The following is a 41,152-nucleotide window of genomic DNA, read 5'->3' as shown; positions in this document are numbered from 1 at the left end:
TTCTTCGGTCCCTGCCCCACCGTCCGGTTCTTGCGGATCTTGAAGTCCATCGCACCCCTTGCGCTGGGGTGTTGCGACGACCGCTAGAACCTAAGGGTGGCCGGGGGGCTTCCGGCGCTCAGAGGTTGGTGAGCTGGTCGCCCTTGGCGTCCTGGAGGACGTGGTCGACGCAGACCGCGAGGATGACCAGCAGGAGCGCGTCCTGCTGGCTGAGGACGTCCACGGCGTAGGCGTCGCGGACGGTGAACCAGCGTCGGGATATGTGGGCCAGGGTGGTGCCCTCGTGCTGGATGTCGAACTCGCGGTCCCAGAGGTTGCCGTTGACCTTCAGCCGGCGGCCGTCCTGGAGGCGGACCTTGAAGCGGTCGCCGAAGAGCGTGAACATCTTCTTGCTGATCTTGGCGGCCGGCTGGCCGTCCTGCTTGATCAGCAGGGTGTGGTGGATCGTGAAGGCCTTGCGGACGATGCTCGCGACGTGCTCGCCGCGGGTGTCGACCAGGGCGAAGGTGCGGCGCAGCCGGAAGAACTTCCGGTTGACGCGGTAGAGCTTCTCCCGGTGCTCCGTCTCGATCCAGGCCTCCTCGTGGAAGGCGAACATGCGGTCGCGGACCAGGTAACGCACAGCGGTTCCCCCGTGGTAGATCGTTTCCGCCGGCCCTGCGGCCCGGCGCGGCCCAGAGCGTAGCGGCTGGTCAGCGAGGGGGAGGGGGAGGGGGTACTGCTTTTACCGGTCTGCGACATTCCCCCTACACCACGGTGACGTGGAGCCGGGTGACGTGGATCGGGGGGACGCGGAGCTAGGCGATGCCCTGCCCGTCGATGTCCGCCCCCCACTCGTCCTCGCCGACGGCGCCCACGCAGTAGCCGCCGCCCTGCACGGTGCCGCCGGCCGCCTGGCACTGTTCGGCGGTGACGTCGTGCGGGAGCGCCCAGGCGGGTGCGGAACCGGCGAGGACGAGGACGGCGGCGGCGAGCAGGACGGCCGGCCGGGCCGGCGATGAAGTGATCATGTGTTTCACAGCAGCACACGCCAGGGACGGCCGCGAGTCGGGAGGGTCCGTTCGAGGGCCGTGCGGGCGGTTGTCCGGCGGTCTCCGGAGCAACGCGGTACTGCCGGGTCAGGTGCGGCCGATATTGACACAGCGGGACGTCGCATAAAGGACGATGAATTAATCCCATTTTCGCGCGCCGCGACATCCGCCGTTAAATGGCTTGTGTACATCCTTGATCCTGCTTAACTTGGATCTGTCCTCGAATGTCCGACCGGTCCCGGGCGGCAGGAGAAAGGGGAGGGAATGGTCAGGTTTTCCGATACGGTTCTGCTCGCCCTGGGTGATGCCGGCACCCTCAAGTCCGCGCTGTCCCCGCAGGGCGACACCACCGGAATCCAGACGCTGATCGGCGCGGTCAACGACCTCGACTTCGCCAGAATCGACAGGATCCAGGACATCACGGTCGGCGACGTCACGCTCCAGGTCCCGTTCTTCCCGCCCCGGCGCATCGAAGGTGATCTGAGCCGGATCGTGCCGAGCGACACCCAGGCGGATCCGAGACTCTCGCTCGCCCGGGATCCGATCTGGGTCGACATCCTCGCCCGCATCCGGGTCGATCTGGTCGCCGAGGTCGACCCAGGTGGAGTGGAGTCGACGGTGACGCGCCTGGTCGACAACATCGGCACACTGGATGATTTCCGCACCCAGGTCCCTTTCCTTGACCTCGACGAATTCATGAAACGTCATCGGCTGGCGACGGTCGAGGACCTCCGTGACGCCTATCAAGACCTGGTTGCCGAGATCCGGCTGTGCGCGCCACCGGTATTCGATCCGGCCGATCCGGTGAATGCGTACGGCGTCGACATCTCGGTCGCCGTCCTGATCCTGGACTCCCTCGACCTGGTCGCGGGGCTGCGGGCCGCCAAGGAACTCCGTGCGGCGACGAGCCATCTGCTGAGTCCCGCCCGGCCGTCCGTCCTGGGCGAGGCCAACGCACCGTACGCGGTGGCCGTGGTCCTGCCGAAGCCCGGAGCGGCGTCCGATCCGACCACAGGTGACGTGAGGAAACTGTTCGCCCGTGAGGACGTCCTCAGCCTCTTCTTCCCGACACCTTAGTGCTCTGACCGCACAGGTTCACCGGGTTCCCGCCCGGGCTGAGGCTGGGGCCGATCGGATGGGGACTGACATCCCGTCCAATGTGTGGAGGCGTGGTGGCTGATCCGGTCGGCAGCCACCGGGCATCCGAACCAGGCCGTCCAGACCCGCGAGCTGCACGGCGACCTGCACTCGAACGACCGCGGCTGCGCCATCAGTTGTCCGCGGGCTCGGAGCCGACGGCGCGCAGGCGCAGTTGCCATGTGTCGGTCTCGGCGGCGACCCGGACAACGATCAGGCCGGGGCGCGGGACGGCGAGCACGCTGGTGGTCCGTTCGGTGGTGGTGCCGGTGGCGGCGATCGTCCGGTTCGGATAGCCGGACCAGACCGCTGGCACCGGGCAGTCGCACGGCCCGACGGACCAGCAGCCGCAGGCGAAGGTCACCGACCAGTCGTTCGACGCGACCTCGGCCACCAGCTCCACGGGCGTCTCGTCCCGGACGGCGAACACGGTGCTGCCCTGTCCCGAACGCGTCGGTGGCAGGCTCTCGACCTCCGCCGGGCTCAGCAGCCGCACAGCCCACTCGCGCCGCCCGCCACGACCGTTCACCCGCAGGTGCGTCACATCGCGGGTCACCAGGCCCAGGGACTTGTGCACGACGGCCCACCCACCGGTCAGCCGGTCGTGGGTCCGCACCCGGTTCGCGGTCCTGGTGAGCGGCGAGATCGAGAGGAAGGCCTGCCTGGTGGCCCGCACCGCGACCTCGGCCACTGCGGCGGTTCCGGGCTCGGGCCAGCCGATGGCGAACACCTCCTCGGTCTCCTTCACCCCGTCCTGCATGCCGCGGTAGGTGAACGGGCCACGGCGCGAGAGCTCCGGCAGCGGCGGCACGGCGTCCTGGGGGACGGCGCCGACGACGGCGCTTCGCTTGAACCGCGGCGTCCGCGCCAGCGCGGGCGGCCTGCTCCTCCACACGTCACCGGCCCGGGGATCGACGGCCGTTGAGGCTGCGTCGGCTGCCGACCGTTCGGCTGCTCGGGCGGCGGCCTTGGGGGCCTTGGCGGCCAGATCGACGGGCCGACGGAGGATCAGCGCGGTGAGCAGACAGCCCAGCAGAAAGGCGATGACGACCAGCACGGTTCCCCCCAAGGAATTCGATCACCAGAGACTAGCCGGTCGAGATCCGATGGTGTGGTGATCAGCTTGCCCGGCGTCTCCTCAACTGGCCAAGCCGCGCTCGCACCTGCTCGTCGTCGTGCAGGTAGCCGCCCTCGGGGTCGATGGGCAGATCAATGCCGCGCAGCAGGTCCAGGGCCCAGGTCCTCCCGGACGAGGTCGTCATCGTTAGAGCCGTCGCGCGGCCCACTGGTCAGTCATCCTGTGCACTTTGACCGGCGCTGCCACCGCGGCTCCAGGCCAGGTGACGAGGAGCGTCACCGTCGGCGGTGGTCCCTGGGTGGTGGGAGTGTTCCCGGACAGCCGTCGCAGCTACGTCACCGACACCCACGCGAACGCCGTGTCGCGATCGACCCCGAGCTGCTCTGACCGCCCCGCGCGTCACCGAGGCCTGGCCACCTTCGGGGGCCAGGCGCCGGGGGTGAGGACGCCCAGGGCGTAGGCGCGGGCCACCAGGGCGGTGCGGTTGGGCAGTTGCCAGCGGCGGGTGAGCCGGGCGAGGTGGTAGTTGACGCCGTCCGCGGTGAGCCCGATCTCCTTGGCGATCCGGGCGGTGGTGGCGCCCCGGGCGGCCGCGGCGAGGATGCGGGCCTCGATCGGACTGACCGCGGCGCTCGGGTCGGGCGCCGGCGGAGCGGGCCGAACGGCGGGTTCGTCGAGGGCGCGCAACGAGAGCAACAGGTTCGGGGTCTGCTCCGGGGTGTCGCTGACCAGGTCGACGGTCATCTCGCCGTGGCGCTCGCCGCCGCCGGAAGGCCGCCAGGACACCCGGGCCGGGTACTGCGAGCGGCGGTGCAGCCGGACGGCCTCGGCGAGCGCCTGCAGGGTGGCGCTGTCCCGCAGGGTGAAGAACTCCAGGATCCGACGGCTGCGCAACTGCCCCGGCAGCATGCCGAATTCGGCCGCCATCGCGCGGTTGACGATCAGGATCCCGCCACCCCACGCCACCACGGCGATGGGCAGCGGCACATGGTCCAGCAGACGCAGCGCCCGGTTGCGCCAGATCACCGCGGCGTCCAGCCGGGTGCCCGGCGCCGGACCGCAGCCGTCGGTCGGTCGCATGCTCCGCTCTCCTCCCGCGGCAGCCGCCCGCATCAGATCTGACGGGTCGTGGGCAAGTCTTCGGATGCCGCTGCCACTACACAATCATGTAGTGATCGTTGCCGTGCGCATGTCCCGGGGGCGCAGAGTGGAGGAGTCGAGAACTTTCCTTGGGAGGGACCAAGCGATGACCGAGACCACGACCGATGCCGTGCCGACTCCACCGACCGCGGCGCCGGCCCGGGCCCAGAACGTCCCCCTGGTGGACATCTCCGCGCTGCCGCCGGTCTCCACCCCCGTGCTGCGGACCGTCGAGCTGGTCAGAGAGCATGGCCCGGCCTTCGTCCAGCGGTTGCACGGACGGGACACCGTGATGGTCAGCAGCCTGGAGCTGGTGGAGGAGCTGGCGGACGAGGACCGGTTCCGCAAGGCCATCGGCCCGGCGCTGGAGAACGTCCGCGAGTTCACCGGCGACGGCCTGTTCACCGCCTACAACGAGGAGCCCAACTGGGCCCGGGCGCACGACATCCTGATGCCCGCCTTCGCGCTCGGCTCGATGCGCACCTACCACCCGGTGATGCTGCGGGTGGCCCGCCGGCTGATCGGTTCCTGGGACCGCCGTGCGGCCGCCGGGCTGACGGTGGACGTGCCCGACGCCATGACCAGGATGACCCTGGACACCATCGGGCTGGCCGGGTTCGGCTTCGACTTCGGCTCCTTCGAACGGGACGACCTGCACCCGTTCGTCGAGGCGATGGTGCGCTGTCTGGAGTGGGCGATGACCAAGCTCACCCGTGACCCGGAGCTCGACCACAGCGAGCGCGACGCCGCGTTCCGCGCCGACGCCGACTACCTGGCCGGGGTGGTGGACGAGGTGATCACCGCCCGCGCCGAAAGCGGCGAGCAGGGCCCGGCCGAGGACCTGCTCGGGCTGATGCTGGGTGCGGTGCACCCCGTCGACGGCACCCGGCTGGACATCGAGAACATCCGCAACCAGGTGATCACCTTCCTGATCGCCGGTCACGAGACCACCTCGGGCGCGCTCTCCTTCGCGCTGTACTACCTGTCCAAGCACCCCTCCGAACTCCGGCGCCTCCAGCGGGAGGTGGACGCGCTCTGGGGCGACCAGGCCGACCCGGAGCCCTCGTACGAGGACGTCGGACGGCTGCGCCGCACCCGCCAGGTGCTCAACGAGGCGCTGCGGCTGTGGCCGACGGCACCCCAGTTCAGCCGGGAGGCGCGCGAGGAGACCCTGCTCGGCGGGCGGATCCCGGTCCGCCCCGGGCAGCCGATCTTCGTGGTGACCCCGATGCTGCACCGCGACCCGGCCTGGGGCGACAACCCGGAGCTGTTCGACCCGTCCCGGTTCGACCCCGAGCGGGAGGAGGCGCGCTCGCCGCACGCCTTCAAGCCCTTCGGTACCGGCGAACGCGCCTGCATCGGGCGGCAGTTCGCGCTGCACGAGGCCACCATGCTGCTGGCCATGCTGGTCCACCGCTACCGGCTGATCGACCACACCGACTACCGGCTGACCCTCAAGCAGACCCTCACCATCAAGCCCGACGGGTTCACCCTCGCCCTCGCCCCGCGCACCCCCGCGCCGGTGGCGCAGCCGGTCCGGAGTGCGGGCCCCGCCGAACGCTCCGAGCTGCCCGGCCGGGTCCGCCAGGGCACCGGGCTGCTGCTTTTGCACGGCTCCAACTACGGCGCCTGCCGCGAGTTCTCGCGCCAACTCGCGGACGTCGCCGGCGAACTCGGCTGCGCCACCGAGGTCGCCCCGCTGGACGCCTACGCGGACGGGCTGCCCACCGACCGGCCGGTGGTGATCACCGCGGCCTCCTACAACGGGCAGCCGACCGACGACGCGGCCGTGTTCGTCCGCCGCCTCCAGGAGGAGGGGCGGAGCGCGGACGGCGTCGAGTACGCGGTGCTCGGCATCGGTGACCGCACCTACGCCGCCACCTACCAGCGCATCCCCGCCCTGATCGACGACCGGCTCGCCGCCCTCGGCGGCACCCGGCTGCTCGCCCGCGCCGAGGCCGACGCCTCCGGCGACCTGGCCGGTACCGTCCGGGCGTTCACCGAGGCGCTGGGTGTCGCCCTGCTGGAGCGCTACGGGGACGCGGACGCCCCGGCGGTGCGGCAGGAGGAGGCCGCCTACACGGTGACCGAGCTGGTGGGCGGCCCGCTGGACGCGCTGGCCGCCCGGCACGGCATGGGCGAGCTGACCGTCACCGCCGTCGGCAGCCTGACCGACCCCGACTACCACCGGGTCAAGCGGCTGGTCCGGCTGGCCCTGCCGGAGGGGGTGGAGTACCGGACCGCCGACCACCTCACCGTGCTCCCGGCCAACGACCCGGAGCTGGTCGAGCGCGCCGCCAAGCTGTTCGGCGCCGAGCTCGACACGGTGCTCTCCGTCGTGGCGCACCGGCGCACCGGCCTGGCCGTGGACCGCCCGCTGACGGTGCGCGAACTGCTCACCCACCACGTCGAGTTGCAGGACCGCCCGACCGCCGGGCAGTGCGCCGTACTGGCCGGGATCAACCCCTGCCCGCCCGAGCAGGCCGCCCTGCGGGCGCTGCCCGCGGACGACCCGCGCACCCTGCTGGACCTGATCGAGGACCACTCGGCGCTGCGGGAGCGGCTGAGCTGGCCGGTGCTGCTGGAGCTGCTGCCGTCGATCCGGCCGCGGCACTACTCGATCTCCTCCTCGCCCGCCGGCGACGCGGGCCGGGTCGACCTGATGGTCTCGGTGCTGAGCGCGCCGGCCCGCTCGGGCCGGGGGACCTTCCGGGGCACCGGCTCCGGCTACCTCGACCGGGTGGCGGTCGGGGACACCGTGCGGGCCCGGGTGCAGCCGTGCCGGGAGGTGTTCCGGATCGGCCACGACACCCCGGTGATCATGATCGCGGCCGGTACCGGCCTGGCGCCCTTCCGCGGGGCCGTCGCCGATCGGTGCGCGCTCCTCGACGGCGGGGCGGAACTCGCCCCGGCGCTGCTGTACTTCGGCTGCGACGACCCGGAGGCGGACTACCTGCACCGGGCCGAACTGGAGGCGGCCCAGCGGACCGGCGCGGTCTCGATGCGGGCCGCGTTCAGCGAGCGGCCGGTGGACGGGCAGCGCTTCGTCCAGGACCGCATCGCCGTCGAGGCGGCGGAGGTCTGGGAGCTGCTCGCGGCCGGCGCCAAGGTGTACGCGTGCGGCGACGGCGCCCGGATGGCGCCGGGCGTGCGGGACGCGTTCCGGGCGCTCTACCGGCAGCGCACGCCCGGGGCGGACGAGCAGCAGGCGCGGGACTGGCTGCAGGGGCTGGTCGAGGGCGGCCGCTACGTCGAGGACGTGTACGCGGGCTGAAACGGGTCGTCCGCCCGCCGCGTGGTGCGGCGGGCGGACGGCTCCCGGGCCTGGTCCGGCGCGGGCCCTGGGAGTCAGTACACGTTCACCCGGTACTTGGCGAGCGCCGCGTTGACCGGCTGGTAGAAGGTCGTCCCGCCCACGGTGCAGTCGCCGCTGCCGCCGGAGGTGACGCCGAGCGCCTTGCCGCCCTCGTACAGCGGGCCGCCCGAGTCGCCGGGCTCGGCGCAGACGTCGGTCTGGATCAGGCCGCGGACGGTGTCGCCGCCGGTGTAGCGCACGGTGGCGTTGAGTCCGGTGACCGTGCCGGTGTGGGTGCCGCTGGTCGAGCCGGTGCGGGTGACCTGCTCGCCGACGTAGGCGTTCGGGGCGGAGGTGAAGCCGCCGGGGTGCTCCAGTGCGTTGTTGTCGTACCGGACCAGCGCGTAGTCGTGGTCCGGGAAGGTGGAGCTGACGGTCGGCCCGATCAGCGTGGTGTGGTCCTTGTCGGTGTACCAGGTGCCGGCGACGTTCCCGCAGTGGCCGGCGGTGAGGACGTAGTGGGTGCTCCCGCTCGACACGTTGAAACCGAGCGAGCAGCGGTACTTGTCGCCGTAAATGGCGTCGCCCGCGGCGAGCAGCGGGGTGAACGCCCCGGCGACGCGGTGGATGGTCAGGGTGTCGGCGGTGGGGCCGGCGGCGCGCATGAGCTTGGCGAGCCCGGCGGGGGACACGGTGCTGTCGGCGGTCACCACGACGCGGCCGGCGTCCTGGTCGACGTACCAGGCCGTCCCGTCGACCTCGGCGTTGAGGACGGCGTCGCTGACGGCCGCGAGCTGTTCGGCTGCGGCGGTGTGGGCGGTGTGGGCGGTGTGGGCGGGGACAGGGGCGGGGGCGGCTGTGGCGTCCGGCGCGGCGACCGCGGTGGCGGTCAGCAGGCCGAGGGTCACGGCGAGCAGCCGGCTGCGGCGCTTGGTGCCGGTGCGGGGGGTCCTGCGCATGGTCCTCACCGATCTCCTCCTGGGAGTGAGAGGCCCCTGAGGGGCTGGGGGCCGTGAGGCGCGGTCAGGAGATGGGCGGACACCTGCCGGTGCTGTCCGGAAGCACGGAGGATGATCTGCCCCTGACAGGCGCTGTCCGGAAGTATGAGGAAACGGACCGTTCGGTACAAGCTTCCTGACCAGGTGTCGGGGGACCCGCGCGTCACCGGTCGGCGGGAAACGCCGGAAGCATCCGAAGAAAGTGTTATCGCCCTGGGCGGTGGACGGTCTCCTGGGCATGGGAACGAACGCGCGACGCCGTGGCAGAGGTGCGCGGCCGGAACGCGGGGTTCGAGATGGGGCGCTCCGCGCGGAGATGAGGGTCTCCGGCCGCGTTCGTTCCCACGGCGCCCGGCCGGATCGTCCCGTCCGGCCGGGCGCCGCCCGGCGGTCCGCGCGCATTCCCCCACGGCGACGGACCGTCGGGTCCGCTCCGTCAGCTGCGGTCCAGCCGCCAGACCAACTCCTCGCCGGTTTCGGCCGGGGCGAGGGCCTCGGCGGGGCGACGTCGGTGCTCGGTGAAGCCGAGGCGGGCCGGGACGGCGGCGCTCGCGTGGTTGGCCGGGTCGTGCACGATCTCGACGAAGTCCACGCCGGGCAGCCGGAAGGCCTGCTCGGTCAGCGCCCCGGCGGTGCGAGTGGCGATCCCGCGGCCGGTCGCGGCGGGGTGCAGCCAGTAGCCGATCTCCCGGCCGTTCTCCGGGGTGTCGTCACGTCGGAACAGCCCGCAGGCGCCGACGATCGCGCCGTCCAGCAGGATCGCGTAGGTGAAGTCCTTGCCGCTCTCCCACAGCTCCGGCCGCTCGGCCAGGAACTCGGTGGTCTTCGCCAGGCTGTGCTCGGCGACCCACGGCATGAACGGCCGCAAGTGCTCCAGCGACTCCTCGATGACCCGGAAGAACTCGGGGAGGTCCGTCTCGCCGCGGAAACGGCGCAGCGTCACCTCACCCAACGGGATTTCCTGCTCTGCTAGCTCCATCTGTGGAGGATCGCCGTTACCCCGTCGCCCCGGCAACAGGATTACGGCGGACCTTCAGCCGGTGCAGCAGGGCGCCGACCGCGGCCACGACGGTGGCGATGACCAGCAGCGTCAGGTCGGCGAGGCCGTCCAGGGCGAGATCGAACCGGGGGTTGGCGGCCTGGTCGGTGAACTCCGGGTCCACCAGGCCGCCCGGGTCCTCGGTGACGCTGACCCGCTCGCCCGCGCTGTCGCCCGCCCCGCACCTCACGGACCCGCTGCGGCCCGGCGCGTCCTCGTAGCGCACCGCGCAGGAGTACGTGGTGGTCTTGCCGTGACTCACCCGGACGTCGGTGACCGTGCCGGGGTGGGCCACGCCGCGCATCGACAACACGGCGGCCTGCGCGGAGTTCACGCTGAGCAGCGGGACTCCGATCAGCGGCGCGAGCAGCAGTGCCAGCGCCACGAGCCGTAGGGGGCCGGACTGGCACAGACTCACCAGGGCGTAGAGCAGGCCGACCAGCCCGGTGATGACCAGCAACAGCGACGGGACCAGGAACCACAGGCCGAAGGCCCCCAACGCCCCGCCGAGCGGCAGCAGCACGGCGGCGGCCGGGATCCACAGGGCGGTCCGCAGCGGACGCTTCGGCCAGGGGACGTCGTTCCTCCCGCCCTGGCTGCCCCGGCCGGCGCGGCCGCTGCGGCCGCCGGGAGGTCTGGCCCCGGGGCCGGGCGGCGGTGTCTCGATTCGCGTCATGGCGGGAGATCCTGCCAGGTCAGGGGGTGGGCAGGAGGCGGCGGGGCGGGGTCCTTTGCCGGTCGGGGCGGCTTGTGAAGGCCGGCGGTGGGAGCGGTGGAGGTTGCCGGTGGCCGGTGTGCTCGCCCGCGCGGCGGGGTGGGGCGGCTGGCCTCGGCGTCAAGGGGGCACCGGCCCTCGCGAAAGGCGTTGTCGCGGCACGCTGCGACCGCCGACCGGCCTGTACGCGTCCTCGGGCTCAGGTCGCCGGCCTGGCCAGCGTTCGCAGGGCCCGCGCGGTGGGTGATCCGGGGTCGGCGGTGATCAGGACGACCTCCTGGTCATCCTCGGGCACGAGCAGGACGTCGCAGTTCAACCGCAGCGTGCCGGCTTCCGGGTGGTCCAGGGTCTTGGTGCGGTGCCCGGGGGCGTGGACCGGATGTGTCTGCCAGATCTGCCGGAACTCCTCGCTGCCGGCCTGCAGTTCACGCAGCAGGGCGGTCAGCCGCGGGTCGTGCGGGTAGCGGTCGGCGGACCGGCGCAGTCGCGCCACCACGATGTGCCCGAACTCCTCGGCGCCGGAACTCGCGTACATCCGCCCCCGGCCCAGGAAACGGCGCCGGGCCAGGTTCGTCGTCCCGCGTGCGAGGTCGCCGCCGAACAGTGCCTGGGCCAGGGGGTTCCAGGCGGCCACACCGTACGCCGCGTCAGTGACGATGGCAGCGGTCTCCGGCAGCCGCTCCAGCACCCGGGCGACGTGCGGGCGAACCCGCCGCACGGCGTTGCCGCCGGGCGGCGCGGTCGATCCCGCCAGCCGGAACAGGTGGCTGCGCTCGGCCGGCGTGAGACCCAGGACCTGGGCCAGCGCGTCCAGGATCCGGGCCGATGGCCGCGCTCCCCGGGCCTGCTCCAGCCGCGTGTAGTAGTCGACCGACATGTGGGCGAGCTCCGCCACCTCCTCGCGGCGCAGGCCCGGCGTGCGGCGGGCGGTGTTCGTCGTCGTCAGCCCCGCCTCGTGCGGACGCAGACCCGCCCGACGGTCCCGCAGAAAGCGGGCCAGTTCCTGCCGCGCCATGCCACCCCCTGGCCATGTGCCTGGTACGGACTGTCCCTGGCAGAGCGAGCGGCGCCAGAGGACCGTCGTGTCCATGAACGATCGCACAGCTCTCGTCACCGGTGCCAACAAGGGCATCGGCAAGCACATCGCCCGGCTGCTCGCAGCCGAGGGCCTCACCGTGTACGTGGGCGCCCGCGACCCGGGACGCGGACAGCGGGCCGTCGAGGAGATCGGTGCCGGCGCCCGGTCGCTGGTCCTCGACGTGACCGATCCCGACGGCATCGCACGAGCCGCGGCTCAGGTGGACCGCCTGGACGTGCTGGTCAACAACGCCGGGATCTCGCCGTCACTCGCCCCGCCGGCCGCCACCCGCGTCGAGGAGTTCCGGCGCACGTTCGAGACCAACGTGTTCGGGGTGGTGGCGGTGACCAATGCCGTCCTGCCGGCCCTGCGCCGGTCCCCGCACCCACGCATCGTCAACATCTCCAGCGGCACCGCGTCGCTGACCTGGAGCACGAACCCCAACCCCCAGTTCACCCCGGGAAGCGGTGGCGCCGCCGCCTACCGGTCGTCCAAGGCCGCCCTCAACGCCCTCACCGTCCTCTACGCCCAGACACTGGCCGAGGACGGTTTCAAGGTCAATGCGCTCGCCCCCGGCCTGCGGGCCACCGATCTCAACCCCCGGGCCGCCGCTGCCGGCGGTGACCCGGCCGAGGCCGCGCAGGGCGCCCTCCGCCTGGCCCTGCTGCCGGACGACGGGCCCACCGGAGGCTTCTTCTCCTGGGACGGAACGTCCGTGCCCTGGTGATCGGCGATCGGTGATCAGTCATGGGCTGCGCCGGGCGGCGAGGCCGGGCCTCCGTCGCAGGTGTTCCGCCTCGGATAGCGTCCGTCCCATGGAAAAGGGGAGTGCTGTGGGGCGGATGCGGGTGCTGCTGTTGGACGCGGCTCCGGGGGAGTTGCTCGATCGGGAACTGGGGCGTCTGGTCGGGCACGGTCTTGCCGTCACGCTGAACCTGCGGCGGGTGAGTGACCCGGCGGGTGTGACGGAAGCGTGGTCGGACCGGGTCGGGTTCACCGATGTCGATCCGTTCGACGAGTCGGCGCTGATCGGTGAGGTGGCTCGGGGCGGGCTCGGGTATCACGCGCTCAAGTCCCGGGCGGGCGTTCCGTTGGGGGCCGCGTTCCTCGCGGCGGCGACCGACCGGGCACTGGTCCATCGGCTCCGGGTGATCGGTCGGGCCGGTGCGGGCACCGACCATGTCGACCTGGTCGCCGCTGCCCGTCACGGTGTCACCGTCACCCACACGCCCGGCTCCAACGCCAACGCCGTCGCGGAATTCGCGCTGGCCCAGCTGCTGGCCCTGACCCGGAGTCTGGCGTCGTACAACGAAGCCTCGCACCAAGGACGTTGGAGCGCACCGACGGCTCCTGCGGTCGAGCTGTCGGAGCTGACCCTGGGCATCGTCGGGCTGGGGCGGATCGGCCTGGCGCTGGCCGAGCGCGCACGGGCCCTGGGCATGGACGTCCAGGGCTATGCGCGGCGCTCGACCCGGACGCCCGTCCGCAGGACGGCATCCCTCGAAGCCCTGCTCGCCACCAGCGACGTGGTGTCCCTGCACCTCCCGCTCACCCCGGACACCGAGGGGCTGATCGGCCCGGCCGGGCTGGCACTCATGCGGCCGGGATCGATCCTGCTGAACACCGCCCGGGGCGGCATCGTCGACGAACAGGCCCTGGCCGAGGCCCTGCGCGACCCGGCCCACCCGCTGGGGGCCGCCGCCGTCGACACCTTCGCCCACGAGCACGCCGCCTTCGCCTCGCCGCTCTTCGGCCTGCCCAACGCGCTGCTCACCCCGCACGTCGCCGGGATGACCGGAAGCGCCATGGCCGAGGCGGCCCTGCGCTGCGCGGACCACATCGCGGCGCTGCTCGCGGGGCGGCCGGACGGCGTCCCGGTGGTGACCTGACCGGACGGCGGCGACGTGTGGGGCGCGCTGCTCTCACGGCTCAGGTGATGCGGCTTCCGGCGGCCGGGCCTGGGCGGTGACGGCCCGCATCAGGGCCGCCGTCCGAGGGTCCGCCGGGAAGAAGGTCTCGATGGCGATCTCATCCAGGGTCACGTCCCGGGGCGAGCCGAAGACCGTCGTGGTGTAGAGCAGGGCGAGTTCGCCGTACTCGGTGGCCAGGCGCAGCGGGACCACCAGGTCACCGGCGGACCCGTCCGGGGCGGGCTCGCCCGCGTCCGCCGACAGGGCGGGGTAGGACTCCAACTCGGCCAGGAGCTCGGCCAGGCCCGCCGCCGAGGTGCGCTCCAGCTGGCGGCGGATACGGCGCAGCACGTGCGCCCGCCACTGGGCGAGGTTGCGGATGCGGCGGGCGAGGCCGTCGGGGTGCAGGGTCGCGCGCAGCACGTTGACCGGCGGTCGGGTCAGCTCCGGTGGTACGTCGGCGAGGAACAGTGCCATCGCCCGGTTCGCGGCGAGCATCTCCCAGCGGACGTTGACCGCGAGCGCCGGGTTGGGCTCGTGGCCGGTGAGGACGGCCTCCACGGCCGTGCGGGCGGCGCCCAGGTCGTCGAAGGCGCGTTCGGAGTGCACCGGAGCAAAGCCCGCGGCGAGGTAGAGGGAGTTGCGCTCGCGCAGGGGGACGTCGAGTTCGTCGCACAACCGCCGGATCATGTCCCGGCTCGGGTTGGCCCGCCCGGTCTCGATGCAGCTCAGATGCCGGGTGGACAGCTCGGCGGCGATCGACACGTCGAGCTGGGAGCGGTGCCGGCGCCGGCGCCAGCCGCGCAGCAACGCTCCGACCGGTTCGGCCGTGGTGGTGGTCATGGCGTCCAGGCTGCCCGGTGACGCGTGCGAGGGCAATGACCTCGGAGGTCATCGACGGGCAGCACGATTCGGCCGCACAGTCGTGAACCGCAAGCACGACCCGAACCACCGGACGAAGGGACACCGGCCATGACCGACACCGCAGTTGAGGACTTCGCGCAGTTCGACCGGTACGTGCGGTTCTGGAACACCGACGGCGAGGAACAGAGCCGGCTCGCGGACGCCGTCTTCACCGAGGGCGTCGAGTACCGCGCGATGGTCGGCGTGCTCAGCGGGGCGGAGGCGCTGATCGACCTCCGCCGGCAGTTCGTCGCCCACCTGGGTGCCGTCACGCTGCGCCTGCGCCGCACCCCCGAGGTGCACCACCAGCGGGCCAGGGTCGAGTGGGAGCTGCTGACCGGCGGGGGAGAGGGTGAGGGCACCTCCTTCGCCGAGGGGACGGATGTGGTCCAGCTGGACGAGGACGGTCGGATCAGCGCCGTCACCGTCTTCCTCGACCGTGCCCCCGAGGGCTTCGAGGCTGCTCCGCAGCACTAGGTCCGTGACGGCAGGACCTGCCAGGAAGGCTCCAGCGGCAGGACGTGCCCGGTCAGCGACTCGACGTCGGCCGGGACGTCCGCGCGGGCGCGCAGCGCGGGGAGTGCGTCGGCGGTGTAGGCAGCGTGGGCCTCGGCGGAGGTCCAGAGGGTGGTGACCAGGTAGCGGTCGGCGGCGAGGCGGGTGACGGTGCCCGCGAGCATGCCGCCGGCCGCTGCCATGCCGGGGGCCCAGACCTCGCGTTGGACCTCCAGGAAGTGGCCGGTACGGCCCGGGCGCAGCACGCAGTCGGCGGCGCGCAGCAGGGTGGCGTGCTTCAGGGCATTCGTGGGGAAGGGGGCCGAGCCCGGCATGGTGAGCGCCACCGGGCCGGCGGCCACCTGGATCGAGCTCCAACTGTTGTGCTGGGCCGCCTCGGTGGCGACCGCGTCATGACGTTCGCGCATGAAGCGGCCGTACGCCTCCTCGTCCGCCCAGAGGGCGAGCACGAGTGCCCGGCCGTCCGTGTGGGACCAGCCGCCCACCTGGCCGACCAGCCCCGTCTGGTCCGCGAGCGCCGCCCAGCGGCGCTGGCCGGCGGAGAAGGTCCCGTGTGCGCCTGGCCGCACCCGGCAGTCGATCCACTTGCCCCACATGTGGGCCATCATGCTGTGCCCGGGGGGAGGAGGATCAATCGGTCGGAGGTCGCCGGGGTGCTCCGTCCGGGGATGTAGGTGTGCCGGGCCGTGGAGAGGTCGGACGAACCGGCGAAGCCCCGTCGGCGGAGTGCGCCAACGGGGCCGTCGACGGGCCGTCGGGTGGGGGCCGCTAGCCCTGCTTGATCGCGGAGATGTCGAACTCCAGGACGACCTTGTCGCCGACCAGGACGCCGCCGCCCTCCAGTGCCGCGTTCCAGGTCACGCCGAAGTCCTTGCGGCTGATGGTCACCGAGCCCTCCAGGCCCACCCGCAGGTTGCCGTACGGGTCGACGGCGTTGCCGGTGTACTCGAAGTCGATGGTGACCGGGCGGGTGGTGTCCTTGATGGTGAGATCGCCGGTCACCCGGTACTCGGCATCGGAGCCTGGCTCGACGGAGGTGGTGCGGAAGGTGATGTCCGGGTAGTTGGGGGCGTCGAGGAAGTCGTTGGTGCGCAGGTGCTGGTCGCGTTGTTCGACTCCGGTGTCGATGCTCTCGGACTTGATCACCAGCTGGGCGGTCGAACGGGACGGGTCGCCGCCGTCCAGGTGGGCGGTGCCCTCGAACTGGTGGAACGCGCCGCGGACCTTGGTCACCATGGCGTGGCGTGCGACGAAGCCGATCCGGGTGTGGGCGGGGTCGAGGACGTAGTCCCCGGTGAGCTCGGGGAGCGAAACGGGCATGGTGTGCCTCCAAGGTGGTCCGGGTCCTGGCGGTGGTGCGCCCGGAGCGTTCCCGGACCACGCCGGGGCTTGCGCCTCCTCCGCCTGGCCAAGGCACGCTGCGGAGCGTCAGTGCAACCTGCCAGCCCGTCGCGCCACCACCTCGTGCGCCGCGCGGCACCCCCATGGCAAGTTAGCGCCAATGGGTGAAGGCAGGACCGGTCGAGGAAGGGCCGATGGCGGGTTCCTACGGAGTCCTGTCGCTGCCGCCCTGCCCGGTTCCGGGCGACTTTGGTTTCCGGCCGCCTGACCAGGCATGATCGGGGGCATGGTCGAACGAGTCATTGCAGCGTGTGACGGAGCAGCCAAGGGCAACCCGGGCCCGGCGGCCTGGGCCTACGTGGTCGCGGACAGCGCCGGGGCACCCCAGCGCTGGGAGGCCGGGCCGCTCGGGCACAGCACCAACAACATCGGCGAGCTGACGGCGCTTCAGGAGCTGCTGTCCGCCACCGACCCGGCCGTCCCGCTGGAGGTCCGGCTCGACAGCACCTACACCCGCGACTCGGTGACCAAGTGGCTCAAGGGCTGGAAGCGCAACGGCTGGAAGACGGCCGCGGGCAAGCCGGTGGCCAACCGCGAGCTGATCCAGCGGATCGACGAGCTCCTTGAGGGCCGGGACGTCACCTTCGTGTACGTCCCCGCCCACCAGGTGGACGGCGACCCGCTGAACGCCATCGCCGACAAGGCCGCCAGCGACGCCGCCCGCACCCAGCAGGCCGCCGCCGGGACCGCCGCCGACCTCCCGGTGCCCGACCCGGCCTCGGCCGTCAAGGCCCCCAAGGCCCGCAGCACCCGCCCCGCCGCCGCGAGCGGAACCGGGAGCACCGGCGGCACCATCAAGCGGACGGGCTCGCGCACCCTGAACGCCCGCTTCCCCGGCACCTGCCCGTGCAGCCGCCCGTACGCCAAGGGCGACAAGATCACCAAGGTGGGCAGTAGCTGGGGCCACCCGGAGTGCGCCGCCGCCCACGCCTGACCTGGGTCTTTTCGCGCCGTCGCCTGAGTACGGGTACTCAGGCGACGGCCCGGCCCGGCGGTGGACGATATCGGCCATGACGAAGCGCGGGACGAAGGACGGGCGGGGCCACCGCAAAGCCGTGGCGGTGGTCACGGCCGCAGGGATGCCGGCCCTCGGTGCGGTCGGGTACGACGCGGTGGTGGAGCTGCAGGAGGCCTGGGCGGGGCGGCCGTACCCCGTGGCCGATCCGGCCGCCGTCGCCAAGCACCTGGACGCCCGGACCCAGACCGTCTACGACGCCCTCGCCCTGCCGCCGGGCGCGGCGCTGGACCGCGAGCCCTGGGCCGGGGACGGGATCACGGCCCGGGTCTACGACGTCTGCCGTCCCCGGGGCATCTCCCACCTCCTGGAGAACATGAGCGACCGCGGAGCCGACGAGCCCCGCACGGCAACGCTCGACGCCGGCTTCATCCCCGAGCCCCACGGCCCCGGCGCAGCTGCGCGGCCACTGACCGCGATCGGCGCGTGACGGCGTGTGGACCTTTGAGTCCCCGGTCCGCCGCGCACCGTACAGGTCGGTGAGCGGGCCGGAAGGAAGGTGAGAGTGATGATCGTCTCCGAGACACCGGAGTTCCACGTCGGCGACCGGGTGTGGGTCTACCGCGACTCCTCCTACGGCACGGTCGAGAGCGCCGTGGTCGTGGACACCCCGGCCGACCGCAGCCTCCGCCTGAGGTTCGCCGACGGCCACCGCAACCACCTCCGGAGCGGCCGGGTGGAGCTGCACGCACCGTGCAGGGAAAGCGCGTTGACAGACCGTTAAGAACGGAGGTCGGTAGCCCGCCGACCGGTGGGACCGCTGTCATCATGAACATGATTCCGGCGGCGGCGCCGGAACCGATGGTGAGGAGCGGGTGTGGGGGAAGTCGGAACGGAGATCAACCAGCCGCGGCAGCAGCCGGTGGCGATGGCGGACGGACAGGTCGGCCTCAACGGTGCGATCGCGGCCGCGCTGACCCGGGCGGTGGGCTCGATGCCCGCCCTGTACGTCACGCTGGTGGTGGTCGGCGGGTGGATGGCGCTGGCGACCTGGGGGCCGCTGCACTCGGTCGACCCGTACCCCTTCGGCTTCCTGCTGTTCCTCGACAACGTGGTCCAACTGGTGCTCTGCCTGGCGATCCTGGTCGGCCAGCGAGTGCTCGGCCAGGCCGCCGACCGCCGGGCGGTGCAGACCTACGAGAACGCCGAGGCGATCTTCGCCCGGGTCGCCGACCTCCAGATGCACCTGGACCGGCACGATCAGGCGCTCGGCCGCGGGGTGAGCCTGTTGGAGACCAGCGGGCACCCGTGGATCCAGCGGCACCGGGTGCAGCCGCCGCCACAGGCGTTGGACCAGGTCACCGGGGTCAACGGGCGGATCGCGGCCTGGCTGACCGGGCGGCTGGGCAGCATGTGGGCGTTCTACCTCGCGGCCGTGACGCAGGTGGTCTGGATCGGCATGTCCCAGCTGGGGCTGCAGACCTTCGACCCGTACCCGTTCGCCTTCATGAGCTTCCTGTCCACCCTGGCCCAGCTGATCTTCATGATCGTGATCATGGTCGGCCAGGACGTGCTGGGAAAGGCCGGTGACCGCCGTGCCGAGCAGACCCTGCTGGACGCCGAGGCCGTCCTGCACGAGTGCGGCCGGATGAAGGCCCGGCTGGAGGCGCAGGGGAAGATCATCGAGAGCCTGGCCGACTACACCAGCGCCCAGGTCACCCGGCACCTGGCGCGGGCCATCCACCAGAGCCGGCTGACGGCGGCGGTCGAGGACGGCGAGGAGCCGGGCAGCCGGCCTGTCCTGCTGCCCTGGGAGGAGCTGCCCGAAGAGCTGAGGGCGGCCAACCGGCGCCAGGCCCGGCAGCTCGGCGAACGCCTCGCCACGGTCGGCTGCCTGATGGTGCCCACCTCCGAACAGGTGGCCTCCGACGCCGTCGGGGGCTTCGAGGACTTCACCGAGGAGGAGGCCGAGGTGCTGGCCCGGCTGGAGCACGAACACGAGCACCGCTACGGGACGGGCGCCGATTCGGAGGTGCCCGTCCCCGGCCAGCGGGACGGCCGGGCGGAGTTCCTGCCCTGGGAGGAGCTGTCCGACCGGGCCCGCGCCCGTACGGTGGAGTCGGTGCGCCGCATTCCCGCGATCCTGGCCGACGTCGGCTTCCAGGTGGTGCGGATCGGCCGCGTCGCGGACGGCGTCGGGGAGTTGGACTTCACCCCCGAGGACTGGGCGACCCTCGGCCGCGCCCTGATGGCCTCCGGCGTCCTGGTCGCCCTCGCCGAGGGCGTGGCCGATCCCGAGGAGATCATCGCGATCGTCAAGCTGCTGCGCGAGGCCAGCGGTACCCACCAGCGGCGGCTCATCCGTGAGCTCGCGGCGGCCTCCACCTTCGACACCGGGCTGCGCCCCGACACCCGGTACGACGAGTACCGGGGGCCGGCGCTGGAGACCATCCGGGACGCCACCCGAATCGTGGCCGAGCACGCGCCGGACGAACTCGCCGAGTACCGTGCCTTCCTGCTGCAGATCGCGACCGTCGTCGCCGACGCCAACGAGGAGGGCGGCATCCTCGGCCTGGGCGCGCGCACCCGGGTGCCCAACGAGCTCGCGGCCATGGATGCCGTCCGGGTGGCGAGCGACCTCGATGTGCCGGAGGCCGCGCGCGACAAGGTCGGCCTGCGCAAACGCGGTTGAACGGACGCGACCGGCCGACCGTGGAGGCGGTCGGCCGGTCGGTGCGTCAGGAGGGGATCGCCGTCAGGCGGATCACTTCTCCTGCGCCATGGACTTGATGTCCTCGAAGCTCATGCCGATCTTGTTGAAGGCACGGGCCTGGGCCTCCGGCACACCGAGCGCGGCCAGCTCCTTGAGCTGGGCGTCGGTCAGCGGAGCGGCATCGGTGCTGACCGGCGGGACGGCGCCCGACCCGGTCCGGTCACCGAGGTCGGAGCCCGTGCCGCCGGCGGCCAGCATGAAGAAGGTCTTCATGAGGTCCTCGGTGGTCATCTTGTTCGGCGCGGACGGGGCCTCGACCTTGGGGGCGTCCTGGGTGAAGGTCAGCTTCACCGGGAAGTTGACGCCCGGCTCGATCTTCTTCGCCAGCTGCGCCATGTCGAAGGTGGCCGAGGAGAGCGAGCCGTCCTTGAGGTAGAGGTCGGCGCCGACGTTCTTGTCCGGGACGCCGGTCGGGGCCTCGGTCGGGAACTTCTTGAACTGCTGGGGGAACTTGGTGGAGAGCGGCTTGAGGGCCTTGTACAGCTCGTCCACGGCCTGGCGGGCCGGGGCGCTCATCCAGATGTGCTCGGTGCCGTCCTTCGTGCCCTTGTCCTCGAAGGTGACCGTCCGGTTGAAGACGTCCTTCAGCGAGTCGAAGAGCTCCTTGCCGGCCTGCGGGTCGACCGAGGGCACCGCCTCCGGCTTGCCGCCCTTGGCGCCGTCGTCCTTCTTGGCCTCGTCGGCGAGCTCCTGAAGGTCGAACGACGTCCAGTTGCCGCTCAGCAGGCTCTTGGCGGGGGCCATGTCGGACGGGAGGTCCTTGGTGACGGCGTCGACCTCGGACGGGTCCTGACCGGTGAGCTTCAGCACGCTCTTCAGGTCGATCTGCAGGTACCCCTTGGCCTCGAGCTGGCGGTACTCGAGGAGCGGGGTGCCCTTCCTGTCGGCGATGCGGTAGGAGATCCGCACCGACTTGTCGAGTGTGATGTCCTTCTGGTCCTTGGTCGCCGCGTTCTTGAAGGCGTCGATGTCCTTGAGCGGCTTGTCGGCGGAGACCGCGACGGAGAGGGACAGTCCGGACAGGCCCTGGGCGCTCTTCTCGTCGGCCGCCTCGCCGGTGGCCTTGGTGAAGGCGACGATCTGCTCGGGGGTGGCGTCGACGGAGAGCGTGAAGCCGGCCGACTTGCCGTCACCGACCTTGTTGAAGGCCTTCGACACCTTCTGGGCGGCCGAGATCTGCTCGGCGGTGCCGCAGGCGGTGAGGCCCGTGGCGAGGACGGACGCGGTGACCGCGATGGGCAGCGCGCCGCGCGCGGCCTTGCGGATGGCGATGTTGATGGTGCAACTCCTGTGTGACAGGGCCTGATCGAACGGGGCCAGGCCGGTCCCTCCCCTGTGGCGAAGCGCGCCACAGCGCCTACACATGTGATCACATTATCAGCAAGGTGACACGCGATTTTTTGACCCGGCTTTTAACTGATCTGGCCGATAGCATGACCGAATGGCCGAAGTCCGACTTACACGCACTGGTCCCCGGCCGCTCACCCCGGTCTCGGCATCAGGACACACGACCGGCTCGTAGGTGATCGACTCAGTCCGTATCGACGCTGAGAAGGACTGCCTCCCCTCCGACGTCATGCAGGGACTCGGCGCCTCCGGCCGCTTCGAGGCAGGCGTTCGCGCGGCCGGACTCGGCTGGCTGGACCGACCCCGCAACCGACACCCCTCCCGCAGCGTCTATGCTCGTCGACCGTGCTCGTTCGATCACGGCGAGCCACACGGAGCTTCTTGGGGGAGAGCAGCCGATGCCCGATGCGGTGGGGTACACCGTCCAGCCCGACGCGCTGGAACACGTGACGACGGCACTCGACAACGTCGCAACCGACCTGACGTCGGCCAACCAGGCCTACACCGCGCAGACGCTCTACCAGTCCGCCGACTTCGGCGAGTTCGGTGTGGACCAGGCGTGGGCAGGCTTCGACACCAACTGGGACCAGGAACTGCACGTCACCCAGCGCGCCGTGACGGAACTGGTCCAGAAGATGTCGGCCACCAGCGCCAACTACCGCGCCGCGGAAACGAAGCTCGCCGCGTCGCTGACCCCGGCGCAGTCCCGATGAGCAAGGTCGCAGACCTGCAGAAGGCGCAGCAGGCCATCACTCACCCCGGCTCCGGTTTCTTCGTCGGCGCCGCACTGCTCAGCGCGATCGACAAGGCCCTGGCCGTGGCCGGGCCGACCGGAAACCCGGGCGTGATACGTGAGCGGGCCAAGGCGTACGCGGATACCGCCAAGGCCTATGCCAAGGCGTCCACCGACCTCGGGGAGGTCGCCGACAACCGGCTGCCGAACGCCTGGACCGGCTCGGTCGCCGAGAACGCCACCCAGTCCATCCGGGCGCTGGCGAACGAACTGGCCGTCTCCCAGAAGTCCTTGGAGCAGGCCGCCACCGAGCTGAACGCCTGGGCGGACAATCTGGAAGGGGCTCAGAGCACCGACGCGCAGGGCGTGACCGCCCTGGAGAACGTGCAGAAGTCACTCGCCCACGACGCCTTCGACACCGACAAGGCCCTCGCCGCCATCGAACCCGCCAACACTGCCGTGGGAACCAGGATCTCGGCCGCCCAGCGGGCGGAGAGCCGCGGCACCCACGCCGCGAGCATGCTCAACCAGCTCGCCGCCAGGGCCCGCACCGAGCGCGCCGGACAGGGGCCGATCGATCCTCTCGCAGCGCTGGTGCTGGCGAACGAGAAGGGGCCCGGCGGCGGTGCGGACGGCGACTACATCCTGACGGACAGCCAGCTCGACCGCGCCAAGCAGTTCATGTCCGTGATGAACGGCACCGACCAGCTCGCCTTCCAGAAGCTCCTGTCCGGCGCCAAGTCACCGGAGGAGGCCGCCTACCTCTGGAAGGCCCTGGCGGCCGGCCACTCGGTGGCCGACGTCCAGCAGTTCGCCGCGCTGATCCACCCCCACGGCGACGACCCGCGCTGGCTGTCCGAGCACCTGGTTCCGGCGCTCAGTACGGATCCCTTGCAGGAGGAGTCCACCACTCACGCGATAGAGCTGAACTACAAGGGCGCCCAGATCCTCGACGGTTACGACATCTACAGCCAGCGCAACGTCGGCGACTGCGTCGCCGCCTCCACGGTGGTCGCGAGTCTCAAACTCGACCCGGTGACGATGCTCCAGCTCACCACCGGCAACATGACCGACGTACCGGGAGCCGACTCGCCCGACTACTTCAAGCAGCGCCTCCAGCAGCTCTTCATCGGTCAGTACCAGCAGGGCCAGCTGGCCGACGGCAACCAGAAGGTCTACCCGGACAACGGCGGCGGGATCGGCCCGAAGGGCGGCACCTTCCTCGCCAACCAGAACCTCGGGAAGGCCACGGGCTCGACCTACGAGTACGTCAACCTGGACACCGACGACGACCGGCGCGCGGCCGTCACCCGGATCGAGAAGGCCCTGGACGAGGGCAAGCCGGTGCCGTTCTGCGCCTTCGACGAGGCAAGCAAGGCGGCCGGCAAGGACGGCGGCTACCACCAGATGGTGATCGTGGCCCGGGACGGCGACCGGCTGCAGGTGTACAACCCGTGGGGCCAGTCGGTGTGGGTGACTGAGGACCAGTTCATCCACAACCACCTGAACGACGGTGGCCTCACCGACACGGCGAACATCAACCGGCCCTACGGCGTGGAGCTGCCGCAATGACCAACATCCTCCCGGACGCCGAACTGATGACCGGCTACGACGTCGAGGCCGCCATCACCCGCGGCCTGCTGATCGACGGCGTCCCGCGCCGGGTGCTCTTCGGCGAGGCCGCGATCGCCGCCTCCTGCCAGGCCGAGGCCCTGCACATCGGCCCCGGCCCGCTGGGCGTCCTGGCCCAGTACGTCCGCGCCGGCGGCTTCTCCGGCGCGCTCGACCTGCCCGAGCCGGTGATCGGCCGGGAGCCGGGCGAGTTGGTCCGCGGCTGGCTGCGCGCGGCCGCGGCCGGCGGGGCGGACCTCCAGTGCGAGGTCCTGTTCGCCCGCTGGCTGGCCTCGGTCGCGCTACTGATCACCATGCGTCGCCGAGTCCGGGAAGAGGGCAAGTGATGCGCCGAACCATCATCACCACCGTGGTGGCACTCCTGGCCGTCGCCTTGCTGCTCGTCTCCTACCTCGACGGCTGGTGGTCCGACTCCGGCCCGGCCGGCACCACGGCCGCCACCGCCACCCGACCACAGGTGGAGGTGCCCCTCCCCGCCGAGGCGTGGAACGCCACCTCCCCGTACCCGCCCAGCACGGTGACCCTGGCGGTCGGACAGCAGCTCGGCGTCAGAACGACCGGGGGTGCCCGGCCGAAGAACTGGTACCTCGACTCGGCGGGCGACGGCAGCGTGCTGCGGCCCGGTCCGGACTTCGTCATCAGCCCCTGCCCCACGGACCCGCCCGCAGCAGGCTGCGGCTCCGAGTTCGACCTGACCTTCAGTGCCCTGGCGCCTGGAACCACCACACTGACGTGGTTGTTCGGCGAGGGGGGCTGCAGTGCCGGCGTACCGAAGTACGAGGGGGACAGGTGCGACATCTCCAAGAGTATCCAGGTCACCGTCCGCTGAACATCACAAGGAACCTCGATGGCCCCGGCCGCCCCGCACATCACCCCGTCTCCCCGAACCGCGAGGGCGGGAGCTGATGCGGCGCGCCCTCGCCGCTGTGACGGGTGATCCTGGCCGCCGCCGGCGAGCGGCTCGGCGTGCCCGGCGGGCTGGAGAGCATCACGGCCGTGACGTGGGAACTCGTTGCGGCGGGCGACGGTGCCGTACTCCGGCGCGGGCCGGACGTCATCATCATGCCCTGCCCGCAGGACACGATCGGCTGCGATGCCGGGGGCGACCAGACCTTCACTACCGCTCGCTGGGGGATCTGACCGCGCAGGACGTTGTGCTGTCCCGGATGGAAGGCTGGCACCCGGAGCTGCGCGCGCTGATCGAGCGGGCCGACCCGGACAACAGCACGCTGCTGTCCATCCGGGTGGTCAAGCCCGGTGAGCGCTGGGCGTCCGGCCCGCCGGGCGGGAGTGTGGCCGTCGGCGGGGTGCTCCTCAGCGTCGGGCCGGGCGGCCGCGGTGCCGGCGATCAGCACGGGCCGGAGGACCAGGGAGGTCAGGACGCCCCCGGCGCTGAAGCGGTGGCGAGTCCGTCGAACCGGTCGCGATCCTGCGGAACTTCCTGAGGCGGGCGAGGCGTCGTCGGATCGGTCGGTCAGCGGTTGACCGCCCGCATCCCGTCCTCGTCGTAGCGCTCGCCCGCCGCCTCGGGCAGCTCGGCGTCGATGCGGGCCAGGTCGTCCGCGGTGAGCTCGATGTCGACGGCGCCCGCGTTCTGCTCCAGGTAGGTGCGGCGCTTGGTGCCGGGGATCGGCACGAGGTCCTCGCCGCGGGCCAGGACCCAGGCGATCGCCAGCTGGGCCGGGGTGACGTCCTTCTCTGCGGCGATCTCCTTCACCTTCTCCGCGAGCTTGAGGTTGGCCGCCAGATTGGTTGTGGTGAAGCGCGGGTTGGTGCGGCGGAAGTCGTCCCGGTCCAGCTCGTCCGGGGAGCGGAAGCGGCCCGCGAGGAAGCCGCGGCCGAGCGGGGAGTACGACACGAAGCCGATGCCGAGTTCCCGGCAGGTGGGGAGCACCTCTGCCTCCACGTCCCGGCTCCAGAGCGAGTACTCGCTCTGGACGGCGGTGACCGGGTGGACGGCGTCGGCGCGGCGGATGGTCTCCGCGCTCGCCTCGCTCAGCCCGATGTACCGGACCTTGCCCTCGGCGACCAGTTCGCCGAGGGCGCCGACGGTCTCCTCGATGGGCACGTCCGGGTCGACCCGGTGCTGGTAGTACAGGTCGATGCGGTCGGTGCCGAGCCGCGCGAGTGAACCGTGGACGGAACTGCGGACGTGCGCGGCGGAACCGTCCTGGCGGCCCACCGTCGACATGTCGCCCGGAACGGCGCCGTCCATGCGGTAGTTGAACTTCGTGGCGACCACGTACTCGTCGCGGTGGCCCCGGACTGCCTCGCCGATCAGGGACTCGTTGGTGAGCGGTCCGTAGACCTGCGCCGTGTCGAGGAAGGTGATGCCGAGGTCCAGGGCGCGCCGGATGGTCGCGACGCCCTCGTCCTGGTCGGCCGTGCCGTAGAAGGCGGACATCCCCATGCAGCCGAGGCCGATGGCCGACACCTGGAGGTCCCGCAGACTGCGCTGTTGCATGTGGCGTGCCAGCCCTTCGTCTCGTTCTTCCCGTGGCCCGACGCCTTCCGACGCCCCGGTCCGGGCGACCGGTCGGCCCCGTCTCCTCGGAGAGGACCCTACGGTGCTGGGGTCCTCCGGAGGCGGACCGGCACGGCCGGATGCGGGCACCCATGCAGGATGGGCCCACAGGTGTGGCCCTCCCCGACGCTTCCAGAGGTCAGGGCGCGCACGGGAAGGCCGGCCCGTTTCGCCGCTGGTCAGGTAGTGCGCCAGAGTGTTCCGCCGATCTGGCTCCGGGCGGCTCGGATGATGTTCTCGCTCGGCAGCGGACCGGCCGCCGGCACCCTGCGCACCCTGGCCCGATGCCAGGCAGGTCGAGGAGCTGCTGCCGAACGCCGAGGCCTGATCCGCGGCTGCCGGTGAACGCCCTCTGACCCGAGGCGCACCGGGTGGTTCGAATGCCGACTCAACCCCGTCGGGCTCCGGCCCCGGGGGGCGTCGTCGTTCCCGTGCACGGTGGTGTTCGAAGTGTCATCACCACCTGCTAACCTCAGCCGATTTCCCGCCGCGCAGAGGCGGCGGACACGACGGGGTAAGAGGAACAGACAACATGGCAATTCTCCGGGCGAAGCAGAAAGCCCAGGTCATCGAGAAGCTCTCGCAGGTGGCGCCTCCTGGGGAGACCTTCATCGCCTGCGTACACGCGGAGAGCGGCCCGAGCCCGTGGCTCAACGGTGTCTTCGGTGAGATCCCGCTGCTCGGCCTGATCATCGTGCTGACCCGCCGGTACTACTTCCTGACGCTCACCAACACCCACGTGGTGGTCAACGCGGCCAACCGCTGGACCAACCGCCCCGGCGACGTCGTCGCGGCCTTCCCGCGCAACGCCTTCCCGGTCACCCGGGTCAAGCGGGCCAGCATCTGGAGCTCGATGTACCTCCAGATGCCGGGCAACGCCAAGCCGATGCGCCTGAACATCCACCGCATCTGGCGCGCCGAGATGGACCAGCTGAGCGCGGCCTTCCCGCCCGGGTCGATCGACCCGTCCTCGCAGCCGTTTGACACGCCGCAGGGCCGGCCGTACCCGATGCCGGGTCAGCCGATGGCCGGCCAGCCCATGCCGGGTCAGCCGATGCCGGGTCAGCCGGTGATCCCGCAGCAGCAGGGCTACGCGGCGCCGCAGCAGCCGTACCCGCCGCAGGGCCAGCCCTACCCGCCGCAGCAGCCGTACCCGCAGCCGCCGGCCAACCCCTACCCGGCCCCGCAGGGCTACCCGGCGCCGCAGGGGCAGCCGTACCCGCCGCAGCCGGGCGGCCAGGTGCCGCCGCAGGGCCAGCCCTACCCGCCGCAGGTCCCGAACGTGCCCTACCCGGGCCAGCCGGGCCAGCAGGGCTACCCGGGCCAGCGCTGACCCGGGCCTGAGTCGAACGCGTCGCGGCCCCGATCCCCTCCCCGGGGGTCGGGGCCGCGGCGCTGTGCGGCCGCCACCGGGCTCGACGCGCCGGGAGGGGCGGACTCTGCCAGGCTGAAAGGGCAGCTACCTCGATCGAGGAGGCGCGCACCGATGTCAGCGCAGAACCCGGGGCCGTCCGGACGACGGGCCCGCCTCGCGGCGCTCCGGGCAGCGGAGGTCCGTCGCGAGCGGCGTCGGCGATGGCTGGTGGCCGGAGTGATCGTCCTGGTGCTGGCCGTCGTGGTGGGCGGGATAGCCGTCGTGATCGCCACGAACCAGGGCTCGTCCCCGCCCTCCGGGGTCCCGGCGCACCCGCGGACCACCGCCGAGGGCCGGACCACCCCGCCGCCCTGGGACGCCCCCGCCGACGTCGCGGCAGCCGTGAAGGCGGCCGGCCTGCCGATGCTCGGCGCCGAGGGTACGGCCCTGCACATCCACGCGCACCTCGACGTGTACGCCGGCGGCCAGCCCGTGACGGTGCCCGCGCTGGTCGGCATCGACGAGAGCGCGCAGCGCATCAGCCCGCTGCACACCCACGACACCACCGGCGTCATCCACGTCGAGTCGCCGGTGAACGCCGACTTCACCCTGGGCCAGTTCCTGACCGAGTGGCAGGTCTCCGCCTCCGCCGACCACCTCGGCGGGCTGCGCACCGACGCCACCCACACGCTGACCGCGTACGTCGACGGCAAGGCGGTGAGCGGCGACCCGGCAGCGATCCAGCTGCACGCCCACGACGAGATCGCCCTGGTGTACGGCACGGCCGCCGAGAACGCCTCCGTCACCGTGCCAGGAAGCTACAACTGGCCGGCCGGCCTCTGAACCACGGCTTCGCGGCCCCTGGGTGCGGTGAGGTCCTTGGTCAGGAAGACCCGACTGGTGCCCGGCGGATCGCATGGGACCTCGCCGAGCGTCGTCCACCCGTGCTTCCGGTAGAAGCCGGGCGCCTGGAAGCTGATCGTGTAGAGCACGGCCGAGCGGCAGCCGCGCGCCCGCGCCTCCTCCTCGGCCCGTCGCAGGATCTCGCCGCCCAGCCCGTTCCCCCGCAGCTCGGGCGGCAGGAAGAACAGGTCGACGAAGAACAGCCCGAGCGAGGTGCGCCCGGTCAGTCCGCCGAGCACCCGGTGCGTGCCGGGCTCGCGGACCAGGACGGCGAGCGGCCGGCGGTCGTCGACTCCGCTGCGCTCGACGTTGAAGCGGTCCAGCGCGTCGGAGACCAGTGCGAGGGCCGCGGCCGCGGGGGCGTCGGTGACGACCAGGTCGGGCCGCGGCGATCGAGCGGTGGTCGGGTGGGTTGTGGTCATGGCTCCTCCGGTGCGCGGGCACGGTCGGCCCGGTGCGCCCGGGAACGCTACGGCGGGGACGCTTCGGCGGGCGTCGAAGCGTCCCCGGCGACAATCGAGGACATGGACGACCGATCCGCAGACCAGGACGTGGGCGTGGACCTGCCCGCCGTGGCCCGGCTGCTCGCCGACGGCACCCGGGCGGCCTTCTGCCTGGCGCTGCTCGACGGCCGGGCCTGGACGGCCAACGAACTCGCCCGCTACGCGGGGGTCGCGCCCTCGACCGCGACCTCGCACCTGAACCTGCTGGTCGGCGGCGGGCTCCTGGCCGAGGAGCGGCACGGCCGCCACCGCTACCTCCGGCTGGCCGACCGCAGGGTGGTCGCGCTGGTCGAGAGCCTCGCCGAACTCGCCCCGCGGCGGGTCGTCCGACCGCGCACGCTCGCCGGTTCCGGTAGGCAGCAGGCGCTGGCCCGGGCACGCCTCTGCTACGACCACCTGGCGGGCGCCCTCGGGCTGGCGGTCACCGACGCGATGGTCGGGCGCGGCCTGCTGGACTGGGGCCCGGAGCCGGGCCTGACCGCGGCCGGCCGGGTCTGGCTGACCGAGCTCGGCATCACGCTGCCGAGCGGCTCGCGCCGCCCGCCGGTGCGCGCCTGCCTGGACTGGACCGAGCGCCGCCCGCACCTCGGCGGCGCGGTGGGCGCGGCGCTCTGCGACCACGCGCTGACCGCCGGTTGGCTCACCCGGATCGGCACCACCCGCGCCCTCGCCGTGACCCCGGCCGGCCGGCGGGCCTGGCAGCACCTCCTCGGTCTGCCGCCCGCCGACCTGTGAGAAGCCCTCCGGGCCTCAGGCCAGCTCGCGCATCCGGCGGACCGGGCCGGCCAGCAGGACGGCGGGGCTGAGCACGCTGCTCAGCGCGAACAGCAGCAGCGCCGTACGCGGTCCCCAGGCCGCGGCGGCGGCGCCGGCGGCGAGGGCGCCGACCGGGATCGCGCCCCAGGAGACGAAGCGGACCGTGGCCATCACCCGGGACAGCAGCTCCGGCGGGGTCTGGGTCTGGCGGTGGGTGCGGGTCACGATGCTGAAGACCACGACCCCCGCCGAGAACCCGGCGTTGCCGACGCCGAAGACCAGCGCGCCCCAGCCGGATCCGGCCGCCGGGAGCAGCAGGACGAAGCCGGTGGCGACCGCCGCCGCCCAGCAGACCGCGCGGCCGCTGCCGATCCGGGCGACCAGGCGGGGCGTGGCGGCGGCGCCGAGCAGGCTGCCGAGGCCGCCGGTGGCCATCAGGGCGCCGACGGCGGCGGCCGGCGCGCCCAGGGTGCGGACCAGGAACACCGGGGTGAGGGCCATCAACGCGCCGCAGACGAAGTTCACCGCGGTGGCGCCGGCGACACAGGGCCTGATCACCGGGTGCCGGGTGACGAACCGCCAGCCCTCGCGGATCTGCTCGCGCATGCCGGCACCGCCCGTCGGTCCGGCGGCCGGCTGTTCGGCCCGCGGCAGGCTGCCCAGCAGCGCCGCCGAGGCCAGGTAGCTGACCGAGTCCAGCAGCATCGACGCGGCGCCGCCGAGCAGCTGCACCAGGACGCCGCCCAGCGAGGGCCCGGCCAGGTCGGTGGCCGCGATGCTGCCGGAGACCAGGCTGTTGCGGGAGGTCAGCTGCTCCTTGGGGACGACGGTGGGCAGGAAGGTGGAGTTTCCCACGTCGAAGACCACGCTCGCGAAGCCGATCACCAGTGCCACCACCACGAGCTGGGGCAGCCCCAGCACCCCGAACGCCGCGGCCACCGGCACCGAGGCCACGGCGACGCCGCGGATCAGGTCCATCGCGACCTGGGTGCCGCGCAGCGGCAGCCGCCGGACCAGCACGCCGGCCGGCAGTCCGATCAGCAGCCAGGCGACGTAGGCGGCGCCCGTGATCAGGCCGACCTCGAACGCCGAGGCGTGCAGGGTGACCACGGCGATCAGCGGCAGGGCCACCGTCGTCACCTGGTCCCCGAGCCGGCTGACCGTCGAGGCGGTCCAGTAGCGCCAGAACGCTCCCGCCCCGCCACCCGGGCGCCGCCCGCCGGGCCGTACCGAGTCCGCTGTTCTCGTCGCGTTCGCCGTCTCCGTCGCCACGTCGGCCCCTTTGCTGTCACCGGCCCACGACCGAGTGAGTTCCTTTTGGGAACTCACTATAATGGGTGATCATGCGGCACACGGAAGCGGCTGACCCCGACTGCGCGATCTCCCAGGCCCTGAGCGTGGTGGGGGACACCTGGACCCTGCTCCTGATCAGGGACGTCGCCGGCGGCACCCACCACTTCGACGCACTGCAGAGCGGGCTCGGCATCAGCCGGAAGGTGCTCACCGAGCGGCTCAAGGCGCTGGTCGCCGACGGCGTGCTGGAGAAGCGGCTCTACCACCCGCACCCGCCGCGCTACGAGTACCACCTGACGGACACCGGGCGCGGCCTGCTGCCGGTGCTGGTCGCCCTGCAGGACTGGGGCGGGCGGTACATCCTGGGCGACGGCTCGCTCTCCGGCACCAGCACCGCCGACTCCGCCGAGACCCGCCGGGTCATGGCGCTCACCGGCCACCGGCTGCCCGCCCTGGAGCTCGCCGCCGCCTCCGGCGGGTGGGTCGACCCGGTCGCCGCGGACCGTGCCTGGACGGTGCTGTACTGCTTCCCCGGGGCCTTCGCGCCGGGCGTCATGGGCCACCCGCCCGGCTGGGGCGAGATCCCGGGCGCGGCCGGCTGCACCCTGGAGTCCTGCACCTACCGGGACCGGATGGGCGAGTTCGCTGCCCGCGACGCCGCCGTCTACGGCGTCAGCACCCAGCGCCCGGACCAGCTGGCGGCGTTCGCCGAGCACGCGCGGATCCCGTTCCCGCTGCTGTCGGACGCCGGGCTGGAGCTGGCCGGTTCCCTCCGGCTGCCCACCTTCCGGGCCTCGGGCGTCGACCGGCTCAAGCGGCTCACCCTGGTCCTGGACGCCACCCGCACCGTGCGGGCCGTGCTCTACCCCGTCACCGACCCGGCCGGCTCGGTCGAGGACGCCCTCGCCCTGCTCGACGGCCTGGCCGCCGAATGACGGCGGGTGCGCCCCCGGCCCGGCCGGCGACGCACCCGATCACCACTGCTCAGTTCGACCAGGAGCCACGGCTCATCGGCGTGCGGCGACGACGAGGACGGTGGCGACGATGAGGACGACGGCGAGCAGGACGCCCGCCACCTGGGGCGTGATCCGGTCCCGAACCTGCTTGCGCGGCTGGACGCGCTCGACGCCGGGCGTGCTCGACTCCCACCAGTCGAGCACCCGTTGGAAGTTCGTCTGGAACTCCTCGATCGGGTACAGCGTGCTGGTCTGGAGGCCCGGCAGCGAGCGACGGCGCCCGTTCACCAGGAAGATCCGAGCCGCGTAGGAGCGGGTGCCGTTGCCCTTGGTCTCCCGGACGTCGATCCACCGGATCTCCTGCCAGGGGTAGGTGCGGCCGCTCCCGATGCCCCAGCAGACGGTGATGCCGTCGGCCCCGACCCTGCTCCAGGAACGCCAGGCCACGACGAAGGCCGGGAGGGCCAGCGCGAGGGTGCCGCCGCTTGTCCAGAACATCGCCGCCACACCGAGCTTCAGGACGGTGACGCCTTCCAGGGCGGCCAGCGCGAGGAGCACCACCGACAAATGCGACCAGGAGGGCCGGAACATGTCCTTCCCCCGGAACACCAGTTCGTTCACGGCGTGCACATTAGCCCCCGTGCGCTCGGCCTGAACAGATGGTTCCAGGCATTCTTCACAGCGGGTGGTGTCACGGTGGATCGGACCGTGTGACAGCAGCCCCGGTCGGCCGGGAGTCCGGGCTCCGGCCCGTTACTTGCCGCCTTTGCGGCCGCCCCGCGTGCCCTTGCCCCGCAGGGCGCGGTGCGCGGCGCCGAAGGTGAGCGCGGCCCACAGGACGGCGACGACGCCCGTGACGTAGACACCGATGCCGCGGAAGGAGAGGTCCTCGTCCCGGGTGGCGGGCGGGGCCCAGCCGGCCGGGTCGACCAGGACGGTCGCGGTGGTGCCGACGGAGCCGCCCGAGCAGCCGATGCCGCCGATCGTGCCGTGCGGCAGGGGCTGGTGGTCCTCGCGTCGGATGTCGCAGGTCCAGCTCACCTTGCCCATCTTGTCCTTGCCGCTGTGGGCCGAGGTGACGACCACCCTGGTCTCCACCCCGCGCTGGGCGATCAGCTGCGCGCGGATCGCGGAGGTGGGGAGCACCAGCAGCAGTACACCCAGCAGAACGGCCGGCCAGACCACCCACCCGGTGCTCCGGATCAGCATCAGCCCCACCACGGAGGCCATCAGGACCAGGATCGCGAGGACGGTGCAGGCGACCTGGTGGTCCGGGTTGGTGGCGAGTGCGAGCAGCCCGACGATCAGCAGCGGTGCGAGCACCCCGACCAGGACCGCCGTCCGGCGCACCGTGCGCGGCGCGAGCGCAGCGTCCTTGCCCGGGCGCTTGCGGACGGGCTTCGCCGGCCGGGAGGCGCCCGCGGCGAGCGGCCTCTTCTGCTTCTTGTTCCGGCCCTTGGTCATGGTGTCCCCGATCGGTGGTGCGTTTTCGTGCCCGCGACAGTGTGACGGCAGCCCCGGACCGCCGGAAGGCCGGGGTGCGGCAGGGCCCGCGACGGCCTGACGCCTTCTGGTCAACTCCCTTGCGTGCTCGGTACATTGATTGGCGTGTGGCTGGTGGACCTGTTCCTCCTGGCCGGGGCGGTGATCCTGGCCTGCCTCTGCGCGCTGTTCGTCTCGGCGGCCCGGACCGACCTGGCGCTGCGCCGGGAGGGTGTGTGCGCGGTCGGCCGAGTGCGGAAGGTGCGGATGTACACCACCTCCGAGGGCTACGACCGCTGGCGGGCGACGATCGAGTACGGTCTGCCGGACGGGCGGACCGCCGAGCTGGTGCGCTCCGACGAACGCCCCGAGGGCGGCTGCTACCAGGAGGGGGACGAGGTGACCGTCCGGTACCACCCCGCCCGGCCGGGGCGCGGCACGGCCGTCCACCCGGAGCACCGCCTCCCGCCGCCCCCGGGGCCGCGGGCGCTGGCGCTGCTCGCGGTGGTCTGCGCGGCGGGGGCGGCGGGCCTGGTCGTGCTGATGTTCTGACACTCGGCCGCCCGCACGCCTGCTCAGTTCCGCCCCAGCGCCGCCTGCTCCAGGTCGAGGTCGCGTTGGAGCGCCCGCAGCGTGGTGTCGCTGATCCGGTGCTCCCCGTAGAGGAGGTGCAGCCGGGTGTTCTGCACCGCGATGACCTCGTGCCGGAGCTGGCGGTAGGCGTCGGCGGCGGTGGTGCCGTCGGGGGCCTCGGGGGTGCGGTCGAGCCGGGCGGTCAGGGCGCGGCGCACCCGGTCGACGGCGGTCTCCGGGACGGCCTCCAGCTCGGCGAGGCCGTCGACGTGGTCGAGGGCGGCGCGGTTGAGCTCGTCGCGGGCGTCCTCCTCCTCGCGCGCGGTGTGCTCGGGTTCGAGGGCGAGCCCGGAGCGGTTGACCACGGCGGCGAGGGTCAGGCCCTGGACGACCAGGGTGAGCACGACGTTGGAGACGGTGAGTACCAGGACCAGCGGCCGTCCGGCGAGCCGGTCGCCGCCCTCGGTGAGCAGCGGGATGGACAGCGCGGCGGCCAGCGGCATGACGCCCCGGGTGCCCGCCCAGGTGACAACCCCGGCGACGCGCCAGGACAGCCGCCCCCGGCTGGGTTTGACGGCGCGGGTGAGCGGCAGGGTCCACAGCACCCGCACGGCGATCAGCACCGCGGCGATGGCTATCGACTGCAGTGGCCACCAGCCGGTGCCGGCCGGCAGCTCCCGGACCAGGGTGGGCAGTTCCAGGCCGACGACGGAGAAGACGACGCTCTCCAGCAGGAACACCACCACCGCGTACACGGCGTGCAGTTGGAGCCGGATGTTCGCGTCGGTCAGCCGGTGGCCGGAGCGGCCGAGCAGCACCCCGGCGACCACCACCGAGGTGACGCCCGAGGTGTGCGCGGACTCCGCCAGCACATACGCCGCGTACGGGGTGACCAGCGCTATCACCGTCTCCAGCACCGGGTCGGTGGTGCGGCGGCGCAGCAGCCAGACCAGTCCGGCGACGGCCGCGCCGAGCAGGCTGCCGCCCCCGCCGAGCAGCAGCAGCTCGCCGCCCGCGGCGGGCAGGTCGACCGTCCCGCCGACCGCCACCGCGACGCCGACGGCGACCTTGAACAGCACCAGCGAGGTGGCGTCGTTGAACAGGCTCTCCGCCTGCACCAGCACCTGGACCCGCCCGGGCAGGGCGAGTCGCCGGCCGAGCGCGGTGACCGCCACCGGGTCGGTGCTGGAGAGCACGGCGCCGAGCACGAAGGCCATCGCGGGCGGCAGCCCGGCGACGGAGACGGCCGCGAAGCCGACGGCGGCGGCGGAGGCGAAGACCAGGCCGAAGGAGAGGATGGTGACCGGTCGCCACACCGTCCGCAGGTCGCGCAGCGACAGTTCCTCGGCGGAGGAGTAGAGCAGCGGCGGCAGTACCACCATGCCGATGATCTGCGGCGGTACGTGCAGCGCGGGCACCCCGGGGATCAGCGCGACGCCGAGTCCGGCCAGCACCAGCAGTGAGGGCGCGGGCACCCGCCATCGCCGGGCGAAGGTGGCCACGCTGGTGGCCAGGACGACCAGGACGAGAACGATCCCCACGGCGTGCATCTGCAGAAACGACCCATCGCAACACCGGGGTCGCCGAAGCCCGATCGCCGCGGTCATCCCCCGAGCCGACCAGACTTCCCGGCACACCGGGGGTCATCTTATCGGCTTCTTTGCTCGTCGGGCTCTTCTCGCCGTTCGGGAGGGCGCGCGGTGGCGAAGGCCCGCTGACCGGTCGTCACAGGCTGCCCCGAGCCGCGCCGCACCGAGCTCTCCGACCGCTACCCGCTCGCCGCGCGCCGATCTCCCGGATGCCCGAGGACGCGGCGGTGTGGGGCGCATCACAGCCCCGGGGGCCGTTCGGCCTCTTACGATCGTGATCGCGGACGCCGGAGTCCTGCGGCGCCCGCCCGGCACCCCGCGATCCGCCCGAGGAGAAGCGCACCTTGACCGCCCCCACCGCCGCGCCCGACAGCTACTACCAGCGCACCGGCGAGCACAGCTACAAGCCGACCGTTCACGCGCAGGGGGCCTGGCACCCCGACGAGCAGCACTTCAGCCCGGTGGGCGGCCTGATCGCCCACGCCATCGACCGCTACCGGGCAGGCCGCCCCGCCGATGGCCTGGCGCTGGCCCGGATCAGCTACGACATACTCGGCCTGATCGCCCTGGACGAGTTCGAGATCACGGTGGAGACCGTCCGGCCGGGCCGCACCATCGAGCTGGTGGAGGCGGTGGCCAGCGTCGGCGGCCGCGCGGTGGTCCGGGCCCGGGCCTGGTTCCTGGCCGAGCTGGACACCACCGCCGTCGCCGGGACCCACGACGAACGGTTGCCTGAGCCGGAGGAGTTCGAGCCCTGGGCGATGAGCGGGCGGTGGGGCGGCGGCTACATCGCCTCGATCGACGTCCGGCGCCGCTCCACCGCCCCCGGCCGCGCCGCCGCCTGGATCTCCACCCCGCTGGAGCTGGTCGCGGGGGAGCCGAGCAGCCCGCACGCCTCCTTCATCGCCCTGGTGGACACCGCCAACGGCATCGCCGTCCGCCAGGAGCCCACCGAGTGGATGTTCCCCAACACCGATCTGACGATCCACTTCCACCGCCGCCCCGAGGGCCGCTGGACCGGCCTGGACACCAGCGTCACCTTCGGCCCGGCCGGACACGGCGTCACCAGCACCGTGCTGCACGACGTCCACGGCCCGCTCGGCCGCGCCGAGCAGATCCTCACCGTGCGGCCGCTGAACGGCAGTTGACCCGAGAGGCTGCGCCCCTCGGCGGCGCCACCCCCGTCCGAGGGGCGGCGCCGCCGCCGAGGCGTGCGGTCAGCGGTGTGGGCTCAGCGGAGCGGGCTCAGCCCGGCAGCGAGTCCATGAAGGAGCTGACCGAGAAGACCGCCTTGCCGGGACCGGCCGGACCGTAGCCGGGCGGGGAGGAGAGGCCGAATTCCTCCAGGGTGGCCCGGTAGGTCTGCAGCAGCCGGATGTGGTACTCCAGCGGTGCGCCCTGCGGGTTGGCCTTGCCGAGCGGGGTGGTGGGCTCGGGGCACCAGGTGGTGAAACGTGGGACGACGCCGTGCGACATGAAGAAGCGCAGGCCCTCCCGGGTGGAGGCGATCGCCTCGTCGACGGTGGTGAAGCCGAAGGGTTCGGCCATCTCCACGCCCGCCACGAAGTTGGGGATCACGTTCTCCGCACCGAACACCTCGGTGGAGTCGAGGATCCGGCGGTGCCACTCGTCCCGGCCGACGTAGCGCTCCTTGCCGGGGCAGTAGAGCTCGAACAGCCGCTTGTCCCACACCTCGAAGTTGGGGTGGTAGATCCGCACGCCGTAGTCGTGGAAGCGCTGGACGTCGTCGCGCGGCAGCGCCTGGGCGACCACCTTGCCGATCCAGCGGCCGGGGAAGCGCTCCTCGATGGCCTTGGCGTACTGCCCGTAGAAGTCGGCCTCGTCCCGGCCGCCGACCTGTGAGGTGATCGCGCCGCCGGTGAGGGTGTAGGCCTGGGAGGCGCGGGCGGTGTCGTACCGGTCGATCAGCTCCAGCGCCTCCAGCACCTCCTCGACCGGCTTGACCCCGGTGTACGGGCGGCCGGCGGCCTTGTGCTGGCGCCAGTTGTGGTTGATGTCGCAGTACTGGCACTCCTCCTTGGCGCCGAAGTACTGGCAGACCCGGAACACCGTGAGGTAGATCAGGTAACCCCACTGGATGGTCGGGGCGACCTCCATCACCGACTTCCCGTTGGCCAGGGTGTGCCGGTAGTAGTCGGGCATGGGCGGCAGGCCGACGTCGGCGATCCGCGTGCCGTCCAGGTAGAGGCCGAGCGTGCCGTCCTCGCCCGCGCCGACCCGGTAGGGCGAGTCCGGGTTGACCCGCACCGACACCACCGTGCGGCGCAGCCCGTACGGCCCGCCGGTCAGCACGACCTCCTCCGGCGGCCGGTTCAGCGCGGCCGCGCCGAGCTCGGGCAGGGTGCGGTGGTCGAAGGAGAAGATGAAGTACGACTTCGGCTTGACCTCGCCGCCCCCGTCGGCGCCGGAGCTGCCGCTCAGGGCCGACTCGTCGAAGGCCATGCCGCCGCGCAGCAGATCCTCCTTGATCACCGCCTCCCGGGGCACGTCGGGGAAGCGCTCCATGAGGTCCTCGACGAGTTCGGTGCGGCTGCGGGCCTGGCTCTCCATGCGTTGGTCTTCCTTCCTGGCCCCGTTCCTCCACGGCGCCTCGCCCATTCTTCTCCCTCTTACGCGAGTGGTCGTGACCGGCCGGGCCGAGGAAGATCGACTCGTCCATGCTGCGGGCCCGGGCGACGCTCCGCCTCGGCCTGCGGTCCCATCGGGTACCGGCCGGGGGACGTAGGACGCGCGGCGGGCGGGCGGGCGGGTCGGAGGTGGCGGGCCCTGGTCAGCCGGTGGGGCCGAGCCCGGTCCACTCGGCGAGGAGGCCCGACGCACGCCGAGCCGGGGCGGCGGCGGTGGGTCGGTTGACGGCGGCGCGCCGGAGTGTGGGGCGGACCAATTCATGACGAGGGCGGGTTTCAAACGTCGTACGCAGGAACGTTCACCTTTTCGGGTGTAGAAGATCGTCCGTTGCGTTTCGAAACACGCCTCCGCGCCTACGGTTGGGAAGCGAGCGAGACGGGGCCCGCGGCGTGGAGTTCCCCCCTTCGCGGCGGGGAGATGACGACCCGTCATATCGCGCGACCTTTCTTGGAGGAGGCTCCATGCCCCTGCGTACCAAACCGGACTCACCACCCGCGGACGCCCTCGTTCCGGTGGTGGGCGCATGAACACCACCGCCATCGAGAGGATCCTGCGCGGGCCCAGTGGACTGGGCACCTCCGGGCTGCAGTTGAGGCCGCAGGCCCCGGCTGTGGAGGTTCCGGCGCCCGAGGCCCCGGCGGCGGCTCCGGCGTCCGAGGCCGCGATCCCCGACGTCCAGGCGCCGTCCGTCCCGGCAACCCCCGAGGTCCAGGCGCCGCCCCTGCCCGGGCCGCCGAACCTGGCGCCGGCCGCCGAGGCGCCGAGCGGGGGCAAGCCCAAGAGCGGCGACCCCATCCCCGGCCTCTACCACCACCCGATCGCCGAGCCCGACCCGGCCCGGGTGGAGGCGCTCAGCCTGAAGATCAAGGCCTGGGCGATGGACGAGATCGAGCTCTACCCGCCGGAGTGGGAGAAGGACTTCGACGGGTTCTCCACCGGGCGCTACATGGTGGCCTGCCACCCCGACGCGCCCAGCATCGACCACCTGATGCTCGCGGCCCGCCTGATGGTCGCCGAGAACGCGGTGGACGACTGCTACTGCGAGGACCTCGGCGGCTCGCCGATCGGACTGGGCAGCCGTCTGCTGCTCGCGCACACCGCGCTGGACCCGCTGCACACCACGCCGGAGTACCACCCGGCCTGGGAGGCCTCGCTCTCCGAGGACGCGCCCCGGCGCTCGTACCGCTCGGCGATGGACTACTTCGTCCGCGCCTCGACGCCCTCCCAGGCGGACCGCTTCCGGCACGACATGGCGCGGCTGCACATGGGGTACCTGGCCGAGGCCGCCTGGGCCGAGACCGACCACGTGCCACAGGTGTGGGAGTACCTGGCGATGCGCCAGTTCAACAACTTCCGCCCCTGCCCGACCATCACCGACACCGTCGGCGGCTACGAGCTGCCCGTCGAGCTGCACGCGCTGCCCGCCGTGCAGCGGGTGATCGCGCTGGCCGGCAACGCCACCACCATCGTCAACGACCTGTACTCGTACACCAAGGAGCTGTCCAGCCCCGGACTGCACCTGAACCTGCCGGTGGTGATCTCCGAGCGTGAGGGCATCTCCCGCAAGGAGGGGTACCTGAAGGCGATCGAGGTCCACAACGAGCTGATGCACGCCTTCGAGGCCGAGTCGGCCGCGCTGGCCGTCGCCTGCCCGGTGCCAACTCTCCTACGGTTCCTGCGCGGTGTGGCCGCGTGGCTCGACGGCAACCACTACTGGCACCAGACCAACACCCACCGCTACACGCTGCCCGATTTCTGGTGACCACCGTTCTCCGGCGGCCCCCATTTTTCGGAAACCACCCGTTTCCGGTAACCACTCGTAAGAACACTGGAGTTTACCCATGTCCCTGACCGACGACATCATCACCCCCGGCGCTTCGATCCCCGGCCCGGCGACTCCCTATCAGGGCGACATCGCGCGCTACTGGGACCACGAGGCCCGCCCGGTCAACCTGCGCCTGGGCGACGTCGACGGCCTGTACCACCACCACTACGGCATCGGCGCGATCGACCTGGCGGCGATCGGCGACGCGGCCGACAGCGAGCGCGAGAAGAAGGTCATCGCCGAGCTGCACCGCCTGGAGTCCGCCCAGGCCGACGTGCTGCTCGACCACCTCGGCGACATCCGGGCCGACTCGACCCTGGTCGACGCCGGTTGCGGCCGCGGCGGCTCGATGGTGATGGCCCACCAGCGCTTCGGCTGCCGGGTCGAGGGCATGACCCTCTCCACCCAGCAGGCCGACTTCGGCAACAAGCGCGCGAGCGAGCTGGGCATCGGCGAGTTCGTCCGTTCCCGGGTCGCCAACATGCTCGACATGCCCTTCGAGAACGGCTCGGTCGCCGGTTCCTGGAACAACGAGTCCAGCATGTACGTCGACCTGCACGACCTGTTCGCCGAGCACTCCCGGGTGCTGGCGGTCGGCGGCCGGTACGTGACCATCACCGGTTGCTGGAACCCGAAGTACGGCCAGCCGTCGAAGTGGGTCTCGCAGATCAACGCGCACTTCGAGTGCAACATCCACTCGCGCCGGGAGTACCTGCGGGCGATGGCCGACAACCGCCTGGTGCCGCAGGCCGTCATCGACCTGACCCCGGACACCCTGCCCTACTGGGAGCTGCGGAACACCACCTCGCTGGTCACCGGCATCGAGGAGGCGTTCATCGAGTCCTACAAGGACGGCTCCTTCCAGTACGTGCTGATCGCGGCCGACCGGGTCTGAATCACTGGCTGATCACTCTCCGATCGGGCTCTGATCGGTTCCTGAGGCGACGGGGGGGGGCCCCCCCCGGGGGGGGGGGGCGCCCCCCCCCCCCCCCCCCCCCCCCCCCCCGGCGGCGCGGCGCGGGGTCGGTGTTTGGTGGGGGACCCCCGGCGGCTCTCACGCCCCG

43 protein-coding genes are annotated in these 41,152 nt (G+C 72.2%); 23 read left to right on the top strand and 20 right to left on the bottom strand.

Annotated elements, in window-relative coordinates:
* Positions 1 to 118: 118 nt before the first annotated feature.
* Both ACGF12_RS16005 and ACGF12_RS16000 read right to left on the bottom strand, forming a co-directional pair.
* Positions 119 to 622 (bottom strand): LURP-one-related/scramblase family protein, encoded by a 504-nt coding sequence (locus tag ACGF12_RS16005; RefSeq protein WP_393029388.1) that lies wholly within the window; start codon positions 620 to 622, stop codon positions 119 to 121.
* A gap of 175 nt (positions 623 to 797) precedes the next feature.
* Positions 798 to 1,010 carry a hypothetical protein gene (locus tag ACGF12_RS16000; protein ID WP_393029385.1) on the bottom strand — a complete coding sequence of 71 codons (213 nt, stop codon included), beginning with the start codon at positions 1,008 to 1,010 and terminating at the stop codon, positions 798 to 800.
* A 285-nt stretch (positions 1,011 to 1,295) separates the two neighbouring features.
* Here ACGF12_RS16000 and ACGF12_RS15995 point away from each other — a divergent pair, with 285 nt between their 5' ends.
* Positions 1,296 to 2,108: a hypothetical protein gene (locus ACGF12_RS15995; protein ID WP_393029382.1), complete on the top strand. Its 813-nt coding sequence runs from the start codon at positions 1,296 to 1,298 to the stop codon at positions 2,106 to 2,108.
* A gap of 193 nt (positions 2,109 to 2,301) precedes the next feature.
* Here ACGF12_RS15995 and ACGF12_RS15990 read toward each other — a convergent pair whose 3' ends face one another.
* The 3 genes from ACGF12_RS15990 to ACGF12_RS15980 form a co-directional block, all read right to left on the bottom strand.
* Positions 2,302 to 3,225, bottom strand: coding sequence for a hypothetical protein (locus ACGF12_RS15990; RefSeq protein ID WP_393029379.1), 924 nt, complete (start codon positions 3,223 to 3,225; stop codon positions 2,302 to 2,304).
* Between the two features lie 61 nt (positions 3,226 to 3,286).
* Positions 3,287 to 3,430 carry a hypothetical protein gene (locus tag ACGF12_RS15985; RefSeq protein WP_393029376.1) on the bottom strand — a complete coding sequence of 48 codons (144 nt, stop codon included), beginning with the start codon at positions 3,428 to 3,430 and terminating at the stop codon, positions 3,287 to 3,289.
* 215 nt (positions 3,431 to 3,645) lie between these two features.
* Entirely contained in the window at positions 3,646 to 4,326 is a 681-nt protein-coding gene (locus tag ACGF12_RS15980; protein WP_393029373.1) for a LuxR C-terminal-related transcriptional regulator, read from the bottom strand.
* 166 nt (positions 4,327 to 4,492) lie between these two features.
* On the opposite strand from ACGF12_RS15980, the gene ACGF12_RS15975 reads away from it, so the two are divergent.
* Positions 4,493 to 7,660, top strand: coding sequence for a cytochrome P450 (locus tag ACGF12_RS15975; protein WP_393029370.1), 3,168 nt, complete (start codon positions 4,493 to 4,495; stop codon positions 7,658 to 7,660).
* 74 nt (positions 7,661 to 7,734) lie between these two features.
* Here the strand turns inward: ACGF12_RS15975 and ACGF12_RS15970 are convergent, their stop codons facing one another.
* The 4 genes from ACGF12_RS15970 to ACGF12_RS15955 all read right to left on the bottom strand — a co-directional run bounded on the left by ACGF12_RS15970 (position 7,735) and on the right by ACGF12_RS15955 (position 11,448).
* Positions 7,735 to 8,649 (bottom strand): S1 family peptidase, encoded by a 915-nt coding sequence (locus tag ACGF12_RS15970; protein WP_393029367.1) that lies wholly within the window; start codon positions 8,647 to 8,649, stop codon positions 7,735 to 7,737.
* Positions 8,650 to 9,115: 466 nt separating this feature from the next.
* The gene (locus ACGF12_RS15965) at positions 9,116 to 9,658 is read right to left on the bottom strand and encodes a GNAT family N-acetyltransferase (protein ID WP_393029365.1); all 543 of its coding nucleotides are present in this window, start codon (positions 9,656 to 9,658) and stop codon (positions 9,116 to 9,118) included.
* Positions 9,659 to 9,674: 16 nt separating this feature from the next.
* On the bottom strand, positions 9,675 to 10,394 hold the full coding sequence (locus tag ACGF12_RS15960; protein WP_393029362.1) for a hypothetical protein: 720 nt from the start codon (positions 10,392 to 10,394) through the stop codon (positions 9,675 to 9,677).
* A 238-nt stretch (positions 10,395 to 10,632) separates the two neighbouring features.
* A complete protein-coding gene (locus ACGF12_RS15955) occupies positions 10,633 to 11,448 on the bottom strand; it encodes a helix-turn-helix transcriptional regulator (RefSeq protein ID WP_393029359.1) in 816 nt (271 codons plus the stop codon).
* Between the two features lie 73 nt (positions 11,449 to 11,521).
* On the opposite strand from ACGF12_RS15955, the gene ACGF12_RS15950 reads away from it, so the two are divergent.
* The gene (locus tag ACGF12_RS15950) at positions 11,522 to 12,238 is read left to right on the top strand and encodes an SDR family oxidoreductase (protein WP_393029356.1); all 717 of its coding nucleotides are present in this window, start codon (positions 11,522 to 11,524) and stop codon (positions 12,236 to 12,238) included.
* Between the two features lie 88 nt (positions 12,239 to 12,326).
* On the top strand, positions 12,327 to 13,400 hold the full coding sequence (locus tag ACGF12_RS15945) for an NAD(P)-dependent oxidoreductase (protein ID WP_393029353.1): 1,074 nt from the start codon (positions 12,327 to 12,329) through the stop codon (positions 13,398 to 13,400).
* A 33-nt stretch (positions 13,401 to 13,433) separates the two neighbouring features.
* On the opposite strand, the gene ACGF12_RS15940 is transcribed toward ACGF12_RS15945, so the two are convergent.
* Positions 13,434 to 14,264, bottom strand: coding sequence for a helix-turn-helix domain-containing protein (locus tag ACGF12_RS15940; RefSeq protein ID WP_393029350.1), 831 nt, complete (start codon positions 14,262 to 14,264; stop codon positions 13,434 to 13,436).
* A 129-nt stretch (positions 14,265 to 14,393) separates the two neighbouring features.
* Here ACGF12_RS15940 and ACGF12_RS15935 point away from each other — a divergent pair, with 129 nt between their 5' ends.
* On the top strand, positions 14,394 to 14,801 hold the full coding sequence (locus tag ACGF12_RS15935; protein WP_393029347.1) for a nuclear transport factor 2 family protein: 408 nt from the start codon (positions 14,394 to 14,396) through the stop codon (positions 14,799 to 14,801).
* On the opposite strand, the gene ACGF12_RS15930 is transcribed toward ACGF12_RS15935, so the two are convergent.
* Positions 14,798 to 15,436 carry a DUF4937 domain-containing protein gene (locus ACGF12_RS15930; RefSeq protein ID WP_393029344.1) on the bottom strand — a complete coding sequence of 213 codons (639 nt, stop codon included), beginning with the start codon at positions 15,434 to 15,436 and terminating at the stop codon, positions 14,798 to 14,800. The two genes, ACGF12_RS15935 and ACGF12_RS15930, sit on opposite strands and share 4 nt — an antisense overlap.
* Before the next feature lie 172 nt (positions 15,437 to 15,608).
* On the bottom strand, positions 15,609 to 16,160 hold the full coding sequence (locus ACGF12_RS15925; protein ID WP_393029342.1) for a YceI family protein: 552 nt from the start codon (positions 16,158 to 16,160) through the stop codon (positions 15,609 to 15,611).
* 307 nt (positions 16,161 to 16,467) lie between these two features.
* Here ACGF12_RS15925 and ACGF12_RS15920 point away from each other — a divergent pair, with 307 nt between their 5' ends.
* The 4 genes from ACGF12_RS15920 (at position 16,468) to ACGF12_RS15905 (ending at position 19,888) form a co-directional block, all read left to right on the top strand.
* A complete protein-coding gene (locus ACGF12_RS15920; RefSeq protein ID WP_393029339.1) occupies positions 16,468 to 17,175 on the top strand; it encodes a ribonuclease H in 708 nt (235 codons plus the stop codon).
* A 76-nt stretch (positions 17,176 to 17,251) separates the two neighbouring features.
* Positions 17,252 to 17,686: a hypothetical protein gene (locus ACGF12_RS15915; RefSeq protein WP_393029336.1), complete on the top strand. Its 435-nt coding sequence runs from the start codon at positions 17,252 to 17,254 to the stop codon at positions 17,684 to 17,686.
* A gap of 78 nt (positions 17,687 to 17,764) precedes the next feature.
* Positions 17,765 to 17,980, top strand: coding sequence for a hypothetical protein (locus tag ACGF12_RS15910; RefSeq protein WP_393029334.1), 216 nt, complete (start codon positions 17,765 to 17,767; stop codon positions 17,978 to 17,980).
* A 93-nt stretch (positions 17,981 to 18,073) separates the two neighbouring features.
* Positions 18,074 to 19,888 carry a DUF1003 domain-containing protein gene (locus tag ACGF12_RS15905; RefSeq protein ID WP_393029331.1) on the top strand — a complete coding sequence of 605 codons (1,815 nt, stop codon included), beginning with the start codon at positions 18,074 to 18,076 and terminating at the stop codon, positions 19,886 to 19,888.
* A 72-nt stretch (positions 19,889 to 19,960) separates the two neighbouring features.
* On the opposite strand, the gene ACGF12_RS15900 is transcribed toward ACGF12_RS15905, so the two are convergent.
* Positions 19,961 to 21,334 carry a hypothetical protein gene (locus ACGF12_RS15900; protein WP_393029328.1) on the bottom strand — a complete coding sequence of 458 codons (1,374 nt, stop codon included), beginning with the start codon at positions 21,332 to 21,334 and terminating at the stop codon, positions 19,961 to 19,963.
* 380 nt (positions 21,335 to 21,714) lie between these two features.
* Here ACGF12_RS15900 and ACGF12_RS15895 point away from each other — a divergent pair, with 380 nt between their 5' ends.
* From ACGF12_RS15895 to ACGF12_RS15870, 6 genes are all read left to right on the top strand, one after another.
* Positions 21,715 to 22,029 carry a type VII secretion target gene (locus ACGF12_RS15895; RefSeq protein ID WP_393029325.1) on the top strand — a complete coding sequence of 105 codons (315 nt, stop codon included), beginning with the start codon at positions 21,715 to 21,717 and terminating at the stop codon, positions 22,027 to 22,029.
* Complete coding sequence (locus tag ACGF12_RS15890) at positions 22,026 to 23,621, top strand: hypothetical protein (RefSeq protein ID WP_393029322.1); 1,596 nt, start codon at positions 22,026 to 22,028, stop codon at positions 23,619 to 23,621. The genes ACGF12_RS15895 and ACGF12_RS15890 overlap by 4 nt, the downstream gene beginning before the upstream one ends.
* On the top strand, positions 23,618 to 24,007 hold the full coding sequence (locus ACGF12_RS15885) for a hypothetical protein (protein WP_393029319.1): 390 nt from the start codon (positions 23,618 to 23,620) through the stop codon (positions 24,005 to 24,007). Before ACGF12_RS15890 ends, ACGF12_RS15885 begins: the two co-directional genes overlap by 4 nt.
* Positions 24,007 to 24,510, top strand: coding sequence for a hypothetical protein (locus tag ACGF12_RS15880; protein WP_393029316.1), 504 nt, complete (start codon positions 24,007 to 24,009; stop codon positions 24,508 to 24,510). The genes ACGF12_RS15885 and ACGF12_RS15880 overlap by 1 nt, the downstream gene beginning before the upstream one ends.
* A gap of 104 nt (positions 24,511 to 24,614) precedes the next feature.
* Entirely contained in the window at positions 24,615 to 24,821 is a 207-nt protein-coding gene (locus ACGF12_RS15875; RefSeq protein ID WP_393029313.1) for a hypothetical protein, read from the top strand.
* A 26-nt stretch (positions 24,822 to 24,847) separates the two neighbouring features.
* Positions 24,848 to 25,126, top strand: coding sequence for a hypothetical protein (locus tag ACGF12_RS15870; RefSeq protein ID WP_393029310.1), 279 nt, complete (start codon positions 24,848 to 24,850; stop codon positions 25,124 to 25,126).
* Between the two features lie 29 nt (positions 25,127 to 25,155).
* Here the strand turns inward: ACGF12_RS15870 and ACGF12_RS15865 are convergent, their stop codons facing one another.
* Positions 25,156 to 26,145, bottom strand: coding sequence for an aldo/keto reductase (locus ACGF12_RS15865; RefSeq protein ID WP_393029307.1), 990 nt, complete (start codon positions 26,143 to 26,145; stop codon positions 25,156 to 25,158).
* A 592-nt stretch (positions 26,146 to 26,737) separates the two neighbouring features.
* On the opposite strand from ACGF12_RS15865, the gene ACGF12_RS15860 reads away from it, so the two are divergent.
* Positions 26,738 to 27,538 (top strand): hypothetical protein, encoded by an 801-nt coding sequence (locus ACGF12_RS15860; protein WP_393029304.1) that lies wholly within the window; start codon positions 26,738 to 26,740, stop codon positions 27,536 to 27,538.
* Positions 27,539 to 27,691: 153 nt separating this feature from the next.
* Positions 27,692 to 28,402: a hypothetical protein gene (locus ACGF12_RS15855; RefSeq protein ID WP_393029301.1), complete on the top strand. Its 711-nt coding sequence runs from the start codon at positions 27,692 to 27,694 to the stop codon at positions 28,400 to 28,402.
* On the opposite strand, the gene ACGF12_RS15850 is transcribed toward ACGF12_RS15855, so the two are convergent.
* Positions 28,378 to 28,884, bottom strand: coding sequence for a GNAT family N-acetyltransferase (locus tag ACGF12_RS15850; protein WP_393029298.1), 507 nt, complete (start codon positions 28,882 to 28,884; stop codon positions 28,378 to 28,380). The genes ACGF12_RS15855 and ACGF12_RS15850 overlap by 25 nt on opposite strands.
* Before the next feature lie 102 nt (positions 28,885 to 28,986).
* Between ACGF12_RS15850 and ACGF12_RS15845 the strand changes: the two genes are divergently transcribed.
* Positions 28,987 to 29,700, top strand: a complete 714-nt coding sequence (locus ACGF12_RS15845; protein ID WP_393029296.1) for an ArsR/SmtB family transcription factor — start codon at positions 28,987 to 28,989, stop codon at positions 29,698 to 29,700.
* Positions 29,701 to 29,715: 15 nt separating this feature from the next.
* Here the strand turns inward: ACGF12_RS15845 and ACGF12_RS15840 are convergent, their stop codons facing one another.
* A complete protein-coding gene (locus ACGF12_RS15840; protein WP_393029293.1) occupies positions 29,716 to 30,993 on the bottom strand; it encodes an MFS transporter in 1,278 nt (425 codons plus the stop codon).
* Positions 30,994 to 31,064: 71 nt separating this feature from the next.
* Between ACGF12_RS15840 and ACGF12_RS15835 the strand changes: the two genes are divergently transcribed.
* Positions 31,065 to 31,949 (top strand): winged helix-turn-helix transcriptional regulator, encoded by an 885-nt coding sequence (locus tag ACGF12_RS15835; protein WP_393029290.1) that lies wholly within the window; start codon positions 31,065 to 31,067, stop codon positions 31,947 to 31,949.
* A 72-nt stretch (positions 31,950 to 32,021) separates the two neighbouring features.
* On the opposite strand, the gene ACGF12_RS15830 is transcribed toward ACGF12_RS15835, so the two are convergent.
* Together ACGF12_RS15830 and ACGF12_RS15825 are read right to left on the bottom strand one after the other, a co-directional pair.
* Positions 32,022 to 32,591, bottom strand: coding sequence for a hypothetical protein (locus ACGF12_RS15830; protein WP_393029287.1), 570 nt, complete (start codon positions 32,589 to 32,591; stop codon positions 32,022 to 32,024).
* Positions 32,592 to 32,723: 132 nt separating this feature from the next.
* Entirely contained in the window at positions 32,724 to 33,434 is a 711-nt protein-coding gene (locus ACGF12_RS15825; protein ID WP_393029284.1) for a hypothetical protein, read from the bottom strand.
* Between the two features lie 144 nt (positions 33,435 to 33,578).
* On the opposite strand from ACGF12_RS15825, the gene ACGF12_RS15820 reads away from it, so the two are divergent.
* Positions 33,579 to 34,004 carry a DUF3592 domain-containing protein gene (locus ACGF12_RS15820; protein WP_393029281.1) on the top strand — a complete coding sequence of 142 codons (426 nt, stop codon included), beginning with the start codon at positions 33,579 to 33,581 and terminating at the stop codon, positions 34,002 to 34,004.
* A 23-nt stretch (positions 34,005 to 34,027) separates the two neighbouring features.
* Here ACGF12_RS15820 and ACGF12_RS15815 read toward each other — a convergent pair whose 3' ends face one another.
* A complete protein-coding gene (locus tag ACGF12_RS15815) occupies positions 34,028 to 35,575 on the bottom strand; it encodes a Na+/H+ antiporter (protein ID WP_393029278.1) in 1,548 nt (515 codons plus the stop codon).
* 383 nt (positions 35,576 to 35,958) lie between these two features.
* Between ACGF12_RS15815 and ACGF12_RS15810 the strand changes: the two genes are divergently transcribed.
* Positions 35,959 to 36,762 carry a thioesterase family protein gene (locus ACGF12_RS15810; protein WP_393029275.1) on the top strand — a complete coding sequence of 268 codons (804 nt, stop codon included), beginning with the start codon at positions 35,959 to 35,961 and terminating at the stop codon, positions 36,760 to 36,762.
* 97 nt (positions 36,763 to 36,859) lie between these two features.
* On the opposite strand, the gene ACGF12_RS15805 is transcribed toward ACGF12_RS15810, so the two are convergent.
* Positions 36,860 to 38,185 (bottom strand): radical SAM protein, encoded by a 1,326-nt coding sequence (locus ACGF12_RS15805; RefSeq protein WP_393029273.1) that lies wholly within the window; start codon positions 38,183 to 38,185, stop codon positions 36,860 to 36,862.
* Between the two features lie 601 nt (positions 38,186 to 38,786).
* Between ACGF12_RS15805 and ACGF12_RS15800 the strand changes: the two genes are divergently transcribed.
* Together ACGF12_RS15800 and ACGF12_RS15795 are read left to right on the top strand one after the other, a co-directional pair.
* Positions 38,787 to 40,025, top strand: a complete 1,239-nt coding sequence (locus ACGF12_RS15800) for a family 2 encapsulin nanocompartment cargo protein terpene cyclase (RefSeq protein ID WP_393029270.1) — start codon at positions 38,787 to 38,789, stop codon at positions 40,023 to 40,025.
* A gap of 79 nt (positions 40,026 to 40,104) precedes the next feature.
* On the top strand, positions 40,105 to 40,983 hold the full coding sequence (locus tag ACGF12_RS15795; RefSeq protein ID WP_393029267.1) for a geranyl diphosphate 2-C-methyltransferase: 879 nt from the start codon (positions 40,105 to 40,107) through the stop codon (positions 40,981 to 40,983).
* Positions 40,984 to 41,152 lie beyond the last annotated feature (169 nt).

The sequence above is a fragment of the Kitasatospora sp. NPDC048296 genome, from assembly GCF_043201815.1.
Classification (GTDB): domain Bacteria; phylum Actinomycetota; class Actinomycetes; order Streptomycetales; family Streptomycetaceae; genus Kitasatospora.
The sequence above is the reverse complement of the archived record's forward strand: the minus strand, read 5'-3'. Positions and strand labels throughout refer to the sequence as shown.

What these genes read in the sequence shown, in the direction of transcription:
- ACGF12_RS16000 (WP_393029385.1), bottom strand. Translation starts at nt 1,010, where the DNA reads ATGATCACTTCATCGCCGGCCCGGCCGGCCGTCCTGCTCGCCGCCGCC.
- ACGF12_RS15995 (WP_393029382.1), top strand. Translation starts at nt 1,296, where the DNA reads ATGGTCAGGTTTTCCGATACGGTTCTGCTCGCCCTGGGTGATGCCGGC.
- ACGF12_RS15985 (WP_393029376.1), bottom strand. Translation starts at nt 3,430, where the DNA reads ATGACGACCTCGTCCGGGAGGACCTGGGCCCTGGACCTGCTGCGCGGC.
- ACGF12_RS15980 (WP_393029373.1), bottom strand. Translation starts at nt 4,326, where the DNA reads ATGCGACCGACCGACGGCTGCGGTCCGGCGCCGGGCACCCGGCTGGAC.
- ACGF12_RS15975 (WP_393029370.1), top strand. Translation starts at nt 4,493, where the DNA reads ATGACCGAGACCACGACCGATGCCGTGCCGACTCCACCGACCGCGGCG.
- ACGF12_RS15965 (WP_393029365.1), bottom strand. Translation starts at nt 9,658, where the DNA reads ATGGAGCTAGCAGAGCAGGAAATCCCGTTGGGTGAGGTGACGCTGCGC.
- ACGF12_RS15960 (WP_393029362.1), bottom strand. Translation starts at nt 10,394, where the DNA reads ATGACGCGAATCGAGACACCGCCGCCCGGCCCCGGGGCCAGACCTCCC.
- ACGF12_RS15955 (WP_393029359.1), bottom strand. Translation starts at nt 11,448, where the DNA reads ATGGCGCGGCAGGAACTGGCCCGCTTTCTGCGGGACCGTCGGGCGGGT.
- ACGF12_RS15950 (WP_393029356.1), top strand. Translation starts at nt 11,522, where the DNA reads ATGAACGATCGCACAGCTCTCGTCACCGGTGCCAACAAGGGCATCGGC.
- ACGF12_RS15945 (WP_393029353.1), top strand. Translation starts at nt 12,327, where the DNA reads ATGGAAAAGGGGAGTGCTGTGGGGCGGATGCGGGTGCTGCTGTTGGAC.
- ACGF12_RS15940 (WP_393029350.1), bottom strand. Translation starts at nt 14,264, where the DNA reads ATGACCACCACCACGGCCGAACCGGTCGGAGCGTTGCTGCGCGGCTGG.
- ACGF12_RS15935 (WP_393029347.1), top strand. Translation starts at nt 14,394, where the DNA reads ATGACCGACACCGCAGTTGAGGACTTCGCGCAGTTCGACCGGTACGTG.
- ACGF12_RS15930 (WP_393029344.1), bottom strand. Translation starts at nt 15,436, where the DNA reads ATGTGGGGCAAGTGGATCGACTGCCGGGTGCGGCCAGGCGCACACGGG.
- ACGF12_RS15925 (WP_393029342.1), bottom strand. Translation starts at nt 16,160, where the DNA reads ATGCCCGTTTCGCTCCCCGAGCTCACCGGGGACTACGTCCTCGACCCC.
- ACGF12_RS15920 (WP_393029339.1), top strand. Translation starts at nt 16,468, where the DNA reads ATGGTCGAACGAGTCATTGCAGCGTGTGACGGAGCAGCCAAGGGCAAC.
- ACGF12_RS15915 (WP_393029336.1), top strand. Translation starts at nt 17,252, where the DNA reads ATGACGAAGCGCGGGACGAAGGACGGGCGGGGCCACCGCAAAGCCGTG.
- ACGF12_RS15910 (WP_393029334.1), top strand. Translation starts at nt 17,765, where the DNA reads ATGATCGTCTCCGAGACACCGGAGTTCCACGTCGGCGACCGGGTGTGG.
- ACGF12_RS15900 (WP_393029328.1), bottom strand. Translation starts at nt 21,334, where the DNA reads ATGTGTAGGCGCTGTGGCGCGCTTCGCCACAGGGGAGGGACCGGCCTG.
- ACGF12_RS15895 (WP_393029325.1), top strand. Translation starts at nt 21,715, where the DNA reads ATGCCCGATGCGGTGGGGTACACCGTCCAGCCCGACGCGCTGGAACAC.
- ACGF12_RS15890 (WP_393029322.1), top strand. Translation starts at nt 22,026, where the DNA reads ATGAGCAAGGTCGCAGACCTGCAGAAGGCGCAGCAGGCCATCACTCAC.
- ACGF12_RS15885 (WP_393029319.1), top strand. Translation starts at nt 23,618, where the DNA reads ATGACCAACATCCTCCCGGACGCCGAACTGATGACCGGCTACGACGTC.
- ACGF12_RS15880 (WP_393029316.1), top strand. Translation starts at nt 24,007, where the DNA reads ATGCGCCGAACCATCATCACCACCGTGGTGGCACTCCTGGCCGTCGCC.
- ACGF12_RS15870 (WP_393029310.1), top strand. Translation starts at nt 24,848, where the DNA reads ATGGAAGGCTGGCACCCGGAGCTGCGCGCGCTGATCGAGCGGGCCGAC.
- ACGF12_RS15865 (WP_393029307.1), bottom strand. Translation starts at nt 26,145, where the DNA reads ATGCAACAGCGCAGTCTGCGGGACCTCCAGGTGTCGGCCATCGGCCTC.
- ACGF12_RS15860 (WP_393029304.1), top strand. Translation starts at nt 26,738, where the DNA reads ATGGCAATTCTCCGGGCGAAGCAGAAAGCCCAGGTCATCGAGAAGCTC.
- ACGF12_RS15855 (WP_393029301.1), top strand. Translation starts at nt 27,692, where the DNA reads ATGTCAGCGCAGAACCCGGGGCCGTCCGGACGACGGGCCCGCCTCGCG.
- ACGF12_RS15850 (WP_393029298.1), bottom strand. Translation starts at nt 28,884, where the DNA reads ATGACCACAACCCACCCGACCACCGCTCGATCGCCGCGGCCCGACCTG.
- ACGF12_RS15845 (WP_393029296.1), top strand. Translation starts at nt 28,987, where the DNA reads ATGGACGACCGATCCGCAGACCAGGACGTGGGCGTGGACCTGCCCGCC.
- ACGF12_RS15835 (WP_393029290.1), top strand. Translation starts at nt 31,065, where the DNA reads ATGCGGCACACGGAAGCGGCTGACCCCGACTGCGCGATCTCCCAGGCC.
- ACGF12_RS15825 (WP_393029284.1), bottom strand. Translation starts at nt 33,434, where the DNA reads ATGACCAAGGGCCGGAACAAGAAGCAGAAGAGGCCGCTCGCCGCGGGC.
- ACGF12_RS15815 (WP_393029278.1), bottom strand. Translation starts at nt 35,575, where the DNA reads ATGCACGCCGTGGGGATCGTTCTCGTCCTGGTCGTCCTGGCCACCAGC.
- ACGF12_RS15805 (WP_393029273.1), bottom strand. Translation starts at nt 38,185, where the DNA reads ATGGAGAGCCAGGCCCGCAGCCGCACCGAACTCGTCGAGGACCTCATG.
- ACGF12_RS15800 (WP_393029270.1), top strand. Translation starts at nt 38,787, where the DNA reads ATGAACACCACCGCCATCGAGAGGATCCTGCGCGGGCCCAGTGGACTG.
- ACGF12_RS15795 (WP_393029267.1), top strand. Translation starts at nt 40,105, where the DNA reads ATGTCCCTGACCGACGACATCATCACCCCCGGCGCTTCGATCCCCGGC.